This window comes from Streptomyces sp. LaBMicrA B280 (assembly GCF_049222185.1).
Taxonomy (GTDB): Bacteria; Actinomycetota; Actinomycetes; order Streptomycetales; family Streptomycetaceae; genus Streptomyces; species Streptomyces murinus.
On the sequence record NZ_JBMJCT010000006.1, the window covers coordinates 112976 to 168745 of the forward strand.

Here is a 55770-nt window from a genome sequence, read left to right on the forward strand (position 1 = left end):
CCGGGCATCGAGACGGCGCCGGGCACCGAGATGGGGGTGCCCGAACTGGTCGCCGAGGCGGCCCTGTTGCAGGCGCGGCTCGACTGGTTCCAGTCCCAGCTCGCGCGGCTCGGCGACCGCGGGACCGGCGGAGCGGACAAGGGCTGACGCTCCCCGGCCCGGGTACCCGGATGTTCCCGTACAGAAAGGAGGCGGGACACCGTGACCATGACCTCGCACACGCGACCGCACACGCGCCCCGCACTCGACGGCCACCCCTCCACGGGGGAACTCGTCAATCGCGCCACCGAACAGCTCTCCCTGCTGCTGCGGCAGGAGGTCGCCCTCGCCAAGGCGGAGCTGGCCCAGAAGGGCAAGCGCGCCGGAACCGGCGGCGGGCTGCTGGGTGCCGCGGGCGCCCTCGGCTACGTCGGGCTGATCGTGCTGGCCGGCGCGGCCACCGCCGCCCTCGACCTGGTACTGCCCCTGTGGGCGGCGGCGCTGACCGTCGCGGTCGCGCTGTTCCTGGTGGCCGCCGTGCTGGCCGCCACCGGACGCGCCCAGCTGCGCCGCGCCGGATCGCCCATGCCCGAGGAGACCCTCGGCAGTGTCCGGGCCGATGTCGACGTGATCAAGGAAAGGGCACATCGATGACCCACAGGAACCCGCACGGCTCGGGCGCCAAGGGCCCCGACGAGCTGCGCGCGCAGATCGAGCAGACCAGGAACCAACTCGGTGACACCGTGGCCCAGTTGGTGGACCGCGTCGATGTGAAGGGGCGCGCGCGGGCGCGGGCCGCCGATCTGAAGGACAAGGCCGGTGCCATGAAGGTGCAGCTGCGCTCCAGTGCTGCCCAGGCCGGGCACGGCGCCCAGGGCCGGGCCACGCACGCGGCGCACGCGATGAAGGGACGGGCCGCGCAGGCGGGCCACGCGGTGCAGGGGACGGCCGCGCGCACCGGGCACACGCTCCAGAGCCGGGTCGCCCAGCACGGCGGCGGCTCCGCTGACGGGCAGCCGCTGCGCGACCGCGCGCTGGAGGCGGGGCGCCAGGCCCAGAGCAGGGCGATGGACGCCGGGCACCGCGTGCAGGACCGGGCGCCCGCCCGCAAGGCCGCCGAGGGCCTGCGGCCTGCGCGGGGTGCCGCGCCCGGTGCTGAGATCGCGGCCGGGGTGCTGCGCGGCGGCCGGAGCCGTGGCACGACCCGTGGCGCGTCCCGCGTCATGAACCGCCGCCCCTGCTCCTGCTGAGGATCTGAGGGGAGTACCTGAAGGGCCCCCGGCGCCCGCCCCCGCCCCTTTCCCGGCATGCCGTTTCCACCCTCCCACCGAAAACTGAGTCCGTCTGGACAAAAAAAGTTTTCGGTGGGAGGGTGGGCGCATGCTGGATGTGACCGTGATCGAGGACCCCGAGACCGCGGCCGTGTCGCTGGACCCCGTGCGGGCCCGGCTGCTCGCCGAACTGGCCGCCGGACCCGCGTCCGCCGCGATGCTGGCCGGCCAGGTCGGACTGCCCCGCCAGAAGGTGAACTACCACCTCAAGACGCTGGAGCGGCACGGCCTGGTCGAGCTGGCCGGGGAGCGCCGCAAGGGCAATGTCACCGAGCGGCTGATGCGCGCGAGCGCCGCGTCGTACGTCATCTCGCCCGCCGCCCTGCCCGCCGTGCAGCCGGACCCGGACCGCTTCCGGGACCAGCTGTCCGCGCGCTGGCTGCTGGCGCTCGGTGCCCGGCTGGTGCGCGATGTCGGCACGCTCATCGGCGGTGCGGCCAGGGCCCGCAAGCCGCTCGCGACATACGCCCTGGACGGCGAGGTGCGCTTCGCCTCCGCCGCCGACCGCGCGGCCTTCGCGGCGGAGCTGACGGCGGGCGTCAGCGCCCTGATCAGCAAGTACGACGCCCCGGACGCCGAGGGCGGCCGGGACCACCGGGTCGTCGTCGCCCTGCATCCCGCGGTCAAGGACCGGCCCGCAGCCCTGGAACCCGCACCGGAAGCCGAGTAGGAGCCCCGCCATGAGCAAGGAGTTCGAGATCGTCCGCGAGTTCGAGGTCGATGTCCCGCCGGAGCGGGTCTGGGCGGCGGTCACCACCGGGACCGGGGGCTATCTGTGGCCCATGGAGCCGCCCGAGCCGCGGACGGGCGGGCGGGGGCCGTTCGGCTCGACCGTCGTCGTCTGGGAGCCGCCGCACCGCTACGTCAACCGCAGCGAGGACGTGGGCATGCCCACGCAGTCGCTCAACCAGCTCGACCACACCATCGAGCCCCGCGACGAGGGCCGCCGCGCCTTCGTGCGCTACGTCCACAGCGGGATCTTCACCGATGACTGGGACACCCAGTACGACGGCGCGAACAAGCACACCGACTTCTATCTGCACACCCTGCGCGAGTATCTGACGCACTTCGCGCCGGCCCCGGTCGCCTTCGCGCAGCTGACCGGTCCCGCGTCCTCGGCCGTACCGGAGGCGCTCGCCACCGCGGCCCGCGCGCTCGGACTGCCGGACGGCGCGGCCGCGGGGACGAAGGTGAGCGTCCGCGGACCCGGCGGGCGGGCCCTGTACGCCGTACTCGACTACCGCGAGCCGGAGTTCATCGGACTGCGCACCGAGGGTGCCCTCGTCCGCTTCTTCGGCCGGGGCCGCTGGGGCGCGCCGCTCGGCATCAGCGTGCACGACTTCGCGCCGGGCGCCGATGCCGAGGCGGACGGGGCCGCCTGGCAGGACTGGCTGAACGGGGTGTTCAGCCAGTCCTGAACCCCTCCTGGATCAGGGGCGGAAGCGCAGCACCTGCGGGTCGTGGTCGCTGATCTGGTCGTTGAACTCCGAGTTGATGTGCACGCTGTCGTACTGGAACGAGTCGCGGCGCACCGCCGGGCTGATCAGGATCTGGTCCAGGACCTGCGAGTTGCCCTCGTAGTCGTAGGTGTAACGCTCGCTCCTGGGCAGCGACTTGATCGCCGACCACAGCTCGCCGTCACCCTCCAGGATCTTCGCGGTGCCGGAGAACTCGAAGTCGTTCATGTCGCCGAGGGCGAGCACGTTCGCGTTCTTCTGGACCTTCAGGAGGTCCTTGACGAACGCGTTGACCTCCTGCGCCTGGGCGTGGCGCTGGGTCTCCGAGCTGCGCGTGACCGGCTGGTACTGCGCGGTCAGGCTCTGGTCGCCGCCCTTGGAGATCAGGTGGTTGGCGATCACGAAGACGGTCTTGCCCTGGAAGACGAACTGGCCGACGAGCGGCTTGCGGCTGTCCTCCCAGGCGGCGCTGGCCGGGTCGATCCGGCCCGGGGACGCGGTCAGCTGGGCCTTGCCGTGCTCCTTGACGACGCCCACCGCGGTGGTGGAGTCGCCGCCCGCGCGGTCCACGAAGGACACCCGCTCGGGGTTGAACAGGAACACCTGGCGGATGTTGCCGCCGGGCTCGCCGCCGTCCTTGTCGTTGACCGGGTCGATGGAACGCCAGTCGTACTTCGGGCCGCCCGCCGCGACGATCGCGTCGATCAGCTTGTTCACCGTGACGCTCGCGTCGACCGTGCCGTCGTCCTTGGCACCGTTGTTGTCCTGGATCTCCTCCAGGGACACGATGTCGGGGGACTGGAGGTTGTTGACGATCGCCGCGGCGTGCTGGTCGAAGGTCTTGTCCGACGGGTCGAGGTTCTCGACGTTGTACGTCGCGACCGCGAGCTGCTTGCCGGTCTGCTTCTTCGTGGTCTCGCGCTGGAGACCACCGCTCTTGAGCGTCCCGATCTGGCCGGCGACCAGGGTGTAGCCGCCGTACTGGTTGAAGTCCATCGGGCCGGTGGTGGTGCCGGTCAGCGTGTCGCCGACGTTCGCCTTCGGGAAGTCGGCGGTGGCGCCAAGCGACTGGATCTGGAGGCGGCCGGTGTTCTGCGAGTCGTAGGACCCGTAGACCGTGCCACCGCGGCGGTCGTGGTGCTCGTGCGGCTTGACCGTGACCCACAGCTCGGCGTACGGGTCGGTGGCGGTGACCACGTGGGCGTTCTTGACCTGGACGTTCATGCCCTCGAGGGACTCGTAGTAGTCCAGGGCGTACTTCTTGGGCTGGAGCGGCAGGTTGTTGATCGAGCCGCCGTTCGCGGTGTCGCCCTGCGGGGTGTACCGGCTCGGCACCGACCTCGCGTCGATGACGACCGGCGCCGGGACGGCGTTGCCGGTGGAGACCGTGGTGATCGTGGGCTTGGTGATCTCCGTGACGGACTGCTCACCGGAGGCGGTGCCGCCCGGGACGTACTCGGAGACCGTGCCGGTCACCGTCACCGAGTCGCCGACCGCGACCTTCGGCGTGGAGCTGGTGTAGACGAATATGCCCTCGCTGGTGGCCGGGTTGTCGTCGGGCGTCGTGTCCTGGAGCCAGAAGCCCTTGGACGAGCCGTAGGTGCGCGTGGCGGTGACGATGCCCGGCACGTCCGTCACCTTCTGCCCGGCGTACGGCGACAGGCGGGTGGTGCCCTGGATGTCGTGGATGCGCACCGCGTCGGCGTGCGCGGGGGAGGTGAGGACGACGGCCGACGCGGCGGAGCAAACAGCGGCGACGGTGAGCGCGGCGAGACGCGCGGTGGACCTGCTCGGCAAGGGATCCCTCCGGGGATGTTACGGGCGCCGGGACGAGGTGGATCGGGAGCGTGTGGGGGCCGTTGCCCTCCGTGACACGCATAGAGCCGAGTGAACGGTCGTTCCCCGACTTCTACGCGCGTCAATCTCCAGCCTGCGCCCGGGACTTGTCAAGGTTTCGGCCATGTACTGGGGTTGACGGGGAGATGAACCGGGCGGCATGGGCCCATATCCGTCTAGGCTGAGGGGCTGAGCACGTTTCACGGTCCGAGGAGATCCAGCCGATGTCAGACAGCTCCCCCCTGCCGCCCGTACGGCTGCACTCCGAAGCGGAGCTGGCACGCGCCGCGCTGGCCACGCCCCTGCTCGCGCGGGCGGCCCGGCTCGCCCGCTGGGCCGGCCCCGACACCCGGGTGGACGCGGGCGGGAGCCTGGCCGAGGAGCAGCTTCCCGCCGCCGCCGACCAGCTCGGCCTGACCGGCGACGACGCGGCCGCCTACGCCGCCGAGGCCTGGCGCGTCGCGCTGGACTCCGGCCTGGTCGAGATCGCCGACGAGGACCGCGGGACGGTCCGCACCGGCGAGGCGCTGGCCCGGCTCACCGGTTCCCCGCAGGAGGTGCTCACGGTGTGGCTCGCCGCGCTGGAGACCGTGCTGGCGGACGCGAGCGTGCCCGATCTGGACGATCTGGTGGACGCGCTGGACGAGGGCGGGGAGATCGATTTCGCGTCACTCGACTGGGACCCCGAGTCCGAGGCCGACTTCCTCGACGGGGTGCTCGGCAACCTCTATCTCCTGACGGTGAGTGAGGACGGCGCCGGGGACGGGCCGGTCCCGCTGCCCGCCCTCGCCGCGTCGATGATCGTGCCGGACGACATGGACGAGCCCACCGACGACGTCCTGGAACAGGTGTCCGACGCGATGATGCGCCTGGACGACCAGTTCCGGACGCTGGAGCCGGTCGGCCTGGTCGAGTACCGGCCGGTGGACGAGGCGTTGATGGCCGACGCCGACGAGGAACTCGCAGCGCCGGTGGAGGAGGCCGATGTCTCCCGCTACGGCATGGTCCGGCTGACCCCGCTCGGCGCGTACGGGCTGCGGGCGCGGCTGCTGGAGGCCGGTTTCGAGGCGCCGGTGGTCGGCGAGTTCGCCGACAAGGGGGCGGACGTACTGCTGGAGGGCACCGCCGCGTTCGGCCCCTCGGCCGCCCTCGCCGAGACCGAGCTGTGGCTGAACCGCCATGAACCGCTCTCCGGCGCACGGGAGTTGCTGGCCGCGGCCCGGGGTGCCGACGCCGGGGGGCCGCTGCGCCGGCTGCGCTGCCAGCAGGCGCTGTCCCTGGTCGGCGGGGAGGCCGAGCCCGCGCTGCGAGAGGTGCTGGACGACCCCGAACTCGGCGGTCTCGCCCGGGTGTGGCTCAGCGAGCGGGGCGCCGCCGAGGTGCCCGCGCCCTCCCAGGACCTGGTGTTCTGGCTGACCATCGACACCGTCGCCGCCCAACTGGCCGCCGAGGGCAACTCCGAGGAGCTCCAGGCCCTGGTGGAGGGGCTCGCCGAGCAGCACAGCGGGTTCTTCGCGGCCGCGTGGCGGGTGGAGCACCCGGCGACGGCCGATGTGCTGGAGGCGATGGGACGGCTGCACCCGGACAAGAAGGTGGCCAAGGAGGCCCGCAAGGCCGCGTTCAAGGCGCGGTCGCAGCAAGGGGGTTGAGAACCGGCTCGCCGTGACGCTTGGTTCGCTCTTGGGGTGGCGCATACGGTTTCTTGAACAAGGGTGTCCCTGGTGGCCCCGCGTTCAACTGCCGTTCAGGCGCCGCCGGGAGCGTGTGCGCCGAACGAGGTCCGCCGCCCTCCACGGCCCACCCATCCGTCACAGGAGACACCATGTCGCTCACCCGCAGGGACTTCGCCAGAACCTCCGCGATCACCGGTGCCGGGATCGCCCTGGCGGGCAGCGCCGGCGTGCTCGCCACCGCGCCGAACGCCCTCGCGTCCACCGAGACCGAGGCCGCGCACGGGGATGCCGCGGCGGCCCACGGCCGGGGACCCGGGCACGGTCACGGCCTGCCCGGCGTCGGCTACGGCCCCCTGAAGTCCGACCCCGAGGGCATCCTCGCGCTGCCCGCCGGATTCAGCTACCAGATCATCACCTACAGCGGCAGGACCCGCCTGGAGTCGGGCGAGTTCACGCCGTCCAACCACGACGGCACCTCCACCTTCGAGGGCCCCCGGGGCACCACCCTGCTCGTCAACAACCACGAGCTGGCGGGCCCGCGCGCCAACTGGACCTACCCGGTGCCGCTCACCGAGGGCCTGGTGTACGACCCCGCCGCGGCCGGTGGCTGCACGGTGGTCGAGGTGCGCCGCGACCAGGTCGCCGAGTGGGTCGGCATCGCCGGTACCGCCACCAACTGCGCGGGCGGCAGCACTCCGTGGGGCACCTGGCTGACCTGCGAGGAGACCGAGGACAAGGCCGGCCAGAACGGCATGACCAAGGACCACGGCTACGTCTTCGAGGTGGACCCGGCCGACCACCGGGCCAACCGCGCCCCCAAGCCGGTCAAGGCGCTGGGCCGGTACGCCCACGAGGCCGTCGTGGTCGACCCCAAGCGCGGTCACCTCTTCCTCACCGAGGACGCCGCGGGCCCCAACGGCCTGCTCTACCGCTGGACCCCGCCGACCGGTTTCCGCCACGGCCGCGGCAGGCTGCGCACCCTCGCCGCCGACGCGGGCGTCCTTGAGGCCTTCAAGTGCTTCGACTCCGGCGGCCGGTTCGTGGACGACCTCTCCCGCGCCACCAGGACCGGCACGGTCTACGGCGTCGACTGGGTGGAGGTACCCGACCGCGACGCCCGGCAGGTCTCCACGCGCAAGCAGTTCGGCGAGGGCCAGGTCACCCGCGCCCGCAAGCTGGAGGGCATGTGGTGGGGTGACGGCGGCGTCTACATCGTCTCCTCCTTCGCCCGCGCGGAGAGCCCGGTCCAGCACGACGGCCAGGTCTGGTTCTACGACCCCCGGCGCCGGACCCTCACCCTCAAGGTGCTGCTCGGCGTGAACCCGGACCCGGGCGAGGACGGCGCGTTCGACGGCCCGGACAACATCACCGTCTCGCCGTACGGCGGTCTGGTCATCGCCGAGGACGGCGAGGGCGTCCAGCATCTGTTCGGGGCCACCGACAGCGGCCGCACCTATCCGATCGCGCGCAACGAGCTGAACATCGGCACCGAGGCGAAGCCGGAGTACAGCGAATTCACCGGCGTCACCTTCTCGCCCGACGGGCGGACCCTGTACGCCAACATCCAGACCCCGGGCATCATGCTCGCCATCACCGGGCCCTGGAAGCGGCAGAAGAAGTAACGGCCGGCGAAGGGGGGCGCGCGTCGCCGCGCCCCCCTTGGCTCAGAGGGCCTTCGCCGCCGGGTCCACCATGTTGCGGACCGTCCTCGCCTTCACGAAGTCGCCGATCGCGGTCATCTCCCACTCGCCGGAGTACTGGCGGATCAGCTTGGCCATCAGCACACCGGTCTGGGGTTCGGCCCGGGTGAGGTCGAAGCGGACCAGCTCCTCATCCGTCGCGGCGTCCACGAGGCGGCAGTACGCCTTGGCGACATCGGTGAACTTCTGGCCGGAGAAGGAGTTGACGGTGAAGACGAGACCGGTGACCTCCTGGGGGATGCGGCCGAGGTCGACCACGATCACCTCGTCGTCGCCCGCGCCCTCGCCCGTGAGGTTGTCGCCGGAGTGCTTGACCGCGCCCTTGAGGATCGTCAGCTTGCCGAAGTAGCAGCTGTCGATGTGGTTGCGCCGCGGGCCGTAGGCGATGACGGAGGCGTCGAGGTCGATGTCGGCGCTCCGGAACGCCGGCTCCCAGCCGAGGCCCATCCGCACCTGGGACAGCAGCGGCTGCCCGCCCTTGACCAGCGACACCGTCTGGTTCTTCTGGAGGCTGACCCGGCCCTTGTCCAGGTTGATCTTCCCGGAGCCCGGGGCCGGAGCCGGTGCAGGGGCCGGGGGAGCGGCCGGCGGCGCGGCGGGCATCGGCGGGGTCACCGAGGGCGCCACCGGAGGCGCCACCGGAGGCGCCACCTGGGGTGCCGTCGGCTGCGGGGGCGCCGCCGGAGCGGCCGCCGGTTCCTCCACCGTCACGCCGAAGTCCGTCGCGATGCCCGCGAGTCCGTTCGCATACCCCTGGCCGACCGCGCGGGCCTTCCACTGACCGCCGCGGCGGTAGACCTCCACCACCACGAGCGCGGTCTCGGTGCCCAGCTGCGGCGGTGTGAACGTGGCCAGCACCGCACCGCCGTCCGCGTCCCGGACGGTGGCGGTCGGCTCGATGCCCTGGAAGGTCTGCCCGGCCGCGTCCGGGCTGGCCGTGACCACGATCTTCTCGATGTCCGGCGGCACCGCCGCGGTGTCGACGGTGATCGCGTCGGGCGCGGCACCGCCGCCGGACCGGTAGGTCACACCCGGTCCGGACGGCTGGTTGTAGAAGATGAAGTCGTCGTCCGAGCGCACCTTGCCGTCGCCCGTGAGCAGCAGGCCCGAGACGTCCAGCCGCACGGGAGCGGCCACGTCCACCGTGATGCGCACGGCGGAGAGCGGAACGTTCGAGCCAGGGGTCATAGCTGTCATGTGGGGGGTAACGAACGAAACCGCTTTACCGTTCCCTTACCACCGGCATCGCCCGCCGCCCCCGCCCCGGCCCTTCACGGCACGACGACGATCTTCCGTCCCACCCCCGCCGCGAACTGCTCCAGCGCCTGCGGATACCGCGCGAGCGGCAGCCGGTCGCTGATGAAGACCCCCGGGTCGAGGACGCCGTTCGCGAAGAGCTCCGCCGCCCGCTCATAGCTGTGCAGCACCGCCATCGAACCGGTGATGGTGATCTCCTGGTTGTAGATCCGGTACGGGTCGATCTGCACCCGGGTCGCGTAGTCGGCGACGCCGAACTGGAGGAAGGTGCCCGCCTTCGCGACCCGTCCCAGACCGTCCTGGATGGCCGCCGCGTTGCCGGTCGCGTCCACCACCACGTCCCAGCCCCCCGGCCGGTCGAGCTCGTCCGCGCCCGACGCCGCGCCCGAGACGCCGAGCAGCCGGGCCGTCTCCAGGCGGGCCGGGTTCAGGTCCACCACGTCCACGCTCGCCGCGCCGGTGCGCTTGGCCAGCTCCAGCATCATCAGACCCATGGTCCCGGAGCCGTAGATCAGCACATGGGAGCCGAGCCGGGAGCGCAGCACGTCGTAGCCGCGCACCGCGCAGGACAGCGGCTCGATCAGGGCCGCGTCCTCGGTGCGCACATGCTCGGGCAGCTTGACGCAGTTGGCGACGGGGGCGACGGCGTACTGTGCCGCCCCGCCGGCCGTGGTCACGCCGATCGCGGCCCAGCGTTCGCACAGGTTGTTGTGGCCGCTGCGGCAGTAGCGGCACTCGTAGCAGTACAGGGACGGGTCGACGGCCACCCGGTCGCCGGTCGTGACCTCGGTGACCTGGGCGCCGGTGGCGACCACCGTGCCCGCGAACTCATGGCCCGGCACGATCGGCAGCTTGGGCGCGAACTCGCCCTGGAGGATGTGCAGATCGGTGCCGCACAGCCCGCACGCGGCGACCTCGACGACGACCTCGCGGGGGCCCGGCGCCGGGTCGGGGACCTCGGTGACGACGGCGCGGCCCAGTGACTCGATGACGGCGGCCTTCATTTCACGGCTCCCAACGACAGGCCCTGGACCAGCTTGTCCTGGGCGGCGAACCCCGCGGCGAGCACCGGCAGGGAGATGACGAGCGAGGCGGCGCACACCTTGGCCAGGAACAGGCCCTGGCTGGTGATGAAGCCGGTCAGGAAGACGGGCGCGGTCTCGGCGACGACGCCGGTGAGCACCCGCGCGAACAGCAGCTCGTTCCAGCTGAAGATGAAGCAGATCAGCGCCGTCGCCGCGATGCCGGGCAGCGCGATGGGGGCGACCACCCGGGCGAGGATCGTCGGCAGCCGGGCCCCGTCCACCCGGGCCGCCTCGATGACCGCGACCGGCACCTCGGCGAGGAAGGACTGCATCATCCACACCGCGATCGGCAGGTTCATCGCGGTGTAGAGGACGACCAGCAGCCAGATGTTGTCGAGGGTCCCGGTGTGCTTGGCGAACAGGTAGATCGGCAGCAGTCCCGCGACGGCCGGGAGCATCTTCGTGGACAGGAAGAAGAACAGCACGTCCGTCCATTTGCGCACCGGCCGGATCGACAGCGCGTAGGCGGCGGGGAGGGCGAGCAGCAGGACGAAGAGGGTGGAGACCACCGATGCCACCGCCGAGTTGATCAGCGCGGGCCAGGGGCTCGCCCCGCCGCCGACGCCGAAGAACTCGCGGTAGCCGTCCAGGGTGAGGGCGGCGCCGAAGGACGGCGGGTTGGTCGCCGCGTCCTGCTCGGAGTGGAAGGACGTCAGCGCCATCCAGGCGATGGGCAGGAAGAAGACGATGCCGGCCAGCCAGGCCACGAGGCCCAGGCCGTGGCGTCGCAGCGCGGTCATGAGCGGGCCACCTCCTCGCGGAACAGGGACGAGACCACGCGCAGGGCGAAGGTCGCGATGACAAGGGAGCCGATGACGACCAGGACGCCCGCGGCCGAGGCCAGGCCGTTCTCATGGGCCTGGTAGAAGCTCTGGTAGACGGTGTACGGCAGGTTCGCCGTGCCGAGGCCGCCGGAGGTGATGGTGAACACCGCGTCGAAGTTCTGCACGATGTAGATCGAGCCGAGCAGGGCGCCCAGTTCGAGATAGCGGCGCAGATGGGGCAGGGTGAGATGGCGGAAGATCTGCCAGTCGCTCGCGCCGTCCACCCGGGCCGCCTCGATCTGCTCCCGGTCCCGGCTCTGCAGCCCGGCCAGCAGGATCAGCATCATGAACGGCGTCCACTGCCACACCAGGGACGCCTCCACCGCGAGCAGCGGGGTGTGCGAGATCCAGTCCGGCTGGGGGCCGCCGACGTAGTGCAACAGCCCGTTGAGCAGGCCGTACTCGGGGTTGTAGAGCACGTGTTTCCACAGCAGCGCGGCGGCCACCGGCACCACCAGGAAGGGCGCGATCAGCAGGGTGCGCACGACGCCCCGGCCGGGGAAGCGCCGGTCCAGGAGCAGGGCGAGGAGCAGCCCGAGCACCAGGCTGGCCAGCACCACCGCCACGGTGAGCAGGACCGTCGTCCACACCGAGTGGCGCAGGTCCGTATCGGTGAGCACCTGGCGGTAGTTGGCGAGGCCGGTGAAGCGGCGGGCCTTGGGGTAGAGGGCGTTCCAGTCGAAGAACGAGATCACCAGCGTGGCCACGAAGGGCAGCTGGGTGACCGCGATCATGAAGACGAGGGCGGGCAGCAGCGGGGCCCGGGTGGCCCAGGCGCGCAGCCGGGCCGGGGGCCGTTTCAGCGGCCGGGCGGGGGCGGCCGGGTACGGGGCCGTGGTGGTGGCGGTCATCGTCCCTCGTACTCCTTGGAGATCTTCTCGGCGAGCTGCTGGGACTTCTTCAGGGCCGCGTCGACGGACTGGCGTCCGGCGATGGCCGCGCTGATCTCCTGGGAGACCCTGGTGCCGAGATCGGTGAACTCGGGGATGTCGACGAACTGGATGCCGGGCGCGGGGCGGGGCTGCACGCCGGGGTCGTCCGGGCGGCTGCTCTCGATGGCCTGCCGGGTCATCTCCTGGAAGGCCGCGGCGGACTGCCGGTAGTCGGCGTTGTCGTACGTCGAAGCCCGTTTGCCCGCCGGGACGTCGGGCCAGCCGCTGGTCCTGCCGACCAGCCGCTCGTACTCCTTGCTCGATGCCCAGGAGACGAACTTCCAGGCCCGGTCGGGGTTGTGGGAGGCGTGCTGGATGCCCCAGGCCCAGGTGTAGAGCCAGCCGGAGGACGCGGTCCGCTCGACGGGGGCGGGGGCGTAGCCGAGCTTTCCCTTGACCGGGGAGCCCTTCGCCTCCAGGGAGCCGGCCGCGGAGGTGGCGTCGTACCACATGGCGACCTTGCCCTGCGTCATGTCGTTCAGGCACTCGGCGAACCCGGACTGCGCGGCGCCGGACTCGCCGTGCGCGCGGACCAGGCCGACATAGAACTTCGTCGCCTTCTCGAAGGCGGGCGAGTCCAGCCGCGCCTTCCAGTCCTTGTCGAACCAGGTGCCGCCGAAGGTGTTCACGACCGTGGTCAGCGGCGCCGCCATCTCGCCCCAGCCGGGCAGCCCGCGCAGGCAGATGCCCCGCATGCCGGGCCGCGCGCCGTCAACCTTCGCGGCGAGGTCGGCCACCTGCTGCCAGGTGGGGTGGGCGGGCATGGTCAGGCCCTTCGCCGCGAACACGTCCTTGCGGTACATCAGGAAGGACGACTCGCCGTAGAAGGGCTGCCCGTAGAGCTTGCCGTCGTCGCCGGTGAGGGACGTGCGCATCGGCGCCAGTACGTCCTTCTCGTCGTACGACGGGTCCTTCGCGACGTAGCCGTCCATCGGGCGCAGCCAGCCGTTGCGGGCGTAGATCGGGATCTCGTAGTTGGAGAGGGTGGCGACGTCGTACTGGCCCGCCTGGTTGGCGAAGTCCTGGCTGATCTTGTCGCGGACGTCGTTCTCCGGCAGCACGGTGAAGTTCACCTTGATGCCGGTCTCCTTGGTGAAATGCGTGGCGGTGAGCTTCTGGAGCTCCACCATCTGGGGGTTGTTGACCATCAGTACGTTGATCGAGTCGCCGCCGGATCCGGCTCCGCCCGCCCCGACCCAGCAGCCGGACAGCAGGGGGGTGAGCAGCGTCCCTGCGGCGGCCAGGACGAGCAGGGCTCGTGGCCTCCGTCGGCTCGGGGTGCGCATGGATCACTCCTGGATGTATGGGGATATAAGGGGTGTTCAGTGGGTGGGGAGCGCCCACGGGGGACGGGAAACGGGCATCTCAGACCCGGATGACCTGCGGGCCCAGCAGGGCGTAGCGATGGGCCTCGGCCACCGGGAGCTGGGTGCTGGTCACGATCGCCTCCAGCGCGCCGACGTCCGCGAACCGGCAGAAGCTCGCCGCGCCGAACTTGGTGTGCACGCCCGCGAACACGGTGCGCCGCGCCGCCCGCATCGCCTGCGCCTTGACCTCGCCGACCGCCGGATCGGGCGTGGTCAGGCCGTGTTCGCGGGAGATGCCGTTGGCGCCGACATAGGCGAGGTCGAGGACGAAGCCGGAGAGCATCGTCGTCGTCCAGTGGTCGACGGTGGCCAGCGTGCCGGCCCGCACCCGGCCGCCGAGGAGCAGCACCTGGATGTGGTCCGCCCCGGCGAGGGCGCCCGCGGCCGGCAGGGACGCGGTGACCACGGTCAGCGGCCGGTCCCTCGGCAGCGCCTCGGCGATGAGCTGCGGGGTGAAGCCCTCGTCGACGAAGACGGTCTCGGCGTCGCCCAGCAACTCGGCCGCGGCTGCGGCGATCCGGCGCTTCTCGGGCACCTGGCTGGTGGCCCGGAAGGCCAGCGTGGTCTCAAAACCGGCGCTCTCCACCGGACAGGCCCCGCCATGGGTGCGGCGGATCAGCCCGTGGTCCTCCAGGGCGCGCAGATCGCGCCGGACGGTCTCCTTGGCCACGCCCAGTCCGGCGGCGAGCGCGGTGACATCGACCGCGCCGGTGGCACGCGCGGCCCGCACGATCTCGCGCCGGCGTTCCTCCGCCGTTCCGGTCATCCCGGCACCCTCCTCCCCGCGGAACTGCCCGTTCGGGCCCATGGGGGAAGTTGTACCGCCGCTCCGCCACCCTGACCAGGCTTGTTGCCCGCCCGATGCTGCCCGCTTGAGCCCGTTTGCCCGGCGCGCTGCCCGCCGCGGACCTGCGCGGCGGCGCGGGCCGGAGGGGAAACGGGCGCCTCGCATGCCCGGATGCGGTGTCGGACGGGCCCGTTCGGCGCCCGTTCGCCCGTTTCCGGGCGGCGCGGTGGGGTCCGGTGTGGCGCGATGCGGCCCGGTGCCGCTCCTGGGGCAGCCGGTGTTGACCGCCTCGCGAGGCCCCCCTTAGCGTGAGCCCGTTCATGAATATGGACGATGATCACAGGAATGCACGTCGAGGAGTCCGTGTGAAGGCCGCCGCGTTCGTCTACCCCTGGGACGTCAACGGGGACCCCGACGCCCCCGCCCGCATCGCCGGGCTCGGCGTCGAGCAGGTGACCCTCGCCGCCGCCTACCACTCCACCCGCGCCCTGACCCCGCGCCACCCCCGCCACCGCGTCGTCACCGCCGAACACGCGGCCGTCCTCTATCCGCCGGGCGACCACTGGACCGGGCGCACCCCGCGCCCGTACCCCGCGGGACGCTGGGCCCCCGGTGACGCCCACGGCGAGGCCGCGCGGGCGCTCACCGGCGCCGGTCTCGCGGTGCACACCTGGGTGGTCCTCGCGCACAACTCCCGCCTGGGCGCGGAACATCCGGACACCTCCGTCGTCAACGCCTACGGCGACCGCTACCCCTGGGCGCCCTGCGTCGCCCAGGAGGCCACCCGTGCCTATCTCGTCGACCTCGCCGCCGAGGCCGCCGTACGCCCCGGCGCACAGGGCACCGAGCTGGAGTCCCTCGGCTGGTACGGACTGCCGCATCTGCACGCCCACGACAAGATCTCCGGTGTGCCCCTGGGCGAGGCCGGGGAGTACCTGATGTCCCTGTGCTTCTGCCGCTCCTGCCGTACGGGCTACGGGGAACAGGGCCTGGCGGCCGAGGAGTTGGCCGCCGCCGTACGGGCCGCCCTGGAGCCGCTGTGGCGGGGCGCGGCGATCGACCGGGGTCTTTCGGCGGTGCCGGAACTGCTCGGCGAGGAGCGGGCCGCCGCCGTCCGGGCCTGGCGGGACGGGACCGCCCGGGGTCTCCAGGAGGAGGCGGTGGCCGCCGTACGCGCCGCCGCGCCCGCCGGGTTCCAGATCCTGCTGCACGCCGACCCCGTCCCCGAGCACTGCGGCGCGAACGCGGGCGTCGACCCGGCCCACATCCTCTCCGTGGCCGACGGTGTCGTGGTCCCCTGCGCCGGGGGCACCTCCCCGCTGGCACCCTTCGCCGCGCACGCGGGTGAACGGACCGTGCTGGCCGCCAACTTCACCGTCGTCTCCGGGATGGGCGGCAGCCCCCGCACCCTCGCGGCGGACGCGGCCCGCGCCCGGGCGGCCGGTGCGACCGAACTGCGGCTCTATCACGCCGGGTTGGCGTCGGACGGGGATCTGGCGGCGGTGCGCGAGGCGCTGGCGGCGCGCTGAACCAGCGGGACCGCGGTCGCCACCATCGCGAGGCCGTAGCAGGGCAGCAGCAGCCCGGGACCCGCCAGTTCGACCAGCCCGGCGCCCGCCGCGAGCCCGATGACGTTCGGCGTGTACATCAGCGTGCTCGCGGTGGCCGACACCCGGCCGAGCAGCGCGCCCGGAGTCTCCCGCTGCACGGCGGTGAACGCGGCGGTCAGCACACAGGGCAGACCGAGACCGGATGCCAGCGAGGACGCGAGCGCCACCGGGTCGGACGGGACGGCCCGCGCGATCACCGCGAGCCCGGTCAGGGTCATGCCCGCCGCCGCGAACCGCCGGGCGCCCAGCCGGCGCAGCGCGGGGCCGGTGAGCAGGCCGACCGTCACCGAGCCCGCGCCCTGGACGGCGTACAGCACGCCCGCGTAGGCGGGGGAGTGGCCGAGGCGGTCGATCACGGCGTACAGCGCGGCACTGGCGAGGGACGTGAGCAGCAGCGTCGTACCGCCCGCCCGGACCAGGGGGCGCAGGCCGTCATGGCGCCACAGGTACCGGACGCCCTCGGCGGTACGGCGGTGCCGGTCGCCGCCGTCCGGGGCTGCCGGACGCTCCTCGCGGACGCGCAGCAGGGCGCACAGTCCGGCCGTGGCGGCGAAACTGGCCGCGTCCAGAGCGGCGACGGCCGGGCCGCCGAAGGCCGCGTACAGACCGGCGCCGGTGAGCGGGGCGACGAGCTTCATGCCCTCGGTGATCGTCATCCGCAGCCCGTTGAAGTCGCCGAGGAGGTCGGCCGGGACGACCGCGGCGACCAGCGCCGACTCCGCCGCGCCGGTGACCACGTCGGCGGTGCCGTACAGGAACAGGACGGCGAACAGCAGCCACAGCCGGGCCGGGGAGTCGACGGCGAAGAGGGTGAGGAGCAGCGCGGCCAGGGCCAGGTTCACGGTGATGATCAGGGGTTTGCGGCGGACCCGGTCGGCGAGGGTGCCGAGGGCCGGGCCCGCCAGGGTGGGCGCCCACAGGGCGAGCAGGCACAGACCGGCCAGGCCGTCGGACCCGGTGAGGTCCTTCACCCAGATGCCGGACGCCAGCCACAGCGCGGAGCTGCCGAAGGCGTTCACCACGAGGCCGGTCAGATACCGGCGCGCATCGCGGTCGCGCAGCACCCGGAGCACGGTCGAAGAGGTCGTCATGCCGAACCATGGTGCGTCTGAGGAGGGCCCGCCCGGATCGGTCGTCTTCCCTATTCGCCGGTGCCGGACGGCGTAGCCACCGACGACGGACGCCCTACGCACCGATGACCGGCGCCGTATGCGCCGATGGGTTCCGGGCCGCCGGCCGGTCCACCCCTGAGGACCCCGCTCCCTGATCCGGCCTGATCCAAACGAAGGACACTCGCCCGGCCCACGCCCTCGGCCACCTGACGGCGCTCCGAGGGAACCTCCCTTGATGCCCGAATTCCCGCACCGGAACACGCAGTTCCGGTGCGTCGCTCGGACATGGCTGGAAAAAGACGTCCGTATCGATCGGGTAACAGGCCTCGCGGTACCGCTTGTTATGCGCGTAGACAATCCGTGACCTGGTCACTCACTCTAGCCACCAGATCCGGAGAATCCATGCGGAAGTCCCTCAGAGCGGCCGCCGCCGGCGCCGCCTGCGTCGTCGCCGGTGCCGCCCTGTACGGCGCGGGCGCGGCCACCGCCGGTCAGTCGACGGCCAACTCCACCCACGAGCCCTACAACATCGGGCTCCTGACGAAGGACATCGACACCTACTACGGCACCACCGCCGACGGCAACGGCGTCTACCAGGCGTCGCCGACCAGCCCGTACGCCAAGGACCTGGCGCGGATCGACGCGGACGCCAGGAAGTACATCGACCGGGCCGCCCGTACCTCGCGCGCGCACCACCAGAAGCCCGCCGTCATGTTCGACATCGACGACACGGTGCTGCTGAGCCTCGACTACGAGAAGCGCAACAACTACGGCTACAACTCGGCCACCTGGAACGACTACGTCAACCAGGCCAGCCGTCCGGCCGTCTTCGGCAGCCCCGAGCTGATCCGCTACGCCCAGTCCAAGGGCGTCACGGTCTTCTACAACTCGGGTCTCACCGAGGCGCAGCGCGGTGCCGCGGTCACCAACCTGAAGAAGGTCGGTGCCGACGTCAACCTGGACGCCGCCCACATGTTCCTCAAGGACTCGGCCAACCCGCCGGCCTACCTGAGGGACTGCGCCACCCCGGGCACCTGGACGTGCACGACCGTCCAGTACAAGGCCGGTACCCGCAAGCACATCGAGAAGGACCTCGGCTACAAGATCGTCGCCGACTTCGGCGACCAGTACTCGGACCTGGACGGCGGCTACTCCGGCCGTACGTACAAGCTGCCGAACCCGACGTACTTCGTCGGCTGAGGCATCCCAAACCTCCGTCCGGGGCCCGGTAGGGCCCTCTGACGCCCGCGCCCCCGCCACCGGCCGCCGCATGGACGGCGCCGTGGCGGGGGCGCGGTGGTTCTCGCCGGTCGCCGGGGCGACCGGGGCCTCACTTCTTCAGCGCCGCCGCCATCATGGCCCGCGCCACCGGCGCCGCCAGCCCGTTGCCGCTGACCTCCGAGCGCGCCGCGTCCGACTGCTCGACCATCACCGCGACGGCCACCTCCTTGCCGTTGCTGTCGGACTTGCCGAACGAGGTGAACCAGGCGTACGGCGTCTTGCTGTTGTTCTCGCCGTGCTGCGCGGTACCGGTCTTGCCGCCGACGGTCGCACCGTCGATCAGCGCGTTGGTGCCGGTGCCGTCCTTGACCACGGTCTCCATGGCGGACTGGAGCTGGGTCGCGGTCCGGGCGCTGATGATCCGCTTGGATCCGGTGTCGGCGTCGTAGTCGTGCACCACGTCACCGCCGCTGTCCACGGTCCGGGAGACCATGTGCGGCGAGGGCAGCTCACCGCCGTTGGCGATCGCCGCGGACACCATCGCCATCTGGAGCGGGGTCGCGGTGACGTCGTACTGGCCGATGCCGGTCAGCGCGGTCGAGGACTTGTCCATGTCCTTCGGGTAGACGCTGGGGTAGGCGCGCACCGGCACGTCCTGGCGGTCGTCGTTGAAGCCGTACTTCTCCGCCATGGCCCGCACCTTGTCCTGGCCGAGGTCGACGGCCATCTTGGCGAAGACGTTGTTGCAGGAGTACTGGAGCGCCACCCGGATCGGGGCGTTGCGGCACGGCGCCGAGGGGTTCTCGTTGGCCAGATCCCTCACCGTGCCCGGCAGCCGGTACGGATCGGGGCTGTCGGTGTGCTGGTCGACGTTCTTGTACAGCCCGCTCTCCAGCGCGGCCGAGGCCACGACCAGCTTGAACGTCGAGCCGGGCGGCAGCGGCTGGCGCAGCGCCCGGTTGTTCATCGGCTTGTCCGGGTCCGCGTTGAGCTGCTTCCAGGCACCGCCCGCCGTGTTGGCGTCGGTGAGCTGCGAGGGGTCGTACGACGGGGTCGACACCGCGGCCAGGATGCGGCCGGTCTTCGGGTCGATGGCGACGGCCCCGCCCTTCTTGTCGCCGAGCGCGTCATAGGCGGCCTTCTGCACCGCCGGGTCGATGGTGGTGACGACGTCGCCGGGGTCGGCCCGCTCACCGGTGAGGGTGTCCATGATCGTCTTCAGGCCCGGGTCCGTGCCGTTGAGCAGATCGGTGTAGATGCCCTCCAGCTGGGTGGGCGCGTACGCCTGCGAGGCGTAGCCGGTCACCGCCGCGTACAGCTTGCCGTCCTTGTAGGTGCGTTTGTAGGCGAGATCGCCTCCCTTGGTCCGGGCCGAGCCGGTGATGGCGTTTCCGGCCACGATGATGTTCCCGAGCGGCTGCGAGTAGGTCGCGATCGCGTTCCGCCGGTTGTTCGTGTCGTCCGCGAGGGCCTGTCCGTCGTAGAACTGCACCCAGGTCGCCCTCACCAGCAGGGCGATCACGAGCAGCAGTGAGAAGACGGACGCTCGCCTGATCGTCTTGTTCATCCCGTTCATCCCGCACGGAAGACGTCCGGGAAGGGCATGAACGTTCCCGCGCGCCGGGTTTTCTCATGTCCCGTTCATCCCGAGCGCCCCCGTTCATCCCCCGCTCATGGGTCTGCTCACGGCTCCCGGATCCGCGGATCCGGCGTCCGGGGCTCATGCGTCCAGGACGAGGACGACCTCCTCGATCTCCTCGCCCCGGCCGTTGGCGAAGCCCCGCGCCCGGACGGACTCGCGGAAGCCGCACTTGGCCAGGACCCGCAGCGAGGCGGCGTTGTCGGCCGCCGCCCGCGCGTAGAGCGGCCGCTCGGGAACCTCGGCGAGCAGGGCGCGCAGCGCGGCCGTCGCCACCCCCCGGCCCCAGTGGGCGCGGTCGATCCAGTACGTCACCTCGCGCTCGCCCGGCTCCCCGTAGACCGCCGCGCTGCCGGCCACCCGCCCGTCGGCCAGCACCGTGCGCAGCACGTCACGGGAGGCGCGGATCCGTTTGAGACGGGTCTCGAAGGCGTCCCGGTCGGCCGGGTCCTGGGGGCCGAACGCGGCCATCCGCAGGGCCACCGGGTCGGTCATCTGCCGGAAGAACAACGGCAGATCCTCGTCGTGGACGGTCCGCAGCGTGATCTCCATGGGGCCGAAGACTACGACGGTGCGACCGCCGCGCCGGGCCGCGCCGCGCGCAGCCCGCGGCGCGCAGCCCGCGGTTCGCGTCCCGAGATCCGAGAAGCGTCGAGGGGGGAGACGCGCGCAGCCCGCGGCGCGCAGCCCGCGGTTCGCGTCCCGGCCCCGGCTCGCGCTCAGGCCCCCCGGCTCGTGCTCAGAGCCTGCGGGTCGCCAGGGCCAGCCGGTCCCGGGCCTCGAACAGCGCGTCCTTGATCGTCTGTTCATGGGCGGGGGTCAGCCGGGCCACCGGCACCGAGCAGCTGACCGCGTCGCGGGCCGGGACGCGGTACGGCAGGGCCACGCCGAAGCAGCGCAGCCCCACGGTGTTCTCCTCGCGGTCGACCGCGAAACCCCGCTCCCGCACCCGGTGCAGCTCCTCGATCAGCCGTTCCCGGTCGGTGAGGCCGTGCTCGGTGAGCGCGGGCAGCTCCGGCGGCAGCAGCGCCCGTACCTCGTCGTCGGTGTACGTGGCGAGGATCGCCTTGCCGAGGGAGGTGGAGTGGGCCGGGAGACGGCGCCCGACCCGGGTGAAGGGGCGCAGACAGTGCGGGGACCGGCGGGTGGCGAGGTAGACCACGCTGGTGCCGTCGAGCCGGGCCAGATGGATGGTCTCGGTGGTGTCGTCGGCGAGCCGGTCCAGCGCCGGGCGGGCGGCGGCCACCACCTCGTCGCCGTCGATGTACGAGGTGCCCACCAGCAGCGCCCGCACCCCGATGCCGTACCGCGTGCCCGTCGCGTCCGTCTCCACCCAGCCCAGCTCCACCAGGGTGCGCAGCAACATGTACAGACTGGACTTGGGGTAGCCGATCGCCTCCTGCACGGCCGCGAGGGAGTGCATGCCGGGGCGGCCGGCGAAGTACTCCAGCAGTTCGACCGTCCGTACCGCGGACTTGACCTGAGCCCCGGCCGCGTCGCCTGCCGTCATCGCTTTCGACCCCTTCGCCTCGACGGCGTTCAGTCTAAGGAACGCCGGGAACCGGCGGCACGGGCGCGACGTCCTCCGTCCCATGACCAGTGAACCCGGAAGCGCCCTGGAGATCCGCGCCGCGCTGCCCGCCGAGGCCGAGGCCATCGCCGAACTGCACCTGCGCGCCCGCTCGACGTACTACCCGGACGGGGTTCCGCAGGCGGAGTTCGACTGGACCGAGGCGTGGCGGGAGTCCGTCGGGCGGGCCGAGGGACGGGTGCTGTGCGCCGTCCGGGAGGGACGGCCGGCCGGGATCGCCTCCTTCCGGACCCCGGAGGGAGCCGGGCCGGACACCGTCAAGCTGTTCCAGTTCCATGTCGACCCGGACCACTGGCGGGGCGGCATCGGCACGGCGCTGCACAGCGCCTGTGTGGATGAGTGGCGGGCGGCCGGGCGGCGCACGGCCGTGCTCGACGTGCATGTGGACAACCTGCGCGCCCAGGGCTTCTACGCCCGGCAGGGCTGGGTGCCGGACCCGGAGAACCCGCCCGCCGCGGGGGACCACCACCTGTTCCTGCGGTACGCCGTGCCGCCGGGGGAATGACCAGGAGCGTTTGAACGTTCACGTACTCGGCGGAGATCGACTCCGCACCCGTACGACCTGGAAAGAGCCGAAGACATGCGCGTCGAGATCTGGAGCGACATCGCCTGCCCCTGGTGCTATGTGGGCAAGGCCCGCTTCGAGAAGGCGCTCGCCGCCTTCCCGCACCGCGAGGACGTGGAGGTGGTGCACCGCTCCTTCGAGCTGGACCCCGGCCGCGCCAAGGGCGATGTCGAGTCCGTGCTCACCATGCTGACCAGGAAGTACGGCATGAGCGAGGCGCAGGCCGAGGCCGGGGAGGACAACCTGGGCGCCCAGGCCGCCGCCGAGGGCCTGGACTACCGCACCCGGGGCCGCGACCACGGCAACACCTTCGACATGCACCGCCTGCTGCACCTGGCCAAGGAGCGCGGCCGGCAGGACGAGCTGGTCCAGGCCCTGTACCGGGCCAACTTCGCCGAGGAGCGGTCCGTCTTCGCCGAGGGCGACGAACGGCTGGTCGAGCTGGCCACCGGAGCCGGGCTCGACGCGGAGGAGGTGCGCGCGGTGCTCGCCGACCCGCAGGCGTACGCCGACGCGGTGCGCGAGGACGAGCGCGAGGCCGCCGAGCTCGGTGCGAACGGCGTCCCCTTCTTCGTGCTCGACCGCAAGTACGGCGTCTCCGGCGCCCAGCCCGCCGAGGTCTTCAGCCAGGCGCTCGGCCAGGCATGGGGCGAGCGCGCTCCGCTGAAGCTGGTCGACCAGGGCGACGCCGAGGCCTGCGGGCCCGACGGATGCGCGGTGCCGCCGAGGGGCTGACCGCGCGGGGCAGGAACCCCAGGTCGGCGCGGTCGTACAAGAAACCCTTGGCGCGTCCCTGTGAGAACGCGCGATGGACGGGGGCCCCGCCGACCCGCACAGTGGGCTCATGGAGACCTTCGAGAGCCTCGTTCGCGCCGAGTTCCGCCCGAAGAACACCTATCTGAACACCGCGACCAGCGGCCTGCTCCCGGCCCGCACCCTCGCCGCGCTCCAGGAGGCGATGGCGCTCCGGGCCGAGGGCCGCCCGCTGGACCCGCTGTTCGAGGACGTCGAGCGCGCCCGCGCCGCCTTCGCCCGGCTGGCCGGGGTCCCGGCGAGCCGGGTGGCGGCCGGTCCTTCGGTCGCCGCGCAGACGGGTCTGATCGCGGCCTCCCTGCCCGCGGGCGCCGAAGTCCTCACCGCCGAGGACGACTTCACCTCCGTGGTGAACCCCTTCCATGTGCGCGGCGACCTCAAGGTGCGCGCCGTACCGCTGGAGCGGCTCGCCGAGTCGGTGCGCCCCGGGACCGCGCTGGTCGCGGTCAGCGCCGCGCAGTCCGCCGACGGCCGCGTCGCCGATCTGACCGCCCTGCGCGCGGCGGCCCGCACCCACGGCGCGCGCACCTACGTGGACTTCTCCCAGGCCGCCGGGTGGCTGCCGTTCGACGCGAACGGCTACGACTACACCGTCTCCACCACCTTCAAGTGGCTGCTCGGCCCGCACGGCGCCGCCTTCCTCGTCGTCCCCGAGGACCTCGGCGGGCTGCCCCCGCTGCTCGCGGGCTGGGTCGCGGCCGAGAACCCGTGGGACAGCTGCTACGGTCCGGTCGCCGAACTCGCCCGCTCCGCCCGCCGGTTCGACGTCAGCCCCGGCCTGTTCACCTACAGCGGGGTGTACTCCTCGCTCACGCTGATCGAGGAGCTGGGCGTGGCCGCCGTGCACGCGCACGATCTGGCGCTCGCCGACCGCTTCACGCGAGGGCTCGCCCGGCTGGGGCACGAGCCGCTGCCCGCGCCCGGCTCGGCGATCGTCTCGGTGCCCGGACTCGGCGCGAAACAGGCCGAGTTGAGCCGCGCCGGTGTCCAGGTGTCCGACCGGGCGGGCAATCTGCGCGCGTCCTTCCACCTCTACAACACGACGGCGGACGTGGACCGGCTGCTCGACGCGCTGGCCGGTCAGTCCCCCGGGACATGACCGGGCCGGGGCCTCCCGTCCCACACGTGGAGGCCCCGGCCCGGTGTTCCGACGCGCCTACCTCACCGGGGTGAAGTCGCGCGCCCCGATGAACTCCGGTCGGCGCACCGGCGCGGCGAACGGCTCCACCGCCGTGTTCTCCACGCTGTTGAACACGATGAAGACGTTGCTGCGCGGGAACGGGGTGATGTTGTCCCCCGAGCCGTGCATGCAGTTGCAGTCGAACCAGGTGGCCGAGCCCGGCCTGCCGGTGAACAGCTTGATGCCGTGCTCGCCCGCCAGTTCGGTCAGCGCCGCGTCGGAGGGGGTGCCCGCGTCCTGCATCTGGAGCGACTTCTTGTAGTTGTCCCTGGGCGTCTCGCCCGCGCAGCCCAGGAACGTCCGGTGCGAGCCCGGCATGATCATCAGGCCGCCGTTGGTGTCGTGGTTCTCGGTCAGCGCGATCGAGACGGACACCGTGCGCATGTTCGGCAGGCCGTCCTCGGCGTGCCAGGTCTCGAAGTCCGAGTGCCAGTAGAAGCCGCTCGCGCCGAAGCCCGGCTTGACGTTGATCCGCGACTGGTGGACGTACACGTCCGAGCCGAGGATCTGGCGGGCCCGGCCGACCACGCGCTCGTCGCGCACCAGGCGCGCGAACACCTCGCTGATCCGGTGCACCTCGAAGACCGAGCGGATCTCCTGGGACTTCGGCTCCACGATGGAGCGCTCGTCGAAGCGGATCGCCGGGTCGGTGACCAGCCGGTCCAGCTCCTGCCGGTAGATCTCGACCTCGTCGGAGCCGATCAGCTGGTCGACGGAGAGGAAGCCGTCACGCTCGAACGCCTGGAGATCGCCCGCCGCGATCGGTCCCGGCGTGCCGGGCGAACCCCACAGGACCGGATCCTGGCGGGGGACGGTCACCTCGGTGGCGCCGCGGGTCGGGTAGAGGTCCTTCACGGTGGCGGTGGTCATGGTCGCTCACACCTCCTCGGGCTCGGGCTCCGTGAGCAGCGGGTAGACGCCGTTCTCGTCGTGGTCCTCCCGTCCGGTGACGGGCGGGTTGAACACGCAGATGCAGTGGAAGTCCTCCTTGACCCGCAGCGTGTGCCGCTCGTGCCCGTTCAGGAGGTACATGGTGCCGGGCGTGATGGTGTACGTCTGCCCGGTCTCGCGGTCGGTCAGTTCGGCCTCGCCCCTGGTGCAGACGACGGCCTCGATGTGGTTGGCGTACCACATCTGCGTCTCGGTCCCCGCGTACAGGATGGTCTCGTGCACGGAGAAGCCGACCCGCTCCTTGGCCAGGACGATGCGCTTGCTCTCCCAGGTGCCCGACTTCGACTTGACGTGGCGGTCGGTGCCTTCGATGTCCTTGAACGATCGGACGATCACGGTGGTGCTTCCTCCTGGTCGGACGTTGCGGTCAGACGGTGTGTTTCCGGTGGTTCAGACGGTTTCCCGGACGGCGCGGGCGAGGATGCTCAGACCCTCGTCCAGCTCGTCGGGGGTGATGGTCAGGGCCGGCAGCAGCTTGACGACCTCGCTCTCCGGCCCCGAGGTCTCGATGAGCAGGCCCAGTTCGAAGGCCCGCCGCGCGATGCGCCCGGCACGGTCCTTGGCGTGGAACTCGATGCCCCACACCAGCCCGCGCCCGCGGTACTCCTTGACGTCGGCGAGGTTCTCCTCGGTGATGGAGATCAGCGCCTGCTCGACCTGCTCGCCGCGGGCCCGGGTCTGCTTCTCCATGGCCGAGCCGTCGGTCCAGTACGCCTCCAGGGCCGCGGCGGCGGTGACGAACGCGGGGTTGTTGCCGCGGAAGGTGCCGTTGTGCTCGCCCGGCTCCCAGACGTCCAGCTCGGGCCGGAACAGGCACAGCGACATCGGCAGGCCGTAGCCGCTGATGGACTTCGACACCGTGACGATGTCGGGGGTGATCCCGGACTCCTCGAAGGAGAAGAAGGCGCCGGTACGGCCGCAGCCCATCTGGATGTCGTCGACGATCAGCAGCATGTCCTGCCGCTCGCACAGCTCCTTGAGCGCGCGCAGCCACTCGGGCCGGGCCACATTGATGCCGCCCTCGCCCTGCACGGTCTCCACGATCACCGCGGCGGGCTTGTTCAGACCGGAGCCCTGGTCCTCAAGCAGCCGCTCGAACCACAGGAAGTCCGGGACGGTGCCCTCGAAGTAGTTGTCGAACGGCATCGGGGTGCCGTGCACCAGCGGGACGCCGGCACCGGCACGCTTGAAGGCGTTGCCGGTCACCGCGAGCGAGCCCAGGGACATGCCGTGGAAGGCGTTGGTGAAGGACACGATGGCCTCGCGGCCCTTCACCTTCCGGGCCAGCTTCAGCGCCGACTCCACGGCGTTGGTGCCGGTCGGGCCCGGGAACATGACCTTGTACGGCAGATCGCGCGGGCGCAGCACCAGGTTCTGGAAGGTCTCCAGGAAGCGGCGCTTGGCGGTGGTCGACATGTCCAGGCCGTGGGTGACCCCGTCCCGGGACAGATAGTCGATCAGCGCCCGTTTGAGCACCGGGTTGTTGTGGCCGTAGTTGAGTGATCCGGCACCGGCGAAGAAGTCGAGGTACGCATGGCCGTCCTCGTCGTACATCCGGCTGCCCTGCGCGCGGTCGAACACGGTGGGCCAGCCGCGGCAGTAGCTGCGCACCTCGGACTCGAGGGTCTCGAAGACGCTGAGGTCGGGCTGGGTGATGGTCACGGTGATTCGCTCCTCAGTGGGCGTGGGAATCGGCCGACGGGCCGATGCGGTAGAGGACTTCGGAGTCGTGCGGGGCGTCCGGGAACAGCTCGGCGGGGAACAGCACCTCGCGGGTGAGGTGCGCGCCGTGCCGTTCGGCGTACGAGGTGAACAGCCGCTCGGAGGCGGTGTTGCCGGGCGTGATGGTGGTCTCGATCCGGTTGACGCCGGACTCGGCGAGCCGCGCGGTCAGTCCGTCCAGCAGAGCGGCGGCGATGCCGTGGCCCCGGTGGGCGGAGTCCACGGCGACCTGCCAGACGAGCAGGGTGTCGGGGCGGTCGGGCCGCACGTAGCCGGTGATGAATCCGATGGGTGTGCCGTCCGCACCACGCGCCACCGCCGAGGTGCCGGCGAAGTCCCGGCACCACAGCAGATAGCTGTAGGACGAGTTGAGATCGAGCGTTTTCGAGTCCTTGGCGAGGCGCCAGAGCGCGGCGCCGTCGGCCGTTGCCGGTCGGTCTATGAGCAGGTCTGCGGGTGCGGCAGTCATGCGGCACGAATTTAGCGAGGCAAATTAAAAAATGCACGACCGCAGACGCGAAGCGGCTCGGGGGAGTGTGTGGAATGTCTGGATTGCCCCACGGCAAAGTGGGGCAAAATACCCTCATTGTGGGGTGTGTCACACCCCTGAAACCATCGGAAATCTCCCGGAAAACTGACCCGTTTAGTCGCGCAAAAAGCGGGCAGAAGACTATGGGAAGCTACCGTCCGGGAAATTGGCGGGAATTGTGAAACTAAATTGAATTCAAGCTCCGGTGGTGCCGTCAATTCGTTCACGGAGAATGTCCGCGTGTCCGTTGTGGCGGGCGTACTCCTCGATGAGATGGATCAGCACCCAGCGCACACTGACCTCCGCCCCGGCCATCGGCCCGTCCGCGATCCGGCCGGTGGCCTCCAGCGGCCGCCCGGCGCACAGCTCGCGGCCGCGCGCGACCTCCCGGTGCCAGACGGTCAGCGCCTCGTCCAGCCCGCGCGCCGGAGCCAGGGCGTACCCGGACTCCTCCTCGAACAGCGGCGGCAGGTCCAGGCCGCCCAGCACCCGCTGGAACCAGGTCCGCTCGACCTCCGCGAGATGCTGCACCAGGCCCAGCAGGGTCAGCTCCGACGGCTCCGCCGAGGCGGCCCGCGCCTGCCCGTCGGACAGGCCGCGGCACTTCAGCTCCAGCGTGGCCCGGTGGAAGTCCAGCCAGCTCTCCAGCATGGGGCGCTCGGGGCCGGTCAGCAGGGGGATCGGGCGGCCGTCGGGAAGGGCCGGCTGCGCGGCGGTGTGTTCCGGCTGCGGGGTGTGCTCACTGGTCATGGGCGCAGCATGGCAGCCGGGTGTGACAGCGGCCCGCGCCACGAGGCGCGGGCCGCTGTCGTGCTCACCGGTCCGCGGCGGCTACCGCCAGACCCGCTCCACGGCCTCTCGGGCGGCCGCCTGGTCCACCGTCGCGCCCCGTGCGGCGAGGGCCGCGCCGAGGGCGGCCAGCGAGGCCTGGACGGCGGACTCGGTGGCGTCGGGGCCGTAGTGGTTGACCCGGATCATCTCCCGGGCCAGGGCGCCGCCGCCCGCGGCCAGCGGGAGGGCGGGGTCGGCGGCCAGCGCGGCGGCGACCAGGTCGGAGGCCGCGAGCGAGGAGGGGACGCGCAGGGTGGTGGCGACCGGGGCGGCGTCCGCGGCGTCGTGGACGTACGGCTCCAGGCCGCCGCCGAGGGCCGACGCGCCCGCCCGGGTGGCAGATCGTTCCGATCTCAGGCCGCCGCCGAGGGCCGACGCGCCCGCCCGGGTGGCCTCGGCCGCGCGACGGTGGCGGGCCGTCACCGCGTCCGGGCCGGCCGCCTCGATCCGCTCCAGGCAGGCGTCCAGCGCCAGCATCTCCAGCTGCGCGGGTGCGTGCGGCAGGGCCCTGCGGCCGGCGTCCAGCCAGCGCTCCTTCCAGTCCAGCAGGGAGAGGTAGGAGCGGCGCGGCGCGTTCGGGTTCGCCGCCATCCGGGCCCAGGCCCGCTCGCTCACCGAGATCGCCGAGACGCCCGCCGGGCCGCCCATCGCCTTCTGCGCGCCGATCACGCACAGGTCCACGCCCCACGTGTCCGGCAGCACCGGCTCGGCGCCCACCGAGGCGACCGCGTCCAGATAGAACAGCGCGCCCTGCTCCCGCACCGCCTCGCCGATCTCCGCGACCGGGTTGGTGTTGCCGGTCGCCGCCTCCGCGTGCACCAGCGAGACGAAGTCGATCTCCGGGTGCTCGGCGAACGCGGCCCGGATCTGCTCGGCCCGTACCGCCGTGTGGAAGGGGACCGCGATGTCGTACACGGTCGCGCCGGCGTCCCGCAGCCAGTCGCCGAAGGTCTGTCCGTAGGGGCCGGTGATCACGTTCAGGGCCACCGTGCCCGGACCGGCGGCGGCGCGGATCGCGCCCTCCAGCGGCAGCAGTGCCTCGCCCTGGGTGATCAGGACGTCCTGCCGGGTGTCCAGCAGCCGGGCCACCCGGTCCTCGATCGCGGCGAAGCGCCGCGCGGTCAGCGGGGGCAGGTCGAGGAGGGGGTGCGTCACGGCGGTGATCTCTCTTCGTCGGGCGGTTCGCAGGGGTCACAGCGGCCTGCTCCCCCCGATCTTAGGTCCAGGCCCCCCAGGGCCATGGGTTTGGTTTGAGATACCCAAACATTTCCTTATAATCGGAACCTATCGTTCCCTCCTCAGGAGACTCCCCCCCATGAAAACGCCCTTCGGACGCCGGACCCGCCTGCTGGCCGCCACCACCGCGACCGCGGGCCTCGTGCTCGTCGTGGCGGGCTGCTCCTCCGGCGGTTCGGGGAGCGGCCAGACCGTGGCCGGCGGTGTCCACCTGGCCAAGGCCGGGCAGCTCACCACCTGCACCCACCTGCCCTACCCGCCGTTCCAGTCGGTGGTGGACGGCAAGGTGCAGGGCTTCGACGTCTCCCTGATCGACCTGGTCGCCAAGGACCTCGGCGTCAAGCAGCAGATCGTGGACACGCCGTTCGAGAACTTCAAGACCGGCGCCTTCCTGAACTCCGGCCAGTGCGATCTGGCCGCCGCCGGTATGACGATCACCCCCGAGCGCGCGAAGAACGTCGACTTCTCCGACCCGTACTTCGAGGCCACCCAGGCCGTGCTGGTCGCCAAGGACAGCGGGATCACCTCGCTCGACGGCGCCAAGGGCAAGAAGCTCGGCGCCCAGGCGCAGACCACCGGTGAGGACTTCGCCAAGAAGAAGGGCCTCGACCCGGTCTCCTTCGCCTCCTCCGACGCCGTGCTCAACGGCCTGCGCACCGGCCAGGTCCAGGCCGTCATCATCGACTACCCGGTGGTCCAGGGCTGGCTGAAGGACAAGGCCACCGCGGACAGGTTCAAGGTGGTCGGCAACCTGAAGACCGGCGAGCAGTACGGCTTCACGGTCAAGAAGGGCAACAAGCCCCTGCTGAAGGCCGTGAACAAGGCCCTCAAGGACGCCAAGGCCGACGGCACGTACAAGAAGATCTACGAGAAGTGGATCGGCCCGTACGACTCCTCCGTCGCCTCCCCGGCCGGTTCCTGACCCCATGGCCGACACGGACACCGGCATCCAGCCGAAGCGCACGGGGCTGACGCGCACGCAGAAGCGCAAGCTCTCGCGCGGCGCCCAGTACGCCGTCCTCGCCGCCGCGGTGATCGCCTTCGCGCTCACCGCGGACTGGGGGCGGCTCCAGAACCAGTTCGCGCAGCCCGGCATCGCCAAGCAGCTGTTCCCCGACCTCATCACGGTCGCCCTGAAGAACACCGTGCTGTACACGCTGTCCGGGTTCGTCGTCGGCCTGGCCCTCGGCATGGTCATCGCCCTGATGCGGCTGTCCTCCGTGGGCCCCTACCGCTGGCTCGCCGGCATCTACATCGAGATCTTCCGCGGCCTGCCCGCGCTGCTGATCTTCATCTTCGTCGGCGTCGGCGTGCCGCTGGCCTTCCCGACCGTCCAGTACCCCGGCGGCACCTACGGCAAGGTCGCCGTCGCGCTCGGCCTGGTCTCCGCCGCCTATATGGCCGAGACCATCCGCGCCGGCATCCAGGCGGTGCCCAAGGGGCAGCTGGAGGCGGCCCGTTCGCTCGGGTTCTCGCCCGCGCGGGCCATGGTCTCGATCATCCTGCCGCAGGCCTTCCGCATCATCCTGCCGCCGCTGACCAATGAACTCGTCCTGCTCTTCAAGGACTCCTCGCTGGTGCTGTTCCTCGGGGTCACCCTCGAACAGCGCGAACTGTCCAAGTTCGGCAACGACCTGGCCAGCCAGACCGCCAACTCCACGCCGATCCTGGTCGCGGGCCTGTGCTATCTGCTGATCACCATCCCGCTCAGCCTCGTCGTACGCCGTATGGAAACCAAGGCCCTCAGGGAGATCAGGTGAGCACCCCCGAGATCCGCGTCCAGGGTCTGCACAAGTCCTTCGGCGACAACCAGGTGCTGCGCGGCATCGACCTGGAGATCGCCCAGGGCGAGGTCGTCTGCGTCATCGGCCCGTCCGGCTCCGGCAAGTCCACGCTGCTGCGCTGTGTGAACCTGCTGGAGGAGCCCAGCGCGGGGCGGGTCTTCGTCGGCGGCACCGAGGTCACCGACCCGGATGTCGACATCGACGCCGTCCGCCGCCGGATCGGCATGGTCTTCCAGCAGTTCAACCTCTTCCCGCACCTCAGCGTCACCGAGAACCTCACGCTGCCGCAGCGCCGGGTGCTCAAGCGGGACAAGGGGGACGCCGAGCGCGTCGCCGCCGAGAACCTGGCCCGGGTGGGCCTCGCGGAGAAGGCCGGCGCCTACCCCTCCGCCCTCTCCGGCGGCCAGCAGCAGCGGGTGGCCATAGCCCGCGCGCTCGCCATGGGCCCCGAGGTGATGCTCTTCGACGAGCCGACCTCGGCGCTCGACCCCGAGCTGGTCGGTGACGTCCTCGCGGTGATGCGCTCCCTCGCGCGGGAGGGCATGACGATGATGGTCGTCACCCATGAGATGAGCTTCGCGCGCGAGGTCGCCGACCGGGTCGTCTTCATGGACGGCGGGGTGATCGTGGAGCAGGGCCGCCCCGAGCAGGTCATCGGCGCCCCCCGCCACGAGCGCACCCGCCACTTCCTCTCCCGGCTCCTCGACCCGGCGATGGCCGAGGTGGAGGAGGGGGTCGCGGACCAGGGGGGACCCGGCGCGGCCTAGCCCTCTAAGGTGCCGGTATGAGCGATCAGCCGGTGCTGCATGTCAAGGGCGGGGTCCTCGTCGGGCCGCGGGACGTACGCGACGAACTGTGGGTGGTCGGCGGCCGGGTGTCGTACGACCGCCCCACCGGGGCCCGGGACGTCCGGACCGTGCGGGGGTGGGCGCTGCCCGGACTGGTCGACGCGCACTGCCATGTGGGCCTCGACGCGCACGGCCCGGTCGACGCGGAGACCGCCGAGAAGCAGGCGCTGACCGACCGGGAAGCGGGCACCCTGCTGATGCGGGACGCGGGCTCGCCCTCGGACACCCGCTGGATCGACGACCGGGCCGATCTGCCGAAGATCATCCGGGCCGGGCGGCACATCGCGCGCACCCGCCGCTACATCCGCAACTACGCCTGGGAGATCGAGCCGGACGACCTCGTCGCCTATGTCGCCCAGGAGGCCCGGCGCGGCGACGGCTGGGTCAAGCTGGTCGGCGACTGGATCGACCGCGAGGTCGGCGACCTCTCTCCCTGCTGGCCCCGGGAGGCGGTCGAGGCCGCGATCGCCGAGGCCCACCGGCTGGGCGCCCGGGTCACCGCGCACTGCTTCGCCGAGAACTCCCTGCGCGATCTGGTCGAGTCGGGCATCGACTGCGTCGAGCACGCCACCGGCCTCACCGAGGACCTGATCCCGCTGTTCGCCGAGCGGGGCGTCGCCATCGTGCCCACCCTCGTCAACATCGCCACCTTCCCGCGGCTCGCGGACGGCGGCGAGAGCAAGTTCCCGAACTGGTCGGCCCATATGCGCCGGCTGCACGAGCGCCGCTACGACACGGTGCGCTCCGCGTACGACGCCGGGATCCCGGTGTTCGTCGGCACCGACGCGGGTGGCTCGCTGCCGCACGGCCTGGTCGCGGCGGAGGTCGCCGAACTGGTCACCGCGGGCATCCCGCCCCTCGACGCGCTCGCGGCGACCAGCTGGTCCGCGCGCGCGTGGCTCGGGCGGCCCGGCCTGGAGGAGGGCGCCCCCGCGGACCTCGTGGTGTACGACGAGGACCCCCGGGCCGAGGTGGGCGTGCTGGCCGCACCGCGCCGGGTGGTGCTGAACGGGGCGGTGGTGCAGTAGCGCCGCCAGGCAGGCAAGGGAACGCGTGTGCATGGGGATTCGAAGAGGCGTGCGGAATTTCCACGTTTGAGTGAAGTGACCCAGGTTTGCTGACCGTTCACCCACACTGACGACAAGGTTGACGGGTCCCAAGCAGTGTCAAGTGGGGGGTCCCACCGCCTTGAACAGCACCAACTTCCGTATGCCCGTGCGCCGTCTGGCCGCCGCGGCGACCGTCACCGCGCTGGCCACCGCGCCCGCCGTCCTGGGCGCGGGCGCGGCGCACGCGACCGAGAATCCCGGCCGCGCCACCGCCGTCGTCCTGCGTACCGGGCTCGATGTGTCCCTGCTCAACAAGTCCGTCGACGTCCCGCTCGCCGTCTCCCTCAACGAGGTCACGGCACCGCGGAGCGCCGACCGAACCGCCCTGTCCGCCCGCCTCGACGGGGTGTCCGGCGGCAACCCGTTCACCGTCCTCGGCGCGGACGTGGCCCAGTCCCGGGCCACCGTCACCGACCGGCGCGCCGAAGGCTCCGTCCGCCTGGTGCACGCCAGGCTGCACGTCCCCGGCCTGCCCCTGCTGTCCCTGATCGAGGTGGACACCGTCACCGCGCGGGCCACCTGTGAGGCGGGCAGGGCGCCGGTGGCCGACGCGAAGATCGTCGGCACGGTCACCGTCCTCGGCCGTAAGGTCTCGGTCACCGCCGGGGGGCCGGTCGAGGTCAAGGTGCCCGGTGTCGGCGAGGTCCGCCTCGACCTCGCGCAGCGCGACACCACCTCGCGTACGGCGGCCGCGACCGCGCTCCAGCTCAAGGTCTCCGTCAATCCGTTGAAGCTGAACGTGGCGGACGTCGAGGGCACGGTCACGCTGGCCAAGGCGACCTGCGAGTCCCCGATGGCGCCGCCCTCCAAGCCCCCGACGCAGAGCCACGACCCGGGCTCCGGCACCAAGCCCGGCTCGGCCTCCGGCACCAAGTCCGACGCCGCCCCGGTCTCCGACGTGAAGCCCCAGGGCGGCGCCTCGGACACGAACCTGGCGGAGACGGGCGGCAACCCGGCGACGCCGTACATCGCGGGCGGCGCGGTGGCGCTGCTGGCGGCGGGCGGCGGCGCGGTACTGCTGGCCCGCCGCCGCAGGAGCTGACGGCAGGCGGAAGCGGGGCGGGACCGGTGAGGCCGGGGGAACCTCGCCGGTCCCGCCCTTGTGCGCACGCGCGGTTGCCAGGGCGGTCAGGAAGGTGTCGGTCGCGGACGGCGAGGCGTATCCAGTCGGTGCCGAGTCCGGGGAAGGTGTCGCCGCGGCGCACGGCGTAGCCGAGGTCGCGCAGCCGGTGCGGTTCGGCGGGGGCCTGCGGGCTGGTGACCCCAGGGCGGTCAGGAAGGTGTCGGTCGTGGGGCGGTCGCGGACGGCGAGGCGTATCCAGTCGGTGCCGAGTCCGGGGAAGGTGTCGCCGCGGCGCACGGCGTAGCCGAGGTCGCGCAGCCGGTGCCGTACGGCGGCCGCCCGCGGGACGGTGACCAGGACGAAGGAGCCCTCGGCCGGTCCCGCGACCCGCACCCCGCGGGAGGCGAGCGCGGTCAGGCCGCTGACCAGGTGCGCCCGGTCACCGGCGAGGCGATGCGCCGCGTGGGCCGCCTCCGCCAGGGCGCGGGGCGACATGCACGCCTCGGCGGCGGCCAGCGCCGGGGTGGACACCGGCCACAGCGGCTGGGCCCGCTCCAGCTCGGCGATGATCTCGGGCTCGGCCAGCGCGTAGCCGATGCGCAGACCCGCGAGCCCCCAGGTCTTGGTGAGGCTGCGCAGCACCACGAGACCGGGGACGTCCGTCCGCCCGGCCAGCGCCTCCCGCTCGCCCGGCACCGCGTCCATGAACGCCTCGTCCACCACCAGCACCCGCCCGGGCCGGGCGAGCGAGGCGAGCACCGAGGCCGGGTGCAGGACCGACGTCGGATTCGTCGGATTGCCGATCACCACCAGATCGGCCCGCTCCGGCACCAGCGCGGCATCCAGCCGGAAGCCTTCCGCAGGCCGCAGCAGCACCCGCTGCACCATGTGCCCGGCGTCCCGCAGCGCCGCCTCCGGCTCGGTGAACTGCGGGTGCACCACGACCGGTTGCCGGACCTTGAGCGCGCGGGCGAGCAGCACGAACGCCTCCGCCGCGCCCGCCGTCAGCAGCACCCGCGACACCGGCAGCCCGTGCCGCGCCGCCACCGCCGCCCGCGCGGCCCGCCCGTCCGGGTAGGCCGCGAGGGAGGTCAGGGAGGCGGCGATCCGCTCGCGCAGCCATGGCGGGGGCGTGTCCGACCGTACGTTGACGGCGAGGTCGACCAGCGCCGCGCCGTCGTCCCGTACCTCGGCGTCCCCGTGATGGCGCAGATCGGGACCGGGGGAGTCCTCAGTGGGCATGGCTGTGCGTGTGCCCGCCGTGGTGGTGGTGCCCGTGATCGTGGCCGTCGTCGTCCGGGTGGAAGTGCGGCTGCTGCGGCAGGCCCACCTTGTCCTCGAAGCCCGGCAGTGCGATCCGGTACACGCACGAGTCGCAGTTCATGCGCAGATCGCCCTTGACCGCCTCCTCGTACCGTTCGAGCACCAGGTCCAGCAACTCCGGCTCGGGACCGATGACATCGGCCGAGGCGACGGCGGTCTCCGGGTGCCCGGCCGCCCACTCCTCGGTCTGCCGCCGCACCCGGTCCGGGAGGATCCCGGTGAACAGGAAGTAGGGCAGCACGACGATCTTCCGCGCGCCCAGCGCCACACAGCGGTCCAGACCGCTCGGCACGTCCGGCGCCGCGAGGGACACGAACGCCGTCTCCACACCGGCGTACCCCCGGCCCTCCCAGAGCAGCCGGGCCGCCTTGAACACCTCCGCGTTGGCGTCCGGGTCGGTGGAGCCGCGGCCGACCAGCAGCACGGTCACCTCCGCGCGGTCCTGCTCGCCGATCACGTCGTCCAGGCGCCGCTCCAGCACGTTCAGCAGCGCCGGGTGCGGGCCCAGCGGGCGGCCGTAGGTGTACGAGATGCTCGGGTGCCGCTCCTTCTCACGGGCCAGCGCGGCCGGGATGTCGCCCTTGGCGTGCCCGGCGGACACCAGCATCAGCGGCACGGCCGCGAACCGGCGTACGCCCCGCTCCACCAGCTCGGCCACCGCGTCGCCCAGCGGCGGCGGGGACAGCTCGATGAAGCCGCCCGCGACGGGCAGATCGGGACGGCGCAGGCCAAGCTCCCGCACGAAGGCACGGAACGCCTCGGCTCCGGCGTCGTCACGGGTGCCATGGCCGGCGATCAGCAGGGCGGGCGGGGTGGTCACAGGGTCTCCTCGGGTGAGATCGGTTGGTACAGCAGGGCGTTGAGGGCGGCGGCCGCGACCGCCGAGCCGCCCTTCTCGGACACGTTGCTCACGGCGGGCAGCCCGCTCTCGCGCAGCGCGGCCTTGGACTCGGCCGCGCCGACGAAGCCGACGGGCAGGCCGATGACGAGCGCCGGGTCGGCGTCCAGGGTCAGCAGTTCCTCCAGGGCGGTCGGCGCACAGCCGATCACCCACAGGGCGCCGGGCCCGACCTGCTCGTAGGCGAGCCGGATCGCATGGGCCGAACGGGTGAGCCCCGGGCCGGACTCGGCGTCCTTCAGACGGCACACGGTCTCGCGCCGGGTGATCCCGGCCGCGACCATCTCCACGTCCACGACGACCGGCGCCCCGGCGTGCAGCGCGGCATGCGCCGGCACCAGGTCCGCCTCCGCCAGGACGAGGTCGCTCGCGTACTCCAGGTCGGCGGCGGAGTGGATGACCCGCTCCACCACCGCCCGGGTCAGCGGCGGGAGGTGCGAGGTGTCCAGGCGGGCGCGCAGCCGCCGGAAGGACTCCTGCTCGATGGGGTGCACGATCCGGTTCACCGGGTCTCCTCCGGCCGCTCGCCCCGGCCGCTCTGCCAGCGGTAGCCGCGCGGGGTCACCATGCGCCCGGCGACGGTACGGGTCGCGGTGTTGCCCACGGTGACGACCGTCATCATGTCCACGCACGCCGGATCGATCCCGGCCAGCGTGCAGACCCGGCTCGACCCGTCCGGCCGCGAGGCGTTGCGCACGACACCCACGGGCGTCGTCGGCGCGCGGTGCTCGGCGAGGATGCCGAGCGCCTTGGGCAACTGCCAGTCACGGCCCCGGGAACGGGGGTTGTAGAAGGTGACCACGAGGTCCGCCTCGGCCGCCGCCCGCACCCGCCGCTCGATGACCTCCCACGGCGTGTGCAGGTCGGAGAGGCTGATGGAGACATGGTCGTGGCCCAGCGGCGCGCCGAGGATCGCGGCGGCGGCCAGCGCGGCCGTCACCCCGGGCACCCCGATCACCTCGATGTCGTCGGACGCCTCGGCGAGCGCGGGCGAGGCCATGGCGTACACGCCCGCGTCCCCGCTGCCGATCAGCGCCACCGCGTGCCCGCGCCGGGCCTCTTCGACCGCGGTGCGGGCCCGCTCCTCCTCGGCGCCGAGCCCGGACTCCAGCACCCGGGTGCCGGGCCGCAGCAGATCGCGGATCTGGTCCACGTACTGGTCGAGCCCGACCAGCACCGAGGCCCGGCGCAGCTCGGCCGTCGCGCGCGGGGTGAGCAGATCCCGGGCGCCGGGTCCGAGCCCGACCACCGCGAGCCGCCCGCGCCCGGGCCTGCGCACCACGGCGCAGGTCGCCATCGCCGGGGAGGCGTCCGACTTCCGCTTGGGGACGAGGAGTTCACCGCCGCCGAGCAGCGCCGCCGCCTCGGCGACCGAGGGGGTGCCGACGGCCGCGAGCGGCGCGGCGGAGGGGTTGGGCACCTCGACGGCGGCCAGTTCCCCGGCGGAGTACGTCACCACGGGCACGCCCAGCCGTTCGGCGGCGCCCAGGATGCCCGGCTCCGCCGACTTGGCGTCCACGGTGGCGAGTTCGGCGACGGACCGCGGGGACAGCCCCGCCTCCCGCAGCGTGCCCTCGATCAGCCCGAGCACCTCGTCCACCGGGGCACCCTTGGACGCGCCGACCCCGACGACCAGGGACGGCGGCCGCAACAGCACCTCGCGCTCGCCGGGTTCGACGTCCCGGTCGGTGAGCCGGATCGTGTACGACCCCCGCGGCGACACCGGCAGCGGCGGCAGCGGCCAGGCCAACTCGGCGTCGAGCGCGACCGGTTCGCCGTCCAGCAGGGCCCGGGACACGGCGGCGACCGCGCCCTCGCAGGGCAGCCCGAGCGTGTCGAGACCGGTCAGTCCGACGGCGTCCGTGGCCGTGGTCACCACCGGCTCGGCGCCGAGCAACTCACCCACCTGACGGGCGAGTTCATTGGCGCCGCCGCCGTGGCCGCCGACCAGCGACACCGCGAACCGGCCGCCCTCGTCCACACAGACCACACCGGGGTCGGCCGCCTTGTCGGCGAGCAGCGGCGCGAGCAGTCGTACCGTCGCGCCCGTCGCCAGGAAGCACACCAGCTGCGCGCACTCGGCGAACGCGGACCGTACCGCCTCCCCGACCGGACCCTCGTACACCCGGGTGCGGTCCGGCCAGGCCGCGGCCAGCCGGTCCCGTGCCACCGCCCCCGCCGCGGTGGCGGAAATCAGGCCGATCACTGGTCAACTCCTTCGATGGGAACGGGGGTTCTGACGCCCCAGAGCAGAAACACCGGGTTGGTGGCCGCGAGCCGGGTCACGTCCCCCGGCAGCGGGGCGAGCCGCGAGGACTGGAGCAGCACGCCGTCGCAGTCGAACCCGGCACCGGTCAGCGCGGCGCGGGCCGCGGGCACCCGGTCCAGGGCGGCCATGGCCACCACCACGGACCGGCGCGCACGCAGCGCGCACGCCTGGATCACGGCGGGCAGTTCGCGCCCCCCGCCCCCGATGAACACGGCGTCCGGGTCGTCGGGCAGTGCGGCCAGCGCCTCGGGCGCGGTGCCGTGCACGACGTCCACCCCGACGCCATGGGCGCGGGCGTTCTCCCGGATCCGGTCCACCCCGTCCGCGGCCTTCTCGACCGCGACGACGGCCGCGCCGAGCCGCGCGCACTCCACCGCGACCGAGCCGGACCCGGCGCCGACGTCCCACACCAGGTCCCCGAGCCGCGGCCCGAGCCGGGCCAGCGCGAGCGCGCGCACCTCGAACTTGGTGATCATCGAGTCGCGGTGGGCGAACTCGGCCTCCGCCAGGGCCCAGCGGGCGGGACCCGCCGGAACCCCCGCGACGGCGCGCAGCGGGCCCGGCGCCGAGGGCTCCGCCAGGCACAGCACCACGCTCACCGCCGTACCCCAGTCCCGTGCCGCCGCCTGCGCGGGCGTCACCCGCTCCACGCGTTCCCGCTCCGGGTCGCCCAGCGCGGTGGCCACCACGAGGGTCCGGTCGCGGCCGGCGAGCGCGGCGCCCAGTTCGGCGGGGCCCGCGCCCGGTCCGGTGAGGACGGCGACCTTCGGATGCGCGCGGCAGGCGTTGACGGCGGTGCGCGGGTCCCTGCCGTGCGCGCTGACCACGAGCGCGTCGTCCCAGGGCAGCCCGAGCCGGGCGAACGCGGTGGCCACCGAGGAGACCCCGGGGCGCACCGCCAGCCGCTCGGGTCCGAAGCGCTCGGCGAGCGCCCGCACGATCCCGAAGAAGCCGGGGTCCCCGGAGGCCAGCACAAGCACCGGCAGCTCCCTGGCGACGTACCCGGCGATGGCGTCAAGGGCGGGCGCCAGCGGGCCGAGCACGATCCGCTCGGCCCCGGCGGGCAGCCGTACCGCGTCCAGATGCCGCCGCCCGCCGACGACGAGCGCGGCGCCCGCCGCGACGTCCTCGGGAGGCGGCGACCCCGTCCCCGTACCGACGACCGTGATCAACTGCCCGCCCCCCGCTCGCGCAGCGCCCGCCGGGCCCCCGGGTCGGCCTTGCGGAAGCCGTGGAAGTGCCCGGGGTGGTAGAGGTGCGAGCGGGTGCCCCGCGCCGCCAGCGCGGGGCCGACCAGGAACAGCGTGTGCTTCCACAGCTTGTGCTCCTTGACCGTCTCCTCCAGGGTGCCGATCGTGCACCGCACGATCAGCTCCTCCGGCCAGGTCGCCTGGTAGGCGACGATCACCGGCGTGGACGTGGGATAGCCGCCCTCCAGCAGCTCCCGCACCAGCTGACCGCTGCGCGCCGCCGACAGGAAGAGCGCCATCGTGGTGCCGTGCCGGGCGAACTCGCGCACCTCCTCGCCGGGCGGCATCGGTGTCTTGCCGCCGCCGAGCCGGGTGAGCACGACGGACTGCGCGACCTCGGGGATCGTCAGCTCGCGCTGTGCGAGGGCGGCCACCGCGGAGAACGACGACACCCCGGGCACCACCTCGGTGGCGATGCCCAGCTCCGCGCACCGGTCCAGCTGCTCCTGGGTGCCGCCCCACAGCGCCGGATCGCCGGAGTGGATCCGCGCCACCTTGAGGCCCTCGGCGTGCGCCCGCGCGTAGACCGCGACGACCTGCTCCAGGGACATGGCCGCCGAGTCCAGCACCTCCGCGTCCGCCCGCGCGTGCTCCAGCACCTCCGCCTGCACCAGGCTCGCCGCCCAGATCACCACGTCCGCCTCGGCGATCGCCCGCGCGGCCCGGAACGTCAGCAGATCGGCGGCGCCGGGACCCGCTCCGACGAAGGTCACTTTTCCGCCACCGGCACCCAGAGGGGCGGCGGTGACGGTCTCGGCGGCGGTTTCGGCGGTGGCGCCGGCAGCGGCGTCCGGGGCGGCGTCGGCCATCGGAAAAGTCCTCTCGTACGGAAAGCACACGGCAGTAGCGGGGTGAAATGTCAGGATGCGAGGCGATATGTGAGGCGCCCGATGTGCGCGAAGGCGCCTTCATCGGATAGCAAGTGCCTATGGCGGTCTTCGTCGCGCTCGGCGCGTTCCTGATGACGCTGGCCGGCGGCTGGACGGCTCAGCGAGTGACCGACCGTCGGCATCTCGTCCTGGGACTCGCCGGCGGTCTGATGTTGGGCGTGGTCGGCCTCGACCTGCTGCCGGAGGCGCTGCGCGCCGCCGACCGCGAGATCTTCGGCGTCCCCGCGGCCCTGCTGCTGTTCGTGGCCGGATTTCTCCTCGCCCATCTCGTGGAACGCACCCTCGCCGCGCGCCAGGCCGCCCACGGCGGGGACGAGCACAACCACCACCGGGCGCCCGAGGTGGGCCTCACCGCGGCCGGCGCCATGGTGGGCCACAGCGTCATGGACGGCGTCGCCATCGGCGCCGCCTTCCAGGTCGGCAGCGGCATGGCCACGGCCGTCGCGCTCGCCGTGATCGCCCATGACTTCGCCGACGGCTTCAACACCTTCACCATCACCAGCCTGTACGGCAACGCCCGCCGCCGCGCCATCGGGATGCTGGTCGCGGACGCCTGCGCACCCCTGGTGGGCGCGCTGTCGACCGTCTTCTTCCACATCCCCGAACCGGTGCTCGGCGGCTATCTCGGCCTCTTCGGCGGCGTCCTGCTCTACCTCGCCGCCGCCGAGATCCTGCCCGAGGCCCACCATGAGCACCCCGCCCGCTCCACCCTGCTGTGCACGGTGGCCGGGGCCGCGTTCATCTGGCTGGTGGTCGGCATCTCCGGCTGACCGGGCCGGCCGCCGGGCACCGTTCACAGCTTCCCGCCCCGCCCGCCGTCCCGCCGCGGCGGCGCGATCAGCGTCGACAGATACGGCAGCGGGGAGCCGTCCAGCTCCGCCGCGGGCCGCACCGACTCCTCCGGCAGCCCCAGCGCCGAACCCCACACCGCGTCGTCCAGCCGCCCGGCCCGCGCCAGCGCCCCGGCGACCTCGGCGGCCTGCCGCCCGAACTTGTACGCCACGACCGTCCCCGGACCGGCCAGCGCCTCCTCCAGCACCGCCGCGCCCGCCGTCACCGGCACCAGCGTCAGCGGCTCGGTGCCCTCGGTCAGCACGGCACCCGAGCGGGCCGCGAGATCCTGCATCGCGGTGATCCCCGGCACGGTCTCCACCACGACCCCGGGCACCAGCTCCGCGATGGTCTGCGCGAGATAGGTGAACGTCGAGTACACGTTCGGGTCCCCGATGGTGGCGAACGCGACCGAGCCGTGCCGCCCCAGCAGCTCCGCGACCCGCGCGCCCGCCGCGTCCCAGGCGGCCTCCCGGCGCGCCCGGTCGGACCGCTCGTTCAGCGCGAACACCACGCGGACGATCTTCTCCCCGGACACATAGTGCGCCACGGTCGCCTCGGCCCGCCCGCGCTCACCGCTGTCCATCACCGGTACGACGACCACGTCGGCCGCCCGCAGCGCGTTGACCCCCTTCACGGTCACCAGCTCCGGGTCCCCGGGGCCCACCCCGACACCGATCAGCCTGCTGCTCATGACGTCCGGCACCTCTCCACGAACCGACGGGCGACACCGGGCTCGGACGCCCAGTGCGTGTGCAGATAGCTCGCGTGCACACCCCGCTGTACAAAACCCTCGACCCGCCGCTCCCGGCCCCGGATCCCCCAGGCGGGCGCGGCACCGGCCCCCGGCTCGACCACGGTGCGATGGAACTCGTGCCCCCGCATCCGGGTCCCGGCGGCGGCCAGCACACTGTCCCCGACGGCCACGGCGTCCCGGTACCCGAGCGTGAGCCGCTCCGCCATCCGCGCGCCGGCGTCCAGCACGCCGCACATCGGACTGCCGTCCAACTCGCGGCACAGGTACAGCAGTCCGGCGCACTCCGCGGCCACCGGCGCGCCGGACAGGGTCAGTTCGGCCACGGCCTTGCGCAGCGGCTCGTTCGCGGACAGCTCGGCCGCGTACACCTCGGGGAACCCGCCCCCGATGACCAACCCGGCGGTTCCGTCGGGCAGTTCCTCGTCATGGAGCGGATCGAAGGTGACGACCTCGGCCCCGGCTGCGGTGAGGAGTTCGGTGTGCTCGGCGTAGGAGAAGGTGAAGGCGGGGCCACCGGCGACGGCGACACGGGGCTTTGGTCCTTCGGCGGACGGCGACGGGTCGTCGTGGGCGGGCGTAAAGTCGGGGGTCCAGGGGACGGAGCCCCCGGGGACGGCGCTCGCGGAACGCGCCAGCCGCTCCAGCGCGGCCAGGTCGCACCCGTCGGAGACCAGCGCCGCCATCTCCGCAACGGCGTCCACCGCGACCCCGCGCCGCTCGGCCACCGGAACCAACCCCAGATGCCGGGACGGCGTCTCCACCAGCGGAGCCCGCCGCAACACCCCCAGCACCGGCACCCCCACGGAGTCCAGCGCCTCCCGCAACATCTCCTCGTGCCGCGCGGACCCCACCTTGTTCAGGATCACGCCCCCGACCCGCACCCCCGGATCCCAGGACACGAACCCGTGCACCAGCGCCGCCACCGACCGCGACTGCGCCGACGCGTCCACCACCAGCACCACCGGCGCCCCCAGCAGCTTCGCCACCTGCGCGGTGGACGCCAGCTCACCCTCCCCGGCCGCCCCGTCGTACAGCCCCATCACGCCCTCGACCACGGCGATGTCACACCCCCGCGCCCCGTGCAGGAACAGCGGAGCGATCAGCTCAGGACCGCACAGATACGCGTCCAGGTTCCGCCCCGTCCGCCCGGTCGCGAGCGCGTGATACCCGGGATCGATGTAGTCGGGCCCGACCTTGTGCGGGGACACGGCGAGCCCCCGCGCGGCGAACGCGGCCATCAGCCCGGTGGCCACGGTGGTCTTGCCGCTGCCCGAGGAGGGCGCGGCCACGACCAGCCGAGGCGTCGACGGTGTCACCACTCGATGCCCTTCTGGCCCTTCTGCCCCACGTCCATGGGGTGCTTGACCTTGGACATGTCGGTCACCAGATCCGCGAAGTCCACCAGCTTCCCGGGCGCGTTCCGCCCGGTGATCACCACATGCTGGGTGCCGGGACGGTCGCGCAGCACCTCCACGACCTCCTCGGTGTCCACCCACCCCCAGTGCATCGGGTACGCGAACTCGTCGAGGACGTAGAACCGGTACGTCTCGGCCGCCAGGTCCCGCTTGACCTGCTCCCAGCCCTCCCGCGCCTTCTCCTCGTTGTCCATCTGCGCGTCCCGCTGCACCCAGGACCAGCCCTCGCCCATCTTGTGCCAGTCCACGCGCCCGCCCTCGCCGGAGGCGCCGAGCACGCGCAGCGCGTTCTCCTCGCCGACCTTCCACTTCGCCGACTTGACGAACTGGAACACCCCGATGGGCCACCCCTGGTTCCAGGCCCGCAGCGCCAGCCCGAACGCGGCGGTCGACTTCCCCTTGCCGACGCCCGTGTGCACCACGACCAGCGGCCGGTTGCGCCGCTGACGGGTCGTCAGGCCGTCGTCCGGTACGACACTCGGCTGTCCCTGCGGCATTACGCGGCCCTCCTCGACGTCCCCTGCACATCCCGCACCAGACCGGCGATGGAGTCCGCCCGCAGCTCGTCCAACGTGACGGCCGTGCCCGCGAGTTCACCCGCGAGCTGCCCGGCGAGCCCGAGCCGCACCGGCCCCGACTCGCAGTCCACGACCACCGAGGCGACCTGCTCGGCCGCGAACAGCCGCGCCGCCCGCCCCGCGAGCGCCACCGGCTCAGGACCGCCCGTCGCCCGGCCGTCGGTCACCACGACCAGCAGCGCCCGCCGCGCCGGATCCCGCAGCCGCTCCACCCGCAGCACCTCGTGCGCCTTGAGCAGCCCGGCCGCGAGCGGGGTACGGCCGCCCGTCGGCAGCGATTCGAGCCGTACGGCCGCCGCGTCCACCGAGGACGTCGGCGGCAGCGTTACCTCCGCGCCGGAACCCCGGAAGGTCACCAGGCCCACCTTGTCCCGCCGCTGATAGGCGTCGAGCAGCAGCGACAGCACGGCGCCCTTCACCGCGCCCATCCGCTGCCGGGCCGCCATCGACCCGGAGGCGTCCACGACGAACAGCACGAGATTGCCCTCGCGCCCCTCCCGGCTCGCCTGCCGCAGATCGTCCCGGCGGATCACCAGACCGGGCCCGGACCGGCCGCGCGCCCGCTGATGCGGCGCCGCCGCCTGTACGGTCGCCGCCAGGTGCAGCTTGGTCAGGGCGCCCTGCGGCCGTCGCGCCCCCGTGGTCCGCCCGTGCTCGGTCCGCGCCCGCGAGCGTCGCCCGGCGGCACCCTCCCCGATCCCGGGCACGCTGAGCACCTTCGTCCGGAACGGCTCGGCCGCCCGCGCCGGGGCCTGCTCGCCCGCACCGGCACCGGTGGGCCCCGGCTCCCCGCCCTCACCGGCCTCGGAGATCGGAAGAGCGTCGTGCCCGGCTCCCCGCCCTCACCGGCCTCGGGCCGCGCGGCGGTGTCCCCGCCGCCCTCGGGACCGGACTCGGGCGCCGGCTGCCCGCCACCACCGGGGCCGTCGGGGTCGTCGTCGCCGTCCCCGTCCCGGCCGGCGGACCGCTCCAGCGTCTCGTCCAGCTTGTCCTCGTCCAGGCCCGGCGCGTCGAACGGGTTGCGGCGCCTGCGGTGCGGCAGCGCGAGCAGCGCCGCCTGCCGCACGTCCTCGGCGAGTACGTCCGTCCGCCCGGCCCACGCCGCCAGCGCGGTCGCCGTGCGCGCCATCACGATGTCGGCGCGCATGCCGTCCACCTCGAAGGCCGCGCAGGTCGCCGCGATCTGCCGCAGCGCCGCGTCACCCAGGCGCACCTGGGGCAGCAACTCCCGTGCCGCGACAACCCGTTGCCGTACGGCGGCCTCCTCGCCGGCCCAGCGCGCGGCGAAGCCGGCGGGGTCGTCGTCGTACGCGAGGCGCCGTCGTACGACCTCCACCCGCTGGTCCGGCTCCCGCGAGGCGGCGACCTCCACGGTCAGCCCGAACCGGTCGAGCAGCTGCGGGCGCAGCTCGCCCTCCTCCGGGTTCATGGTCCCGACGAGCAGGAACTTCGAGGCGTGCCGCACGGAGACGCCCTCGCGCTCCACGTACGAGGCACCCATCGCCGCCGCGTCAAGGAGCAGGTCGACCAGGTGGTCGTGGAGCAGGTTGACCTCGTCCACGTACAGGATGCCGCGGTGCGCGTCGGCCAGCAGGCCCGGCTCGAACGCCTTCACGCCCTCCGCGAGCGCCCGCTCGATGTCCAGCGCCCCGACCAGCCGGTCCTCCGAGGCCCCGACGGGCAACTCGACCATCCGCGCGGCCCGTTCACCGACCGGACCCGCCTCGTGCGGCCCGTCCGGGCACCCCGGATCCGGCGCCCCCGGGTCACACGAGAACCGGCACCCGGGCACCACGGCCACCGCGGGCAGCAGCGCCGACAGGGCCCGCACGGCGGTGCTCTTCGCGGTGCCCTTCTCGCCGCGCACCAGCACACCGCCGACCGCCGGGGACACCGCGTTCAGCAGCAGCGCGAGCCGCAGATCGTCCTGGCCGACAACGGCCGTGAAAGGAAAGGGAGTCGTCACTGGTCGTCGCCCTCCAAGTCGCCCTCAAGCTCCAGATAGGTGGCGCGCAGCCGCTCCAGCGTCTCCGCGTCCGGCTCCGCCCACAGGCCCCGGTCCGCCGCCTCCAGCAGCCGCTCCGTGACGCCGCGCAGCGCCCACGGGTTGGACTTCTTCATGAAGTCCCGGTTCTCCGGGTCGAAGACGTACTCGGCCGACAGCTTCTCGTACATCCAGTCGTCGACCACGCCCGCCGTGGCGTCGTACCCGAACAGGTAGTCCACGGTCGCCGCCATCTCGAAGGCGCCCTTGTACCCGTGCCGGCGCATCGCCGCCATCCAGCGCGGGTTGACCACCCGCGCCCGGAACACCCGGTGCGTCTCCTCGCCCAGCGTGCGCGTCCTGATCTGGTCCGGTACGGCCGAATCACCCACGTACGCCTCGGGGTTGGCCCCCGTCAGGTGCCGCACCATGGCGACCATGCCGCCGTGGTACTGGAAGTAGTCGTCGGCGTCGACCAGGTCGTGCTCGCGGGTGTCGACGTTCTTCGCCGCCACCGCGATCCGCTTGAACGCCGTCTCCATGTCCCCGCGCGCCGCCCGCCCGTCCAGGCCCCGGCCGTACGCGTAGCCGCCCCACACCGCGTACACCTCGGCGAGGTCCGCGTCGGAGCGCCAGTTGCGCGCGTCGATCAGCGGCAGCAGCCCCGCGCCGTACGCGCCCGGCTTGGAGCCGAAGATACGGGCGGTGGCCCGGCGCCGGTCGCCGTGCTCGGCGGTGTCCTCCTCCACGTGCGCCCGCACATAGTTGGACTCGGCCGGCTCCGCCAGCGCGGCCACCGCGCGCACCGCGTCGTCGATCAGCCCGACCACATGCGGGAACGCGTCCCGGAAGAAACCGGAGATGCGGACCGTGACGTCGATGCGCGGGCGCCCCAGCTCGGCCAGGGGGATCACCTCGAAGCCGGTCACCCGGCGCGAGGCGTCGTCCCAGACCGGGCGGCAGCCCAGCAGCGCCAGGATCTCGGCGATGTCGTCGCCCTGCGTGCGCATCGCGGACGTGCCCCAGACCGTCAGGCCGACGGACTTCGGGTACTCACCGGTGTCGGCCAGATACCGCTGCACCAGCGAGTCCGCGAGCGACTGCCCGACCTCCCAACTCAGCCGGGACGGAATGGCCTTGGGGTCGACGGAGTAGAAGTTGCGGCCGGTCGGCAGGACGTTCACCAGGCCGCGGGTCGGCGAGCCCGAGGGCCCCGCCGGGACGTAACCGCCGTACAGCGCCCGCAGGATGTGCCCGATCTCGTCCGTGGTGCGCGCGAGCCGCGGTACGACCTCGTCGCACGCGAACTCCGACACGGCGACCGCGTCCGGGAGTTCGACGCCGCCGAGCGCCTCCCGCACGACCTCCCGTACGGACTCGCGCGCCCAGTCCCGCGCCTCCATGCCCTCCGCGATCCGCCGGCACAGCTGCTCCAGCAGGTCGATCGCGTCGGCGGCCGTCCGCGCCGGTCCTTCGACCAGGTCCGTCAGCTCCACGGGCACCTTCACCGGCGTGCCCGGCTCGGCCAGCAACTCCTTCTCCACCAGCCCGAAATGCCCGGCGAGGGCGGCCCGCAGGCCGGGCAGCGCGTTCGCCTGCCCGCCCCACACCTGGGAGGCGCGCAGCACGGCGAGGACGAGGTTGACGCGGGGCTCGCCGACCGGGCCGCCGCCCAGGATGTGCAGGCCGTCGCGGATCTGCACGTCCTTGATCTCGCACAGATAGCCGTCGATGTGCATCACGAACTCGTCGAACGCCTCGTCGTCCGGCTGCTCGTCCACATGCAGGTCGTGGTGCAGCTCGGCGGCCTTGACCAGGGTCCAGATCTGGGCGCGGACGGCCGGCGCCTTCGTCGGGTCGAGGTCGGAGACGAGCGCGTACTCGTCCAGCAGCTGTTCCAGCTTGGCGAGGTCGCCATAGGTGTCGGCGCGGGCCATCGGCGGCACCAGATGGTCCACGACCGTGGCGTGCCCGCGCCGCTTGGCCTGGGTGCCCTCGCCGGGGTCGTTGACGATGAACGGGTAGATCAGCGGCAGTTCGCCCAGCACCGCGTCCGGCGCGCAGCCGCGGGAGAGGCCGAGGCCCTTGCCCGGCAGCCACTCCATCGTGCCGTGCTTGCCCATGTGCACGATCGCGTCCGCGCCGAAGGTGTGGTCAAGCCAGCGGTAGGCGGCCAGGTAGTGGTGGGAGGGCGGCATGTCGGGGTCGTGGTAGATCGCGATCGGGTTCTCGCCGAAGCCGCGCGGCGGCTGGATCATCACCACGACGTTGCCGAACCGGAGGGAGGCGAGCACGATGTCGTCGCCGTCCACGTAGAGGTTGCCCGGCGGCTCGCCCCACGCCTCGGTCATCGCCTCGCGCAGCGCGGGGTCCAGCTTCTCGAACCACGCCCGGTAGTCGGCCAGCGGCACCCGCGCGGGTGCGGCGGCCAGCTGATCCTCGGTCAGCCACTCCACGTCGTGGCCGCCGGCCTCGATCAGCCGGTGGATCAACTCGTCGCCCTCGGAGGGGTATTCGGAGAGCGCGTACCCGGCGTCCCGCAGCGCGTCCAGCACCCGGACGGCGGAGGCGGGCGTGTCCAGGCCGACCGCGTTGCCGACCCGGGAGTGCTTGGTCGGGTAGGCGGTGAAGACCAGCGCGACGCGTTTCTCGGCGTTCGGCTGGTACCCGAGCCGGGCGTGCCGCACCGCGATCCCGGCCACCCGGGCGGCCCGCTCGGGGTCGGCGACGTACACCGGGACCTCGTCGGGGCCCTGCTCCTTGAAGGAGAACGGCACGGTGATCAGCCGGCCGTCGAACTCCGGGATGGCGACCTGCATCGCCGCGTCCATGGGGGAGAGCGCGGCGTCCGACTCGTCCCAGGCGCTGTGCGAGGAGGTGAGGCAGAGCCCTTGCAGCACCGGGATGTTCAGGTCGGCCAGCGCGCCGATGTCCCAGGCCTCCTCGTCGCCGCCCGCCGACGCCTCTGAGGCATGGGTGCCGCCGGCCGCGAGCACGGTGGCGACCAGCGCGTCGGCCCGGCCCAGCAGCTCGTACAGCCCGGCGTCCGCGCCGCGCAGCGAACCGCAGTACACCGGGAGGGCGTTGGCGCCCCGCGCCTCGATCGCCGAGCACAGAGTGTCCACGAAGGCGGTGTTGCCGCTGAGTTCATGGGCCCGGTAGAAGAGCACGCCCACGGTCGGGCGGCCGTCCTGCACCTCGTACCCGCCGTGCACGCCGAACTCCGGCATCCGGCGCGGCTCCTCGAAGCCCTCGCCGGTCAGCAGCACGGTGTCGGACAGGAACCGGGACAGCTCGCGCAGATTGTCCGGGCCGCCCTCGACCAGATAGCGCAGCGCCTCCGCCACCACTCCGGCGGGCACGGTCGAGTCGGCCATCAGCTCCGCGTCCGGCACCGCCTCGCCGCCCAGCAGCACCGCCGGGACGCCGGACGCCTTCAGCGCGGCCAGCCCGTCCTCCCAGGCGCGCTTGCCGCCGAGCAGCCGTACGACGGCGAGGTCCGCGCCCGCCAGCAGCCGCGGCAACTCCTCGGCGACGTCGACCCGGGTGGGGTTGCCGATCAGATAACCGGCGCCGCAGGCACGGGCCGCCAGCAGATCCGTGTCGGCGGTCGACAACAACAACACTGTGCTCATGCGGGCGCTCCCGGTGGGATGAAGGGCAGTCCTTGCGGCGCGCCGGACTCGATGAGCCGCCACAGCGCGTCCGTGTCCGCGTGCTGTTCGATCAGATCGCCGAGCCGGTCGAGCTGCTCCTCGCGCAGCGCGGCGAAAGAGGTGTCCGGCGCGGGCACGAAGCGGCGGCCCGCGGCGGCGGCCACCTCGCGCAGGAAGGCCCGCCGGAAGCCGTCCGACTCCAGTGAGCCGTGCCAGTGGGTGCCCCAGGTCTGGCCGACCCGGCAGCCGTCCAGGAAGGCTTCGCCCCCGGTGACCTCGGCGACGCCGTGGTGGATCTCGTACCCCCCGACCGGCTCGCCGAGGGCCCGGCCGGTGGGGCGGGTGAGGGTCTTCTCGCGGGCGAACCGCACCCGTACGGGCAGCAGTCCGAGGCCGGGGACAGCGCCGGCCCGCGACTCCACGTCGTCCTCGATGTGCTCGCCGAGGATCTGGAAGCCGCCGCAGATGCCGAGCACGGGCCGGTGTTCGGCGGCCCTGCGGGCGAGCGCGTCGGCGAGGCCGCGCTCGCGCAGCCACCGGAGCGCCCGGACGGTGCCCCGGGTGCCGGGGACGATCACCAGATCGGCGTCGGCCAGCTCCTCCGGGCGGTCCACGAACCGCACCACGACGCCGGGTTCGGCGGCCAGCGCGTCCACGTCGGTGAAGTTGGACATCAGCGGGATCGCGCACACGGCGACGCGCAGCACGTCGGCGCCGAGCGGGGGAGCGACGGCCGACTCCCGCACCGCGCCCCGCAGGGAGACACGCAGGCCGTCCTCCTCGTCGATCCCGAGCCCGTGCCGGAACGGCAGCACGCCGTACGCCGGCCGCCCGGTGAGGTCCTTGAGCATGTCCAGGCCCGGCTCCAGCAGCGAGACATCGCCGCGGAACTTGTTCACCAGGAATCCGGCGACCAGCTCCTGGTCCTCGGGCGAGAGCAGCGCGAGGGTGCCGAAGAAGGAGGCGAAGACGCCCCCGCGGTCGATGTCGCCGACGACGAGCACGGGCAGCCGGGCGCCGCGCGCGATGCCCATGTTGACGATGTCGGTGCGGCGCAGATTGATCTCGGCGGGGCTGCCCGCGCCCTCGCAGATCACCGCGTCGTACTGGCCGCGCAGCTCGGCCAGGCAGTCGAGGACCGTGCCGAGCAGCCGCTGCCGGCGCCCGCCGTGGTAGCCGCGCGCGCTCATCTCGCCCACCGGCTTGCCCAGCAGCACCACCTGGCTGCTCTGTTCGCCGCCGGGCTTGAGCAGCACGGGGTTCATCAGCGCGGTCGGCTCGATCCGGCACGCCTGGGCCTGCATGGCCTGGGCCCGCCCGATCTCGGCGCCCTCGCGGGTGACGAAGGAGTTGAGGGACATGTTCTGCGCCTTGAACGGCGCGACCTTCACGCCCTGGCGCACCAGCCACCGGCAGATCCCGGCCGTCACGACGCTCTTTCCGGCGTCGGAGGTGGTGCCGGCGACGAGGAGACCACCGTTCACTTCCCGCGTCCTTTCAGTCCGTTGACGAGGAGGCGGGCGCCGAGGGTGGTGCCGAGCGCGAGCAGGCCGACGCGCCGGGAGAGCCGTACGGCCCGCCCGATGTCGGTGACCCGCACGGCCCGTCCGGTGGCGCCGCCCAGCACGGGTCGGTGCTCGACGCGGCCGCCGTAGGAGAGGGTGCCGCCCAGGCGCACGCCGAGGGCTCCCGCGAAGGAGGCCTCCACGGGACCGGCGTTGGGGCTCGGATGGCGGCGGGCGTCGGCGCGCCACGCCCGTACGGCGCCGCGCGGATCGGGTCCGGCCGCGGCGGCGAGGACGGCGGTCAGCCGGGCCCCCGGCCAGCCGGCCACGTCGTCCAGGCGCGCGGACGCCCAGCCGAAGCGGCGGTGCCTGGGGGACTTGTGACCCACCATGGCGTCGAGGGTGTTGACGGCCCGGAAGCCCAGCAGTCCCGGCACTCCGGCGGCCGCGCCCCACACCAGGGCGCCGACGACCGCGTCGGAGGTGTTCTCGGCGACCGACTCGACCACGGCCCGCGCGATCCCGTCGGCGTCCAGCGCCTGCGGGTCCCGGCCGCACAGATGCGGCAGCCGGGCGCGGGCCGCCTCGATGTCCCCGGCGGTCAGGGCGGCGCCGATGGCCTCCGCCTCGCGGGCGAGGGAGGTGCCGCCGACGACGGCCCAGGCGGCCGCGGCGGTCAGGGCGACGGAGGCGGCGGGGGAGGGGCGTACGACACGGGCGGCCAGCGCGCCGAGCGCGACGGCGCCACCGGCGCACACGGTGGTGTGCAGAGCGCCCCAGCCGCGGTGGTCGTGCCACAACGCGCCCTCGACCGCGGCGGCCGCGCGCCCGAACGCGGCGACCGGATGCCCGCGGCGGGGATCGCCGAGGAGGAGGTCGCCGAGAAGTCCGGCGGCGGCGCCGTACGCGTACCTGCGATCGGCGGCCATCGGCTCAGTCGGCCGTGGTCACCGCGACAGTGGTCCTGGTACTGGTCCTTCGGCAGCCGAGCATGGCGATGTGTCCTCACTCAGGGTGTCCGCGCCCTGGTTCGACGTGATCCGGCGGCGAGAGTTCCTGGCTACCCGGGGGTTCTTCCCCGGTGACAGTGGCGGGACCGCGCCGGATTCGCACCGGCTTCCTCTTCTGCTGCCGTAAATGGCGTGGGCAGTCCACCACGCCCCCGGAACGGCCGTCAACTTGCCGTTGACCTGCGGGAGTGTGCAGATTCCCACACCACGAGGGGTGTTGCCGCGCCACGAGGGGCGGCCGGGTACGCGAGAGGCTCCCCTGCCGCGGGTGGCGCAGGGGAGCCTTCGGGAACTGCCGGGCCCCGGGACCGGGGCCCGGGCTCAGGACTTGGAGACGATCAGGAGGATGCCGTACGCCACCGCCGCCGCGCAGGCCGCGAAGCAGACGTAGGCGCCGGTGACGGCGAGCGTGGCGGAGCCGCCCTCGGCCGCGGCCTTCTCGCGCCGGGCGAGGCCGTTGACGCCGAGGGTGAACAGGACCACCAGGCCCACGGTGAACGCGAGGCTGACGCCGAAGACGGAGCCGATGGACGCCCAGTCGATCTTCATGGGGATGCTTCCTTGGTGAACGGGCTCGGGGTCAGACGGTGGCGGCCGGCGGGACCGAGGCGGCGGGGGCCGCTGCCTCGGCGGCCGGAGCCCCCGCGGGGGCCGGGATGGTGGCCGTCAGGTCCTCGGTGATCGCGCCCGTGGGCGGGGGGCTCACCGCGGCGATGGCGGTGGTCACCACGCCGGAGGGCTCCGCGGCCGGGTCGGCGATCACATTGGTGTGGTCGATGACCTCGCGCCGGGACAGCTTGTAGATCCAGGCGCTCGCGGCGACCAGGAAGACGGCGACCGCGGCGGTGCCCCCGTCACCGAGTTCGGTGACGGCCTCGGCGCCCGCGCCGACCAGCGCGGCGGCCGGCAGGGTGAGCACCCAGGCGACGGTCATCCGGGTCGCGGTGGACCAGCGGACCACACCGCCCTTGCGGCCGAGGCCCGAACCCATCACCGCGCCGGAGACGACATGGGTGGTGGAGAGGGAGAAGCCGAGGTGGGAGGAGGCCAGGATGGCGGTCGCGGCGCTGGTCTGCGCGGCGAAGCCCTGACGGGGCTCCAGATCGGTCAGGCCCGTGCCCATGGTGCGGATGATGCGCCAGCCGCCGATGTAGGTGCCGAGCGCGATGGCGAGGCCCGCGGAGAGGATCACCCAGGTGGGAGGGTTGGAGCCGGGGGCGATGGCGCCGCCCGCGATCAGCGCGAGGGTGATGACGCCCATCGTCTTCTGCGCGTCGTTGGTGCCGTGCGCGAGGGAGACCAGCGCGGCGGAGGCGACCTGGCCGACGCGGAAGCCCTTGCGGGTGGCCTCGCCCTCGGTCTTGGTGCCGGCGTTGTAGGAGAGCCGGGTGGCCACCAGGGCGGCGACACCCGCCACGACCGGTGCGGCGACCGCGGGCAGCAGCACCTTGGTGACCAGGACGCCGCCGTGCACGGCGCCGAACCCGGCGGAGGCGACGGCGGCGCCGATCAGACCGCCCATCAGGGCGTGCGAGGAACTGGAGGGCAGGCCCACCAGCCAGGTCAGCAGGTTCCAGAGGATCGCGCCGACCAGAGCGGCGAAGATGACCTCGGGGCGGATTCCGCTCTCATCGACGAGTCCCTTGGAGATCGTGTTGGCGACCTCCACGGAGAGGAAGGCGCCCACCAGGTTGAGGGTGGCGGACATGGCTACCGCGAGCTTCGGCTTCATCGCGCCTGTGGAGATGGTGGTGGCCATCGCGTTCGCGGTGTCGTGGAAACCGTTCGTGAAATCAAACGCGAGTGCGGTAACCACCACAATCGCGAGGATCAGCGAGAAGCTTTCCATTTACCCAGGCAATCATTCGAGGTCGTTGTCTGGAGGAACGTAGGCAACCTGGGTGAACGGAAGATGAACTGGGGCGGGCAGAGGGGTGTCCGCATCGGGGGCGTGAGCCTCCGCTTCCGCTTCCCGAACCGGGCGCGCCCATGCGCCCCTTGGGTCACCAGCCCGCGGCGAAGGTCCGCAGCCCGCCGGAGCTGCCGTTGAAGAGATTCTGGTCACCCGGCAGCCGGCCCGCGGTGGCGTACTGCCAGAAGGTCCAGTACTGCCAGCCGCCGGGCAGCCTGCCCGGCTCCGAGGTGCCGTGCCGGGCGACCCACAGGGGGTGGCGGGAGGCGAAGGCGTGGCTGTCGCCGGTGCACTGCTTCCACCACTGGGCCGTGGTGTAGAGCACGGGGCGGCGGCCGGTCTCGCGGGCCATCTCGTCGCTGAAGGACCAGATCCAGGACGTCATGCGCTTCCAGCCCAGCCGGTAGCAGGGGTGCTTCGCGCTGTACGGGTTGTACTCGATGTCCAGCGCGGGCGGCAGCGTCCAGCCGTCGGCCCGCCAGTCCCCGCCGTGCGCCACGAAGTAGCGGGCCTGCGCGGCGCCGGAGGACTCGTCCGGCAGCGCGAAGTGGTAGGCGCCGCGGATCAGTCCCGCGTCGCGGGCGCCGTCGTACTGCTGGTGGAAATAGGGGTTGTGGTAGCTCGTGGACTCGGTCGCCTTGACGTAGGTGAAGTGCGCCCCGCGGGCCTGCGCGGTCGGCCAGTCCACCGTCTTCTGGTGGGACGACACGTCGTGCCCCTTGGGCCGGCTCGCGATCCGGTCCGGGGGGCCGGCCGCGGCGGTGGCGGCGCAGGTGAGGGCGAGGGCGAGGGCCGCCGTGGTCGCCGCGAGGGCACCGGCGCGGCGGCGGAGGTGGGTGCGGTCACGGGCCATGGGCCGGCTCCCCGGGGGTGACGGACGACCAGGTCGCCCGGAGGGCAAGGAGGGCTCATTCAAGGACCGGTGATCATCGAATCAGTGGAGATTTTTAGCTTTTGGCCGGATATACACCCTTTTGGTGGTGCGCGGGTTCGGACGGAAGTGCGGCGACCGCCCACCTGGTGTACAAGCGGCTGGCAGGATCGCGGACATGACCTCCAAGCTGCGGAAGACGGGCGGAGAAGTGCGCGAGGAAGCGGCTCAGTCGTGGGCGGCGGTGGTGGCGACAGCCCGGCGGAGCGTCGCCGACGGACTGGTCGTCGGCACCTCAGGCAATGTCTCCGCGCGCGTCGGGGACCTGGTGCTGGTCACCCCGACGGGTGTGCCCTACGACCGGCTCACCCCGGACGACATCACCGGTGTGGACCTCACCGGCCGTCAGGTGCTCGGGACGCTGGTGCCGACCAGCGAGCTGCCCATGCATCTCGCCGTCTACCGCACCACCGACGCCCGCGCGATCGTCCACACCCACGCCGTGCACGCCACCGCGGTCTCCACGCTGGTGCCCGAGCTGCCGCTGGTCCACTACATGGCCGCCGCCCTCGGCGGACCGGTGCGCGTC

50 protein-coding genes, 2 pseudogenes and 1 riboswitch (2 of these 53 only partly in view) are annotated in these 55770 nt (G+C 72.7%); of the genes and pseudogenes, 19 read left to right on the forward strand and 33 right to left on the reverse strand.

What is annotated here, in order from left to right:
• From ACLF5H_RS06115 to ACLF5H_RS06135, 5 genes are all read left to right on the forward strand, one after another.
• Positions 1 to 147: the 3' portion of a hypothetical protein gene (locus ACLF5H_RS06115; RefSeq protein ID WP_421675027.1), read on the forward strand. The gene continues 567 nt to the left of window position 1, outside the view; only the last 147 of its 714 coding nucleotides appear in the window; its start codon lies beyond the left edge, outside the window; its stop codon occupies positions 145 to 147.
• Positions 148 to 207: 60 nt separating this feature from the next.
• Complete coding sequence (locus tag ACLF5H_RS06120) at positions 208 to 633, forward strand: phage holin family protein (protein ID WP_085568451.1); 426 nt, start codon at positions 208 to 210, stop codon at positions 631 to 633.
• Complete coding sequence (locus ACLF5H_RS06125) at positions 630 to 1229, forward strand: DUF3618 domain-containing protein (protein ID WP_421675028.1); 600 nt, start codon at positions 630 to 632, stop codon at positions 1227 to 1229. Before ACLF5H_RS06120 ends, ACLF5H_RS06125 begins: the two co-directional genes overlap by 4 nt.
• Before the next feature lie 130 nt (positions 1230 to 1359).
• Positions 1360 to 1980 (forward strand): ArsR/SmtB family transcription factor, encoded by a 621-nt coding sequence (locus ACLF5H_RS06130; protein ID WP_421675029.1) that lies wholly within the window; start codon positions 1360 to 1362, stop codon positions 1978 to 1980.
• Between the two features lie 10 nt (positions 1981 to 1990).
• Positions 1991 to 2728 carry an SRPBCC domain-containing protein gene (locus ACLF5H_RS06135; RefSeq protein WP_421675030.1) on the forward strand — a complete coding sequence of 246 codons (738 nt, stop codon included), beginning with the start codon at positions 1991 to 1993 and terminating at the stop codon, positions 2726 to 2728.
• 12 nt (positions 2729 to 2740) lie between these two features.
• On the opposite strand, the gene ACLF5H_RS06140 is transcribed toward ACLF5H_RS06135, so the two are convergent.
• Entirely contained in the window at positions 2741 to 4564 is a 1824-nt protein-coding gene (locus ACLF5H_RS06140) for an endonuclease/exonuclease/phosphatase family protein (protein WP_421675031.1), read from the reverse strand.
• 263 nt (positions 4565 to 4827) lie between these two features.
• Between ACLF5H_RS06140 and ACLF5H_RS06145 the strand changes: the two genes are divergently transcribed.
• Both ACLF5H_RS06145 and ACLF5H_RS06150 read left to right on the forward strand, forming a co-directional pair.
• On the forward strand, positions 4828 to 6252 hold the full coding sequence (locus ACLF5H_RS06145) for a hypothetical protein (RefSeq protein WP_421675032.1): 1425 nt from the start codon (positions 4828 to 4830) through the stop codon (positions 6250 to 6252).
• 173 nt (positions 6253 to 6425) lie between these two features.
• Positions 6426 to 7898, forward strand: coding sequence for an alkaline phosphatase PhoX (locus ACLF5H_RS06150; RefSeq protein WP_421675033.1), 1473 nt, complete (start codon positions 6426 to 6428; stop codon positions 7896 to 7898).
• 42 nt (positions 7899 to 7940) lie between these two features.
• Here ACLF5H_RS06150 and ACLF5H_RS06155 read toward each other — a convergent pair whose 3' ends face one another.
• From ACLF5H_RS06155 to ACLF5H_RS06180, 6 genes are all read right to left on the reverse strand, one after another.
• A complete protein-coding gene (locus ACLF5H_RS06155; RefSeq protein ID WP_421675034.1) occupies positions 7941 to 9164 on the reverse strand; it encodes a TerD family protein in 1224 nt (407 codons plus the stop codon).
• An 83-nt stretch (positions 9165 to 9247) separates the two neighbouring features.
• Complete coding sequence (locus ACLF5H_RS06160) at positions 9248 to 10237, reverse strand: zinc-dependent alcohol dehydrogenase family protein (RefSeq protein WP_421675035.1); 990 nt, start codon at positions 10235 to 10237, stop codon at positions 9248 to 9250.
• Positions 10234 to 11058 carry a carbohydrate ABC transporter permease gene (locus tag ACLF5H_RS06165; protein ID WP_093678289.1) on the reverse strand — a complete coding sequence of 275 codons (825 nt, stop codon included), beginning with the start codon at positions 11056 to 11058 and terminating at the stop codon, positions 10234 to 10236. The genes ACLF5H_RS06160 and ACLF5H_RS06165 overlap by 4 nt, the downstream gene beginning before the upstream one ends.
• The gene (locus ACLF5H_RS06170) at positions 11055 to 11993 is read right to left on the reverse strand and encodes a carbohydrate ABC transporter permease (protein WP_421675036.1); all 939 of its coding nucleotides are present in this window, start codon (positions 11991 to 11993) and stop codon (positions 11055 to 11057) included. Before ACLF5H_RS06170 ends, ACLF5H_RS06165 begins: the two co-directional genes overlap by 4 nt.
• The gene (locus tag ACLF5H_RS06175; protein WP_421675037.1) at positions 11990 to 13360 is read right to left on the reverse strand and encodes an ABC transporter substrate-binding protein; all 1371 of its coding nucleotides are present in this window, start codon (positions 13358 to 13360) and stop codon (positions 11990 to 11992) included. The genes ACLF5H_RS06170 and ACLF5H_RS06175 overlap by 4 nt, the downstream gene beginning before the upstream one ends.
• 79 nt (positions 13361 to 13439) lie before the next feature.
• Entirely contained in the window at positions 13440 to 14207 is a 768-nt protein-coding gene (locus ACLF5H_RS06180; protein WP_421675038.1) for a DeoR/GlpR family DNA-binding transcription regulator, read from the reverse strand.
• Between the two features lie 386 nt (positions 14208 to 14593).
• Between ACLF5H_RS06180 and ACLF5H_RS06185 the strand changes: the two genes are divergently transcribed.
• Positions 14594 to 15757, forward strand: coding sequence for a hypothetical protein (locus ACLF5H_RS06185; RefSeq protein ID WP_421675039.1), 1164 nt, complete (start codon positions 14594 to 14596; stop codon positions 15755 to 15757).
• On the opposite strand, the gene ACLF5H_RS06190 is transcribed toward ACLF5H_RS06185, so the two are convergent.
• On the reverse strand, positions 15694 to 16929 hold the full coding sequence (locus ACLF5H_RS06190) for an MFS transporter (protein ID WP_421675040.1): 1236 nt from the start codon (positions 16927 to 16929) through the stop codon (positions 15694 to 15696). The two genes, ACLF5H_RS06185 and ACLF5H_RS06190, sit on opposite strands and share 64 nt — an antisense overlap.
• Before the next feature lie 423 nt (positions 16930 to 17352).
• On the opposite strand from ACLF5H_RS06190, the gene ACLF5H_RS06195 reads away from it, so the two are divergent.
• The gene (locus ACLF5H_RS06195) at positions 17353 to 18150 is read left to right on the forward strand and encodes an HAD family acid phosphatase (RefSeq protein ID WP_421675041.1); all 798 of its coding nucleotides are present in this window, start codon (positions 17353 to 17355) and stop codon (positions 18148 to 18150) included.
• Positions 18151 to 18280: 130 nt separating this feature from the next.
• Here ACLF5H_RS06195 and ACLF5H_RS06200 read toward each other — a convergent pair whose 3' ends face one another.
• The 3 genes from ACLF5H_RS06200 to ACLF5H_RS06210 form a co-directional block, all read right to left on the reverse strand.
• The gene (locus tag ACLF5H_RS06200) at positions 18281 to 19738 is read right to left on the reverse strand and encodes a peptidoglycan D,D-transpeptidase FtsI family protein (protein ID WP_421675042.1); all 1458 of its coding nucleotides are present in this window, start codon (positions 19736 to 19738) and stop codon (positions 18281 to 18283) included.
• A 153-nt stretch (positions 19739 to 19891) separates the two neighbouring features.
• Positions 19892 to 20362, reverse strand: coding sequence for a GNAT family N-acetyltransferase (locus ACLF5H_RS06205; protein ID WP_421675043.1), 471 nt, complete (start codon positions 20360 to 20362; stop codon positions 19892 to 19894).
• Positions 20363 to 20549: 187 nt separating this feature from the next.
• Positions 20550 to 21320, reverse strand: a complete 771-nt coding sequence (locus tag ACLF5H_RS06210) for an IclR family transcriptional regulator (RefSeq protein ID WP_421675044.1) — start codon at positions 21318 to 21320, stop codon at positions 20550 to 20552.
• 82 nt (positions 21321 to 21402) lie between these two features.
• Between ACLF5H_RS06210 and ACLF5H_RS06215 the strand changes: the two genes are divergently transcribed.
• The 3 genes from ACLF5H_RS06215 to ACLF5H_RS06225 all read left to right on the forward strand — a co-directional run bounded on the left by ACLF5H_RS06215 (position 21403) and on the right by ACLF5H_RS06225 (position 23878).
• On the forward strand, positions 21403 to 21906 hold the full coding sequence (locus ACLF5H_RS06215) for a GNAT family N-acetyltransferase (protein ID WP_421675045.1): 504 nt from the start codon (positions 21403 to 21405) through the stop codon (positions 21904 to 21906).
• A 75-nt stretch (positions 21907 to 21981) separates the two neighbouring features.
• Positions 21982 to 22701 carry a DsbA family oxidoreductase gene (locus tag ACLF5H_RS06220; RefSeq protein WP_421675046.1) on the forward strand — a complete coding sequence of 240 codons (720 nt, stop codon included), beginning with the start codon at positions 21982 to 21984 and terminating at the stop codon, positions 22699 to 22701.
• A gap of 109 nt (positions 22702 to 22810) precedes the next feature.
• Positions 22811 to 23878, forward strand: a complete 1068-nt coding sequence (locus ACLF5H_RS06225; RefSeq protein ID WP_421675047.1) for an aminotransferase class V-fold PLP-dependent enzyme — start codon at positions 22811 to 22813, stop codon at positions 23876 to 23878.
• A gap of 57 nt (positions 23879 to 23935) precedes the next feature.
• Here the strand turns inward: ACLF5H_RS06225 and thpD are convergent, their stop codons facing one another.
• The 6 genes from thpD to ACLF5H_RS06255 all read right to left on the reverse strand — a co-directional run bounded on the left by thpD (position 23936) and on the right by ACLF5H_RS06255 (position 29147).
• Complete coding sequence (gene thpD, locus ACLF5H_RS06230; RefSeq protein WP_421675048.1) at positions 23936 to 24829, reverse strand: ectoine hydroxylase; 894 nt, start codon at positions 24827 to 24829, stop codon at positions 23936 to 23938.
• 6 nt (positions 24830 to 24835) lie between these two features.
• Positions 24836 to 25246: an ectoine synthase gene (locus tag ACLF5H_RS06235; RefSeq protein ID WP_421675049.1), complete on the reverse strand. Its 411-nt coding sequence runs from the start codon at positions 25244 to 25246 to the stop codon at positions 24836 to 24838.
• Between the two features lie 54 nt (positions 25247 to 25300).
• The gene (ectB, locus tag ACLF5H_RS06240; protein ID WP_421675050.1) at positions 25301 to 26572 is read right to left on the reverse strand and encodes a diaminobutyrate--2-oxoglutarate transaminase; all 1272 of its coding nucleotides are present in this window, start codon (positions 26570 to 26572) and stop codon (positions 25301 to 25303) included.
• Positions 26573 to 26585: 13 nt separating this feature from the next.
• Positions 26586 to 27101, reverse strand: a complete 516-nt coding sequence (ectA, locus tag ACLF5H_RS06245; RefSeq protein WP_421675051.1) for a diaminobutyrate acetyltransferase — start codon at positions 27099 to 27101, stop codon at positions 26586 to 26588.
• A 255-nt stretch (positions 27102 to 27356) separates the two neighbouring features.
• On the reverse strand, positions 27357 to 27911 hold the full coding sequence (locus ACLF5H_RS06250; RefSeq protein WP_421675052.1) for a DinB family protein: 555 nt from the start codon (positions 27909 to 27911) through the stop codon (positions 27357 to 27359).
• Between the two features lie 81 nt (positions 27912 to 27992).
• Entirely contained in the window at positions 27993 to 29147 is a 1155-nt protein-coding gene (locus ACLF5H_RS06255; RefSeq protein ID WP_421675053.1) for a pyridoxal-phosphate-dependent aminotransferase family protein, read from the reverse strand.
• Between the two features lie 160 nt (positions 29148 to 29307).
• Here ACLF5H_RS06255 and ACLF5H_RS06260 point away from each other — a divergent pair, with 160 nt between their 5' ends.
• From ACLF5H_RS06260 to ACLF5H_RS06280, 5 genes are all read left to right on the forward strand, one after another.
• A complete protein-coding gene (locus ACLF5H_RS06260; RefSeq protein ID WP_421675054.1) occupies positions 29308 to 30150 on the forward strand; it encodes a basic amino acid ABC transporter substrate-binding protein in 843 nt (280 codons plus the stop codon).
• A gap of 4 nt (positions 30151 to 30154) precedes the next feature.
• Positions 30155 to 30988, forward strand: coding sequence for an amino acid ABC transporter permease (locus ACLF5H_RS06265; protein ID WP_365194586.1), 834 nt, complete (start codon positions 30155 to 30157; stop codon positions 30986 to 30988).
• Entirely contained in the window at positions 30985 to 31779 is a 795-nt protein-coding gene (locus ACLF5H_RS06270) for an amino acid ABC transporter ATP-binding protein (protein ID WP_421675055.1), read from the forward strand. The genes ACLF5H_RS06265 and ACLF5H_RS06270 overlap by 4 nt, the downstream gene beginning before the upstream one ends.
• 17 nt (positions 31780 to 31796) lie before the next feature.
• Complete coding sequence (locus ACLF5H_RS06275) at positions 31797 to 32888, forward strand: amidohydrolase family protein (RefSeq protein ID WP_421675056.1); 1092 nt, start codon at positions 31797 to 31799, stop codon at positions 32886 to 32888.
• Between the two features lie 160 nt (positions 32889 to 33048).
• Positions 33049 to 34011, forward strand: coding sequence for an SCO1860 family LAETG-anchored protein (locus ACLF5H_RS06280; protein ID WP_421675057.1), 963 nt, complete (start codon positions 33049 to 33051; stop codon positions 34009 to 34011).
• A 222-nt stretch (positions 34012 to 34233) separates the two neighbouring features.
• Here the strand turns inward: ACLF5H_RS06280 and cobC are convergent.
• The 6 genes and pseudogenes from cobC to cobM all read right to left on the reverse strand — a co-directional run.
• Positions 34234 to 35274, reverse strand: a pseudogene (gene cobC, locus ACLF5H_RS06285) (Rv2231c family pyridoxal phosphate-dependent protein CobC); the annotation flags it as partial.
• The gene (locus ACLF5H_RS06290) at positions 35264 to 36175 is read right to left on the reverse strand and encodes a sirohydrochlorin chelatase (protein ID WP_421675058.1); all 912 of its coding nucleotides are present in this window, start codon (positions 36173 to 36175) and stop codon (positions 35264 to 35266) included. The pseudogene cobC and the gene ACLF5H_RS06290, both read right to left, overlap by 11 nt.
• Complete coding sequence (locus ACLF5H_RS06295) at positions 36172 to 36759, reverse strand: precorrin-8X methylmutase (protein WP_421675059.1); 588 nt, start codon at positions 36757 to 36759, stop codon at positions 36172 to 36174. Before ACLF5H_RS06295 ends, ACLF5H_RS06290 begins: the two co-directional genes overlap by 4 nt.
• Complete coding sequence (gene cobJ / locus ACLF5H_RS06300) at positions 36756 to 38459, reverse strand: precorrin-3B C(17)-methyltransferase (protein WP_421675060.1); 1704 nt, start codon at positions 38457 to 38459, stop codon at positions 36756 to 36758. The genes ACLF5H_RS06295 and cobJ overlap by 4 nt, the downstream gene beginning before the upstream one ends.
• Entirely contained in the window at positions 38456 to 39694 is a 1239-nt protein-coding gene (gene cbiE, locus ACLF5H_RS06305) for a precorrin-6y C5,15-methyltransferase (decarboxylating) subunit CbiE (RefSeq protein ID WP_421675061.1), read from the reverse strand. Before cbiE ends, cobJ begins: the two co-directional genes overlap by 4 nt.
• On the reverse strand, positions 39691 to 40581 hold the full coding sequence (cobM, locus tag ACLF5H_RS06310; protein ID WP_421675062.1) for a precorrin-4 C(11)-methyltransferase: 891 nt from the start codon (positions 40579 to 40581) through the stop codon (positions 39691 to 39693). Before cobM ends, cbiE begins: the two co-directional genes overlap by 4 nt.
• A 119-nt stretch (positions 40582 to 40700) precedes the next feature.
• On the opposite strand from cobM, the gene ACLF5H_RS06315 reads away from it, so the two are divergent.
• Entirely contained in the window at positions 40701 to 41432 is a 732-nt protein-coding gene (locus tag ACLF5H_RS06315; RefSeq protein ID WP_421675063.1) for a ZIP family metal transporter, read from the forward strand.
• 23 nt (positions 41433 to 41455) lie between these two features.
• Here the strand turns inward: ACLF5H_RS06315 and cobI are convergent, their stop codons facing one another.
• From cobI to ACLF5H_RS06365, 10 genes and pseudogenes are all read right to left on the reverse strand, one after another.
• Complete coding sequence (cobI, locus tag ACLF5H_RS06320; protein WP_421675064.1) at positions 41456 to 42187, reverse strand: precorrin-2 C(20)-methyltransferase; 732 nt, start codon at positions 42185 to 42187, stop codon at positions 41456 to 41458.
• Positions 42184 to 43569, reverse strand: a complete 1386-nt coding sequence (locus tag ACLF5H_RS06325; protein WP_421675065.1) for a cobyrinate a,c-diamide synthase — start codon at positions 43567 to 43569, stop codon at positions 42184 to 42186. The genes cobI and ACLF5H_RS06325 overlap by 4 nt, the downstream gene beginning before the upstream one ends.
• The gene (gene cobO / locus ACLF5H_RS06330) at positions 43563 to 44162 is read right to left on the reverse strand and encodes a cob(I)yrinic acid a,c-diamide adenosyltransferase (protein WP_421675066.1); all 600 of its coding nucleotides are present in this window, start codon (positions 44160 to 44162) and stop codon (positions 43563 to 43565) included. Before cobO ends, ACLF5H_RS06325 begins: the two co-directional genes overlap by 7 nt.
• Positions 44162 to 46209 (reverse strand): annotated as a pseudogene (locus tag ACLF5H_RS06335) (putative cobaltochelatase). Before ACLF5H_RS06335 ends, cobO begins: the two are co-directional and overlap by 1 nt.
• Positions 46206 to 49862, reverse strand: coding sequence for a cobaltochelatase subunit CobN (cobN, locus tag ACLF5H_RS06340; protein ID WP_421675067.1), 3657 nt, complete (start codon positions 49860 to 49862; stop codon positions 46206 to 46208). Before cobN ends, ACLF5H_RS06335 begins: the two are co-directional and overlap by 4 nt.
• Positions 49859 to 51367, reverse strand: a complete 1509-nt coding sequence (locus tag ACLF5H_RS06345) for a cobyric acid synthase (protein ID WP_421675068.1) — start codon at positions 51365 to 51367, stop codon at positions 49859 to 49861. The genes cobN and ACLF5H_RS06345 overlap by 4 nt, the downstream gene beginning before the upstream one ends.
• Positions 51364 to 52317 (reverse strand): cobalamin biosynthesis protein, encoded by a 954-nt coding sequence (locus ACLF5H_RS06350; protein ID WP_421675069.1) that lies wholly within the window; start codon positions 52315 to 52317, stop codon positions 51364 to 51366. Before ACLF5H_RS06350 ends, ACLF5H_RS06345 begins: the two co-directional genes overlap by 4 nt.
• 99 nt (positions 52318 to 52416) lie before the next feature.
• A riboswitch (cobalamin riboswitch) is annotated at positions 52417 to 52559 on the reverse strand.
• A gap of 160 nt (positions 52560 to 52719) precedes the next feature.
• Positions 52720 to 52947 carry a hypothetical protein gene (locus ACLF5H_RS06355; RefSeq protein WP_421675070.1) on the reverse strand — a complete coding sequence of 76 codons (228 nt, stop codon included), beginning with the start codon at positions 52945 to 52947 and terminating at the stop codon, positions 52720 to 52722.
• Between the two features lie 31 nt (positions 52948 to 52978).
• Complete coding sequence (locus tag ACLF5H_RS06360) at positions 52979 to 54247, reverse strand: inorganic phosphate transporter (RefSeq protein ID WP_421675071.1); 1269 nt, start codon at positions 54245 to 54247, stop codon at positions 52979 to 52981.
• Between the two features lie 154 nt (positions 54248 to 54401).
• Positions 54402 to 55163, reverse strand: a complete 762-nt coding sequence (locus ACLF5H_RS06365) for a lysozyme (RefSeq protein WP_421675072.1) — start codon at positions 55161 to 55163, stop codon at positions 54402 to 54404.
• A gap of 196 nt (positions 55164 to 55359) precedes the next feature.
• Between ACLF5H_RS06365 and ACLF5H_RS06370 the strand changes: the two genes are divergently transcribed.
• On the forward strand, positions 55360 to 55770 hold the 5' portion of the coding sequence (locus ACLF5H_RS06370; protein WP_421675073.1) for a class II aldolase/adducin family protein. The gene runs 270 nt beyond the window's last position; only the first 411 of its 681 coding nucleotides appear in the window; it begins with the start codon at positions 55360 to 55362; its stop codon lies beyond the right edge, outside the window.

Excerpts from the sequence above, each read along its gene's own strand:
- ACLF5H_RS06120 (WP_085568451.1), top strand. The coding sequence starts at position 208 with ATGACCTCGCACACGCGACCGCACACGCGCCCCGCACTCGACGGCCAC.
- ACLF5H_RS06125 (WP_421675028.1), top strand. The coding sequence starts at position 630 with ATGACCCACAGGAACCCGCACGGCTCGGGCGCCAAGGGCCCCGACGAG.
- ACLF5H_RS06130 (WP_421675029.1), top strand. The coding sequence starts at position 1,360 with ATGCTGGATGTGACCGTGATCGAGGACCCCGAGACCGCGGCCGTGTCG.
- ACLF5H_RS06135 (WP_421675030.1), top strand. The coding sequence starts at position 1,991 with ATGAGCAAGGAGTTCGAGATCGTCCGCGAGTTCGAGGTCGATGTCCCG.
- ACLF5H_RS06145 (WP_421675032.1), top strand. The coding sequence starts at position 4,828 with ATGTCAGACAGCTCCCCCCTGCCGCCCGTACGGCTGCACTCCGAAGCG.
- ACLF5H_RS06150 (WP_421675033.1), top strand. The coding sequence starts at position 6,426 with ATGTCGCTCACCCGCAGGGACTTCGCCAGAACCTCCGCGATCACCGGT.
- ACLF5H_RS06155 (WP_421675034.1), bottom strand. The coding sequence starts at position 9,164 with ATGACCCCTGGCTCGAACGTTCCGCTCTCCGCCGTGCGCATCACGGTG.
- ACLF5H_RS06160 (WP_421675035.1), bottom strand. The coding sequence starts at position 10,237 with ATGAAGGCCGCCGTCATCGAGTCACTGGGCCGCGCCGTCGTCACCGAG.
- ACLF5H_RS06165 (WP_093678289.1), bottom strand. The coding sequence starts at position 11,058 with ATGACCGCGCTGCGACGCCACGGCCTGGGCCTCGTGGCCTGGCTGGCC.
- ACLF5H_RS06170 (WP_421675036.1), bottom strand. The coding sequence starts at position 11,993 with ATGACCGCCACCACCACGGCCCCGTACCCGGCCGCCCCCGCCCGGCCG.
- ACLF5H_RS06175 (WP_421675037.1), bottom strand. The coding sequence starts at position 13,360 with ATGCGCACCCCGAGCCGACGGAGGCCACGAGCCCTGCTCGTCCTGGCC.
- ACLF5H_RS06180 (WP_421675038.1), bottom strand. The coding sequence starts at position 14,207 with ATGACCGGAACGGCGGAGGAACGCCGGCGCGAGATCGTGCGGGCCGCG.
- ACLF5H_RS06190 (WP_421675040.1), bottom strand. The coding sequence starts at position 16,929 with ATGACGACCTCTTCGACCGTGCTCCGGGTGCTGCGCGACCGCGATGCG.
- ACLF5H_RS06195 (WP_421675041.1), top strand. The coding sequence starts at position 17,353 with ATGCGGAAGTCCCTCAGAGCGGCCGCCGCCGGCGCCGCCTGCGTCGTC.
- ACLF5H_RS06200 (WP_421675042.1), bottom strand. The coding sequence starts at position 19,738 with ATGAACAAGACGATCAGGCGAGCGTCCGTCTTCTCACTGCTGCTCGTG.
- ACLF5H_RS06205 (WP_421675043.1), bottom strand. The coding sequence starts at position 20,362 with ATGGAGATCACGCTGCGGACCGTCCACGACGAGGATCTGCCGTTGTTC.
- ACLF5H_RS06210 (WP_421675044.1), bottom strand. The coding sequence starts at position 21,320 with ATGACGGCAGGCGACGCGGCCGGGGCTCAGGTCAAGTCCGCGGTACGG.
- ACLF5H_RS06215 (WP_421675045.1), top strand. The coding sequence starts at position 21,403 with ATGACCAGTGAACCCGGAAGCGCCCTGGAGATCCGCGCCGCGCTGCCC.
- ACLF5H_RS06220 (WP_421675046.1), top strand. The coding sequence starts at position 21,982 with ATGCGCGTCGAGATCTGGAGCGACATCGCCTGCCCCTGGTGCTATGTG.
- ACLF5H_RS06225 (WP_421675047.1), top strand. The coding sequence starts at position 22,811 with ATGGAGACCTTCGAGAGCCTCGTTCGCGCCGAGTTCCGCCCGAAGAAC.
- thpD (WP_421675048.1), bottom strand. The coding sequence starts at position 24,829 with ATGACCACCGCCACCGTGAAGGACCTCTACCCGACCCGCGGCGCCACC.
- ectA (WP_421675051.1), bottom strand. The coding sequence starts at position 27,101 with ATGACTGCCGCACCCGCAGACCTGCTCATAGACCGACCGGCAACGGCC.
- ACLF5H_RS06250 (WP_421675052.1), bottom strand. The coding sequence starts at position 27,911 with ATGACCAGTGAGCACACCCCGCAGCCGGAACACACCGCCGCGCAGCCG.
- ACLF5H_RS06260 (WP_421675054.1), top strand. The coding sequence starts at position 29,308 with ATGAAAACGCCCTTCGGACGCCGGACCCGCCTGCTGGCCGCCACCACC.
- ACLF5H_RS06265 (WP_365194586.1), top strand. The coding sequence starts at position 30,155 with ATGGCCGACACGGACACCGGCATCCAGCCGAAGCGCACGGGGCTGACG.
- ACLF5H_RS06275 (WP_421675056.1), top strand. The coding sequence starts at position 31,797 with ATGAGCGATCAGCCGGTGCTGCATGTCAAGGGCGGGGTCCTCGTCGGG.
- cobM (WP_421675062.1), bottom strand. The coding sequence starts at position 40,581 with ATGGCCGACGCCGCCCCGGACGCCGCTGCCGGCGCCACCGCCGAAACC.
- ACLF5H_RS06315 (WP_421675063.1), top strand. The coding sequence starts at position 40,701 with ATGGCGGTCTTCGTCGCGCTCGGCGCGTTCCTGATGACGCTGGCCGGC.
- cobI (WP_421675064.1), bottom strand. The coding sequence starts at position 42,187 with ATGAGCAGCAGGCTGATCGGTGTCGGGGTGGGCCCCGGGGACCCGGAG.
- cobO (WP_421675066.1), bottom strand. The coding sequence starts at position 44,162 with ATGCCGCAGGGACAGCCGAGTGTCGTACCGGACGACGGCCTGACGACC.
- cobN (WP_421675067.1), bottom strand. The coding sequence starts at position 49,862 with ATGAGCACAGTGTTGTTGTTGTCGACCGCCGACACGGATCTGCTGGCG.
- ACLF5H_RS06350 (WP_421675069.1), bottom strand. The coding sequence starts at position 52,317 with ATGGCCGCCGATCGCAGGTACGCGTACGGCGCCGCCGCCGGACTTCTC.
- ACLF5H_RS06355 (WP_421675070.1), bottom strand. The coding sequence starts at position 52,947 with ATGAAGATCGACTGGGCGTCCATCGGCTCCGTCTTCGGCGTCAGCCTC.
- ACLF5H_RS06360 (WP_421675071.1), bottom strand. The coding sequence starts at position 54,247 with ATGGAAAGCTTCTCGCTGATCCTCGCGATTGTGGTGGTTACCGCACTC.
- ACLF5H_RS06365 (WP_421675072.1), bottom strand. The coding sequence starts at position 55,163 with ATGGCCCGTGACCGCACCCACCTCCGCCGCCGCGCCGGTGCCCTCGCG.